The sequence below is a fragment of the Amycolatopsis sp. NPDC001319 genome, from assembly GCF_042896185.1.
Taxonomy (GTDB): domain Bacteria; phylum Actinomycetota; class Actinomycetes; order Mycobacteriales; family Pseudonocardiaceae; genus Amycolatopsis.
Window position 1 is genome coordinate 1 of sequence record NZ_JBIAWY010000025.1, and the last position, 56,094, is coordinate 56,094.

Annotated in this window: 54 protein-coding genes (1 of these 54 only partly in view); 34 read left to right on the plus strand and 20 right to left on the minus strand. The window is 72.1% G+C overall.

What is annotated here, in order from left to right:
- Window positions 1-112: 112 nt before the first annotated feature.
- From trpD to ACFY1H_RS47955, 3 genes are read right to left on the minus strand one after another with little or no spacing between them, the layout of a single operon-like run.
- Entirely contained in the window at window positions 113-1,162 is a 1,050-nt protein-coding gene (gene trpD / locus ACFY1H_RS47945; protein WP_386956582.1) for an anthranilate phosphoribosyltransferase, read from the minus strand.
- A 7-nt stretch (window positions 1,163-1,169) separates the two neighbouring features.
- Entirely contained in the window at window positions 1,170-1,580 is a 411-nt protein-coding gene (locus ACFY1H_RS47950) for a hypothetical protein (protein ID WP_354863944.1), read from the minus strand.
- Window positions 1,581-1,640: 60 nt separating this feature from the next.
- Window positions 1,641-2,066: a hypothetical protein gene (locus tag ACFY1H_RS47955; RefSeq protein ID WP_285969329.1), complete on the minus strand. Its 426-nt coding sequence runs from the start codon at window positions 2,064-2,066 to the stop codon at window positions 1,641-1,643.
- A gap of 95 nt (window positions 2,067-2,161) precedes the next feature.
- On the opposite strand from ACFY1H_RS47955, the gene ACFY1H_RS47960 reads away from it, so the two are divergent.
- From ACFY1H_RS47960 to ACFY1H_RS47975, 4 genes are read left to right on the plus strand one after another with little or no spacing between them, the layout of a single operon-like run.
- Complete coding sequence (locus tag ACFY1H_RS47960; protein WP_285969328.1) at window positions 2,162-2,788, plus strand: heme-copper oxidase subunit III; 627 nt, start codon at window positions 2,162-2,164, stop codon at window positions 2,786-2,788.
- A 54-nt stretch (window positions 2,789-2,842) separates the two neighbouring features.
- Window positions 2,843-3,661, plus strand: coding sequence for a c-type cytochrome (locus ACFY1H_RS47965; protein WP_366585804.1), 819 nt, complete (start codon window positions 2,843-2,845; stop codon window positions 3,659-3,661).
- On the plus strand, window positions 3,658-4,809 hold the full coding sequence (locus ACFY1H_RS47970; RefSeq protein WP_366585806.1) for a ubiquinol-cytochrome c reductase iron-sulfur subunit: 1,152 nt from the start codon (window positions 3,658-3,660) through the stop codon (window positions 4,807-4,809). Before ACFY1H_RS47965 ends, ACFY1H_RS47970 begins: the two co-directional genes overlap by 4 nt.
- Window positions 4,806-6,458 carry a cytochrome bc complex cytochrome b subunit gene (locus ACFY1H_RS47975; protein ID WP_366585808.1) on the plus strand — a complete coding sequence of 551 codons (1,653 nt, stop codon included), beginning with the start codon at window positions 4,806-4,808 and terminating at the stop codon, window positions 6,456-6,458. Before ACFY1H_RS47970 ends, ACFY1H_RS47975 begins: the two co-directional genes overlap by 4 nt.
- Before the next feature lie 98 nt (window positions 6,459-6,556).
- On the opposite strand, the gene ACFY1H_RS47980 is transcribed toward ACFY1H_RS47975, so the two are convergent.
- Both ACFY1H_RS47980 and ACFY1H_RS47985 read right to left on the minus strand, forming a co-directional pair.
- Window positions 6,557-6,841, minus strand: a complete 285-nt coding sequence (locus tag ACFY1H_RS47980; protein ID WP_220237955.1) for an Lrp/AsnC family transcriptional regulator — start codon at window positions 6,839-6,841, stop codon at window positions 6,557-6,559.
- Window positions 6,842-6,893: 52 nt separating this feature from the next.
- Window positions 6,894-8,612, minus strand: coding sequence for a DEDD exonuclease domain-containing protein (locus ACFY1H_RS47985; protein WP_366585810.1), 1,719 nt, complete (start codon window positions 8,610-8,612; stop codon window positions 6,894-6,896).
- 142 nt (window positions 8,613-8,754) lie between these two features.
- Here ACFY1H_RS47985 and ACFY1H_RS47990 point away from each other — a divergent pair, with 142 nt between their 5' ends.
- From ACFY1H_RS47990 to ACFY1H_RS48005, 4 genes are all read left to right on the plus strand, one after another.
- Window positions 8,755-10,179: an NYN domain-containing protein gene (locus tag ACFY1H_RS47990; RefSeq protein WP_386956583.1), complete on the plus strand. Its 1,425-nt coding sequence runs from the start codon at window positions 8,755-8,757 to the stop codon at window positions 10,177-10,179.
- 107 nt (window positions 10,180-10,286) lie between these two features.
- A complete protein-coding gene (locus ACFY1H_RS47995; RefSeq protein WP_386956584.1) occupies window positions 10,287-10,631 on the plus strand; it encodes a hypothetical protein in 345 nt (114 codons plus the stop codon).
- A 425-nt stretch (window positions 10,632-11,056) separates the two neighbouring features.
- The gene (locus ACFY1H_RS48000; RefSeq protein ID WP_386956585.1) at window positions 11,057-12,121 is read left to right on the plus strand and encodes an NlpC/P60 family protein; all 1,065 of its coding nucleotides are present in this window, start codon (window positions 11,057-11,059) and stop codon (window positions 12,119-12,121) included.
- Between the two features lie 119 nt (window positions 12,122-12,240).
- On the plus strand, window positions 12,241-13,398 hold the full coding sequence (locus tag ACFY1H_RS48005; protein ID WP_386956586.1) for a glycosyltransferase family 4 protein: 1,158 nt from the start codon (window positions 12,241-12,243) through the stop codon (window positions 13,396-13,398).
- Here ACFY1H_RS48005 and ACFY1H_RS48010 read toward each other — a convergent pair.
- Window positions 13,395-14,021, minus strand: coding sequence for a uridine kinase (locus ACFY1H_RS48010; RefSeq protein WP_386956587.1), 627 nt, complete (start codon window positions 14,019-14,021; stop codon window positions 13,395-13,397). The genes ACFY1H_RS48005 and ACFY1H_RS48010 overlap by 4 nt on opposite strands.
- 95 nt (window positions 14,022-14,116) lie before the next feature.
- Here ACFY1H_RS48010 and ACFY1H_RS48015 point away from each other — a divergent pair, with 95 nt between their 5' ends.
- The 8 genes from ACFY1H_RS48015 to ACFY1H_RS48050 all read left to right on the plus strand — a co-directional run bounded on the left by ACFY1H_RS48015 (window position 14,117) and on the right by ACFY1H_RS48050 (window position 24,217).
- Window positions 14,117-15,325, plus strand: coding sequence for a cytochrome P450 (locus ACFY1H_RS48015; protein ID WP_386956588.1), 1,209 nt, complete (start codon window positions 14,117-14,119; stop codon window positions 15,323-15,325).
- 44 nt (window positions 15,326-15,369) lie between these two features.
- Window positions 15,370-16,656, plus strand: coding sequence for an adenosylmethionine--8-amino-7-oxononanoate transaminase (locus tag ACFY1H_RS48020; protein ID WP_366585820.1), 1,287 nt, complete (start codon window positions 15,370-15,372; stop codon window positions 16,654-16,656).
- A gap of 228 nt (window positions 16,657-16,884) precedes the next feature.
- The gene (locus ACFY1H_RS48025) at window positions 16,885-19,143 is read left to right on the plus strand and encodes a bifunctional SulP family inorganic anion transporter/carbonic anhydrase (RefSeq protein ID WP_386956589.1); all 2,259 of its coding nucleotides are present in this window, start codon (window positions 16,885-16,887) and stop codon (window positions 19,141-19,143) included.
- 145 nt (window positions 19,144-19,288) lie between these two features.
- Window positions 19,289-21,463 carry a bifunctional SulP family inorganic anion transporter/carbonic anhydrase gene (locus tag ACFY1H_RS48030; RefSeq protein ID WP_386956590.1) on the plus strand — a complete coding sequence of 725 codons (2,175 nt, stop codon included), beginning with the start codon at window positions 19,289-19,291 and terminating at the stop codon, window positions 21,461-21,463.
- Between the two features lie 57 nt (window positions 21,464-21,520).
- On the plus strand, window positions 21,521-22,240 hold the full coding sequence (bioD, locus tag ACFY1H_RS48035) for a dethiobiotin synthase (protein ID WP_386956620.1): 720 nt from the start codon (window positions 21,521-21,523) through the stop codon (window positions 22,238-22,240).
- 93 nt (window positions 22,241-22,333) lie between these two features.
- A complete protein-coding gene (gene bioB, locus ACFY1H_RS48040; RefSeq protein WP_386956621.1) occupies window positions 22,334-23,350 on the plus strand; it encodes a biotin synthase BioB in 1,017 nt (338 codons plus the stop codon).
- Window positions 23,337-23,555: a hypothetical protein gene (locus tag ACFY1H_RS48045; protein ID WP_366585826.1), complete on the plus strand. Its 219-nt coding sequence runs from the start codon at window positions 23,337-23,339 to the stop codon at window positions 23,553-23,555. Before bioB ends, ACFY1H_RS48045 begins: the two co-directional genes overlap by 14 nt.
- Window positions 23,556-23,611: 56 nt before the next feature.
- Window positions 23,612-24,217, plus strand: a complete 606-nt coding sequence (locus ACFY1H_RS48050) for a DUF2567 domain-containing protein (RefSeq protein ID WP_386956591.1) — start codon at window positions 23,612-23,614, stop codon at window positions 24,215-24,217.
- A 4-nt stretch (window positions 24,218-24,221) separates the two neighbouring features.
- Here the strand turns inward: ACFY1H_RS48050 and ACFY1H_RS48055 are convergent, their stop codons facing one another.
- Window positions 24,222-24,944 (minus strand): LON peptidase substrate-binding domain-containing protein, encoded by a 723-nt coding sequence (locus ACFY1H_RS48055; protein ID WP_366585830.1) that lies wholly within the window; start codon window positions 24,942-24,944, stop codon window positions 24,222-24,224.
- A 39-nt stretch (window positions 24,945-24,983) separates the two neighbouring features.
- Window positions 24,984-25,619 carry an NUDIX domain-containing protein gene (locus tag ACFY1H_RS48060; RefSeq protein ID WP_366585923.1) on the minus strand — a complete coding sequence of 212 codons (636 nt, stop codon included), beginning with the start codon at window positions 25,617-25,619 and terminating at the stop codon, window positions 24,984-24,986.
- Between the two features lie 113 nt (window positions 25,620-25,732).
- Here ACFY1H_RS48060 and nadA point away from each other — a divergent pair, with 113 nt between their 5' ends.
- The 5 genes from nadA to ACFY1H_RS48085 all read left to right on the plus strand — a co-directional run bounded on the left by nadA (window position 25,733) and on the right by ACFY1H_RS48085 (window position 30,883).
- The gene (nadA, locus tag ACFY1H_RS48065) at window positions 25,733-26,746 is read left to right on the plus strand and encodes a quinolinate synthase NadA (RefSeq protein WP_386956592.1); all 1,014 of its coding nucleotides are present in this window, start codon (window positions 25,733-25,735) and stop codon (window positions 26,744-26,746) included.
- Window positions 26,743-28,383, plus strand: coding sequence for an L-aspartate oxidase (locus ACFY1H_RS48070; RefSeq protein WP_386956593.1), 1,641 nt, complete (start codon window positions 26,743-26,745; stop codon window positions 28,381-28,383). Before nadA ends, ACFY1H_RS48070 begins: the two co-directional genes overlap by 4 nt.
- Complete coding sequence (gene nadC, locus ACFY1H_RS48075; protein ID WP_366585836.1) at window positions 28,380-29,279, plus strand: carboxylating nicotinate-nucleotide diphosphorylase; 900 nt, start codon at window positions 28,380-28,382, stop codon at window positions 29,277-29,279. The genes ACFY1H_RS48070 and nadC overlap by 4 nt, the downstream gene beginning before the upstream one ends.
- 72 nt (window positions 29,280-29,351) lie before the next feature.
- Entirely contained in the window at window positions 29,352-30,524 is a 1,173-nt protein-coding gene (locus ACFY1H_RS48080) for a S8 family serine peptidase (RefSeq protein WP_386956594.1), read from the plus strand.
- Window positions 30,521-30,883 (plus strand): hypothetical protein, encoded by a 363-nt coding sequence (locus tag ACFY1H_RS48085; RefSeq protein WP_386956595.1) that lies wholly within the window; start codon window positions 30,521-30,523, stop codon window positions 30,881-30,883. The genes ACFY1H_RS48080 and ACFY1H_RS48085 overlap by 4 nt, the downstream gene beginning before the upstream one ends.
- Window positions 30,884-31,318: 435 nt before the next feature.
- Here the strand turns inward: ACFY1H_RS48085 and ACFY1H_RS48090 are convergent, their stop codons facing one another.
- The 6 genes from ACFY1H_RS48090 to ACFY1H_RS48115 form a co-directional block, all read right to left on the minus strand.
- Window positions 31,319-31,681, minus strand: a complete 363-nt coding sequence (locus ACFY1H_RS48090) for a hypothetical protein (RefSeq protein ID WP_366585842.1) — start codon at window positions 31,679-31,681, stop codon at window positions 31,319-31,321.
- Window positions 31,678-32,979 (minus strand): alpha/beta hydrolase, encoded by a 1,302-nt coding sequence (locus ACFY1H_RS48095; RefSeq protein ID WP_386956596.1) that lies wholly within the window; start codon window positions 32,977-32,979, stop codon window positions 31,678-31,680. The genes ACFY1H_RS48090 and ACFY1H_RS48095 overlap by 4 nt, the downstream gene beginning before the upstream one ends.
- Before the next feature lie 16 nt (window positions 32,980-32,995).
- Window positions 32,996-34,297 (minus strand): WXG100 family type VII secretion target, encoded by a 1,302-nt coding sequence (locus ACFY1H_RS48100; protein ID WP_366585846.1) that lies wholly within the window; start codon window positions 34,295-34,297, stop codon window positions 32,996-32,998.
- Window positions 34,294-34,692 (minus strand): hypothetical protein, encoded by a 399-nt coding sequence (locus tag ACFY1H_RS48105; protein ID WP_366585848.1) that lies wholly within the window; start codon window positions 34,690-34,692, stop codon window positions 34,294-34,296. Before ACFY1H_RS48105 ends, ACFY1H_RS48100 begins: the two co-directional genes overlap by 4 nt.
- Before the next feature lie 97 nt (window positions 34,693-34,789).
- Window positions 34,790-35,089 (minus strand): hypothetical protein, encoded by a 300-nt coding sequence (locus ACFY1H_RS48110; protein WP_285969303.1) that lies wholly within the window; start codon window positions 35,087-35,089, stop codon window positions 34,790-34,792.
- 21 nt (window positions 35,090-35,110) lie between these two features.
- Window positions 35,111-35,455 (minus strand): WXG100 family type VII secretion target, encoded by a 345-nt coding sequence (locus ACFY1H_RS48115; protein WP_326569543.1) that lies wholly within the window; start codon window positions 35,453-35,455, stop codon window positions 35,111-35,113.
- A gap of 225 nt (window positions 35,456-35,680) precedes the next feature.
- On the opposite strand from ACFY1H_RS48115, the gene ACFY1H_RS48120 reads away from it, so the two are divergent.
- From ACFY1H_RS48120 to ACFY1H_RS48130, 3 genes are read left to right on the plus strand one after another with little or no spacing between them, the layout of a single operon-like run.
- Window positions 35,681-36,640 (plus strand): hypothetical protein, encoded by a 960-nt coding sequence (locus ACFY1H_RS48120; RefSeq protein ID WP_386956598.1) that lies wholly within the window; start codon window positions 35,681-35,683, stop codon window positions 36,638-36,640.
- A gap of 54 nt (window positions 36,641-36,694) precedes the next feature.
- A complete protein-coding gene (locus tag ACFY1H_RS48125) occupies window positions 36,695-38,161 on the plus strand; it encodes a class I adenylate-forming enzyme family protein (protein WP_386956600.1) in 1,467 nt (488 codons plus the stop codon).
- A 17-nt stretch (window positions 38,162-38,178) separates the two neighbouring features.
- Window positions 38,179-38,550, plus strand: a complete 372-nt coding sequence (locus ACFY1H_RS48130) for a hypothetical protein (RefSeq protein ID WP_386956601.1) — start codon at window positions 38,179-38,181, stop codon at window positions 38,548-38,550.
- Window positions 38,551-38,557: 7 nt separating this feature from the next.
- Here the strand turns inward: ACFY1H_RS48130 and ACFY1H_RS48135 are convergent, their stop codons facing one another.
- Together ACFY1H_RS48135 and ACFY1H_RS48140 are read right to left on the minus strand one after the other, a co-directional pair.
- A complete protein-coding gene (locus ACFY1H_RS48135) occupies window positions 38,558-39,037 on the minus strand; it encodes a nucleotidyltransferase domain-containing protein (protein ID WP_386956602.1) in 480 nt (159 codons plus the stop codon).
- Window positions 39,038-39,125: 88 nt separating this feature from the next.
- Window positions 39,126-39,830 (minus strand): S1 family peptidase, encoded by a 705-nt coding sequence (locus ACFY1H_RS48140; RefSeq protein WP_386956603.1) that lies wholly within the window; start codon window positions 39,828-39,830, stop codon window positions 39,126-39,128.
- Window positions 39,831-40,359: 529 nt separating this feature from the next.
- On the opposite strand from ACFY1H_RS48140, the gene ACFY1H_RS48145 reads away from it, so the two are divergent.
- Window positions 40,360-40,767 (plus strand): DUF6086 family protein, encoded by a 408-nt coding sequence (locus ACFY1H_RS48145; protein ID WP_366585861.1) that lies wholly within the window; start codon window positions 40,360-40,362, stop codon window positions 40,765-40,767.
- Between the two features lie 40 nt (window positions 40,768-40,807).
- On the opposite strand, the gene eccCa is transcribed toward ACFY1H_RS48145, so the two are convergent.
- Window positions 40,808-44,761 carry a type VII secretion protein EccCa gene (gene eccCa, locus ACFY1H_RS48150; RefSeq protein ID WP_386956604.1) on the minus strand — a complete coding sequence of 1,318 codons (3,954 nt, stop codon included), beginning with the start codon at window positions 44,759-44,761 and terminating at the stop codon, window positions 40,808-40,810.
- 135 nt (window positions 44,762-44,896) lie between these two features.
- Between eccCa and ACFY1H_RS48155 the strand changes: the two genes are divergently transcribed.
- From ACFY1H_RS48155 to eccD, 6 genes are read left to right on the plus strand one after another with little or no spacing between them, the layout of a single operon-like run.
- Window positions 44,897-45,673: a WXG100 family type VII secretion target gene (locus ACFY1H_RS48155; protein ID WP_386956606.1), complete on the plus strand. Its 777-nt coding sequence runs from the start codon at window positions 44,897-44,899 to the stop codon at window positions 45,671-45,673.
- A 28-nt stretch (window positions 45,674-45,701) separates the two neighbouring features.
- Complete coding sequence (locus ACFY1H_RS48160) at window positions 45,702-46,805, plus strand: WXG100 family type VII secretion target (protein WP_386956607.1); 1,104 nt, start codon at window positions 45,702-45,704, stop codon at window positions 46,803-46,805.
- Between the two features lie 3 nt (window positions 46,806-46,808).
- Window positions 46,809-48,161, plus strand: coding sequence for a hypothetical protein (locus tag ACFY1H_RS48165; RefSeq protein ID WP_366585869.1), 1,353 nt, complete (start codon window positions 46,809-46,811; stop codon window positions 48,159-48,161).
- A gap of 7 nt (window positions 48,162-48,168) precedes the next feature.
- The gene (locus ACFY1H_RS48170; RefSeq protein WP_386956608.1) at window positions 48,169-48,681 is read left to right on the plus strand and encodes a hypothetical protein; all 513 of its coding nucleotides are present in this window, start codon (window positions 48,169-48,171) and stop codon (window positions 48,679-48,681) included.
- Window positions 48,678-49,001: a YbaB/EbfC family nucleoid-associated protein gene (locus ACFY1H_RS48175; protein WP_220237990.1), complete on the plus strand. Its 324-nt coding sequence runs from the start codon at window positions 48,678-48,680 to the stop codon at window positions 48,999-49,001. The genes ACFY1H_RS48170 and ACFY1H_RS48175 overlap by 4 nt, the downstream gene beginning before the upstream one ends.
- Window positions 48,998-50,377 carry a type VII secretion integral membrane protein EccD gene (gene eccD / locus ACFY1H_RS48180; protein ID WP_386956609.1) on the plus strand — a complete coding sequence of 460 codons (1,380 nt, stop codon included), beginning with the start codon at window positions 48,998-49,000 and terminating at the stop codon, window positions 50,375-50,377. Before ACFY1H_RS48175 ends, eccD begins: the two co-directional genes overlap by 4 nt.
- Here eccD and ACFY1H_RS48185 read toward each other — a convergent pair.
- The 3 genes from ACFY1H_RS48185 to ACFY1H_RS48195 all read right to left on the minus strand — a co-directional run bounded on the left by ACFY1H_RS48185 (window position 50,374) and on the right by ACFY1H_RS48195 (window position 53,065).
- Entirely contained in the window at window positions 50,374-51,165 is a 792-nt protein-coding gene (locus tag ACFY1H_RS48185) for a class I SAM-dependent methyltransferase (RefSeq protein WP_386956610.1), read from the minus strand. The genes eccD and ACFY1H_RS48185 overlap by 4 nt on opposite strands.
- A 13-nt stretch (window positions 51,166-51,178) precedes the next feature.
- Window positions 51,179-51,880, minus strand: a complete 702-nt coding sequence (locus ACFY1H_RS48190) for a GNAT family N-acetyltransferase (RefSeq protein ID WP_386956611.1) — start codon at window positions 51,878-51,880, stop codon at window positions 51,179-51,181.
- A 90-nt stretch (window positions 51,881-51,970) separates the two neighbouring features.
- Window positions 51,971-53,065: a type VII secretion protein EccE gene (locus ACFY1H_RS48195; protein WP_386956612.1), complete on the minus strand. Its 1,095-nt coding sequence runs from the start codon at window positions 53,063-53,065 to the stop codon at window positions 51,971-51,973.
- A 139-nt stretch (window positions 53,066-53,204) separates the two neighbouring features.
- Here ACFY1H_RS48195 and eccB point away from each other — a divergent pair, with 139 nt between their 5' ends.
- From eccB to ACFY1H_RS48210, 3 genes are all read left to right on the plus strand, one after another.
- Window positions 53,205-54,626 (plus strand): type VII secretion protein EccB, encoded by a 1,422-nt coding sequence (gene eccB / locus ACFY1H_RS48200; RefSeq protein ID WP_386956613.1) that lies wholly within the window; start codon window positions 53,205-53,207, stop codon window positions 54,624-54,626.
- Window positions 54,627-54,640: 14 nt separating this feature from the next.
- A complete protein-coding gene (locus ACFY1H_RS48205; RefSeq protein ID WP_366585883.1) occupies window positions 54,641-55,324 on the plus strand; it encodes a response regulator transcription factor in 684 nt (227 codons plus the stop codon).
- A gap of 331 nt (window positions 55,325-55,655) precedes the next feature.
- On the plus strand, window positions 55,656-56,094 hold the 5' portion of the coding sequence (locus ACFY1H_RS48210; RefSeq protein WP_366585927.1) for a response regulator transcription factor. Its footprint extends 179 nt past the window's final position; only the first 439 of its 618 coding nucleotides appear in the window; the start codon lies at window positions 55,656-55,658; its stop codon lies beyond the right edge, outside the window.

A 56,094-nucleotide genomic window follows, 5' to 3' on the forward strand; every position in this document is an offset into this window, starting at 1 on the left:
CCTCTGCCCCAAACGCATCGGCACCATCGTCCAAGCAGCACTCGTCCTCACCCACCACGAACACCACGGCCGCTACTGAGAAAACCTCATTGGGGTGGTCCTGGCCGGCGGGTCAGGGGGAAGCGGAGGAGAAGGCGATCCAGCGCTCCAGCAACGCCGCCGCCGCGCCGGAGTCGATGGCGCGGTTGGCCTGCTCCAGACCGGTGGCCAGGTCGTCCTCCAGCGAGCCGGAGAAGCCCCGGAACGCGGCGAGCGCGGCCGCCGCGTTGAGCACCACGGCATCGCGCACCGGGCCGGTCTTGCCGGCCACGAGCTGGCGCACGACCTCGGCGTTGGCCGTCGCGTCACCGCCGCGCAGGTCCTCGGCCGTGGCGCGCGGGATGCCCAGCGCGCTGGGGTCGAAGCTGCGTTCGGTCACGGTGCCGTCCGAAACCACCCAGACCGACGTGGTCGTGGTGGTGGTGATCTCGTCGAGGCCGTCGTCGCCGCGGGCCACGAGCACCGAGAAACCGCGCTGTGCGAACACTTCCGCCAGCACGCGGGTCTTGTCCGCGTACGCGCAGCCGATCAGCGCGCTGCGCGGCTGCGCCGGGTTGGTGAGCGGGCCGAGCAGGTTGAACGTCGTCGGCACGCCCAGCTCCCGCCGCGGCGGGCCGGTGTGGCGGAACGCCGGGTGGAACGCGGGCGCGAAGCAGAAACCGATGCCGATCTCGCGCAACGACCGGTGCACCGCGTCCGGCGGCAGGTCGATCGCGACGCCGAGCGTCTCCAGCACGTCGGCCGCGCCCGACTTCGACGACGCGCTGCGGTTGCCGTGCTTGGCCACCGGCGCGCCCGCGGCCGCTGTGACGATCGTCGCCATCGTGGAGATGTTGACCGAATTGGACCGGTCGCCGCCCGTGCCGACGATGTCGACGGCGGGCGCGTCCAGCTCGATGCGGCGCGCGTGCGCCAGCATCGCCTCGGCCATGCCGGAGATCTCCTCGGGCGTCTCGCCCTTGGCGCGCAACGCGATCGCGAACCCGGCGATCTGCGCCTGCGAGGCCTCCCCGGACATGATCTGGTCCATGGCCCAGGCCGTGTCGTCGGCGGACAGGTCCGAGCGCCCGATCAGCTGCGTCAGCAGGCCGGACCACGTGTGGGGGACCGGGGTGGTGCCCATCCCCGGCTCAGCCGTTGACGGCGGGCACGCGCCCGGCGCGCAGCACGCCGGCGACGGTCTCCGCCGCGGTCAGCGGGTCGAGCGGGTGCACCAGCACGGCGTCGGCCTGCGACCAGGTGGCGAGCCAGCGGTCGTCCTTGCGCCGCACGGCCACCACGATCGGCGGGCAGTCGGTGATCTCGTTCTTCAGCTGGCGGGTCAGGCCGATGCCGCCGGTGGGCTGGGCCTCGCCGTCGAGGATCGCGAGGTCGACGGTGCCGGCGTCCACCTCGGACAGCACGTCGGCGATCCCGGCCGCCTCGACGTACTCCACGCGGCCCAGGTCGGCGGCGGGCCGCCGGCCGACGGCGTTGATGATCGCGTCGCGGACCTCGGCCTTGTGGCTGAACACCAGGATCCGCTTCGTCTGCTCGCCCATTGAGCACGCCTCCGTCTCGTCACGAGTGGAACTTCGCGATCGTATCGGCCGAGATGCATCTCACGCGGACGCGGTGGGCGACTCACCCGGTTGCCGCGCGTCCCAGCCGAGCGCGTCGCCGCCGAGGCGCTGCGCCAGACCGGCCATCCGCGAGCGTTCCTGGGCGCAGTGCAGGGCGTCGAGCACCTGCACCCGCAGGGCGTGGACAAGCACTCGGTCGCCGTCGGGGCCTTGCTCGCGCAGTTCCCACCCGTCCTGCGCGAGGATCGCGGCCGCTTCGGCCACGCGATCGGGCGGCAGGCTCAGGTGGTGGACGAACACGGCGGGCGCCGACGCGACCCAGCCGGGTGAATTCGCGAGCACGGCCGAGTCCGCCACGGCGGGGTCGAAGGCTTCCGCGACGATCACCAAACCGGGCGCATCAGGCGTCAGACCGGGACTTTCGCGCTTTCGGGCCAGGTCACGAAGCCGACCGAGCAAACTCACGAGTAGCTCCTGCCTCTGCCGGGTTCGGGTGTGATGCGAAGCTCCCACGACCCGCCGTGGACCCGAAGGGCGGGGTGCCTGCGCGGGAGGACATAATGCGATCCGTGACAACGGCAGCTCCCACCATCAGCCAGCGGGTCCACTCGCTGAACCGGCCGAACATGGTCAGCGTCGGCACAGTCGTGTGGCTGTCCAGCGAACTGATGTTCTTCGCCGGACTGTTCGCCATGTTCTTCACCGTCAAGGCGCAGAACGCGGCCGGCGCCCCCTGGCCGCCGCCCCTGCACGGCGAGGAATTCCACCTCAACATCCCCTACGCGATCCCGTTCACGGTGATCCTGGTGCTGTCCTCGCTGACGTGCCAGTTCGGCGTGTTCGCCGCGGAGCGCGGGGATGTCTACGGCCTCCGGCGCTGGTACATCGTCACGTTGATCATGGGCGCGATCTTCGTCGCGGGCCAGGCCAACGAGTACCACAACCTGGTGAACGAGGGGCTGACGATCCCGTCCGGCCCGTTCGGCACGGTGTTCTACCTCGCCACCGGTTTCCACGGCCTGCACGTGATCGGCGGGCTCATCGCGTTCGTGTACCTGCTGATCCGCACCAAGCTCAGCAAGTTCACGCCCGCGCAGGCCACCTCGGCGATCGTCGTGTCGTACTACTGGCACTTCGTCGACATCGTGTGGGTGGGCCTCTTCGCGGTGATCTACATCCTCCCCTGATCCCGCCCGCCGCCACCACCATCGGCCTGAACTGACAGCAAGGGTTGCCGCAAGATGACCACCAGCAAGAAGTCCCCGGAGCGCCGGTTCCGCGCGCGTTCGAAGCTGCGCAGGCGTTTCGCCGGCCTGCTCGCACTCGGTGTCGCGCTGGTGGGAGCCGGCGCCCTGTACGCCGTGTTCGCGCCCGAGCCCCAGACCGCGCAGGCCCAGGGCGACCCGGCTCTGCTGCGGCAGGGTGAGCAGGTCTACAACAACACCTGCATCGAGTGCCACGGCAAGAACCTCGAGGGCGTGCAGGACCGCGGTCCGAGCCTCATCGGCGTCGGCGACGCGGCCGTGTACTTCCAGACCTCGTCCGGCCGGATGCCCGCCGCGCGCCAGGAAGCGCAGATCGCGCGCAAGCCGCCGAAGCTCACGCCGAGCGAGATCGACGCCGTCGGCGCCTTCGTGCAGGCCCACGGCGGCGGCGTGCAGCGTCCCGACGAGACCGGTGCCGCGCTACGCGGCAGCGACCCGGCCCGCGGTGGCGAGCTGTTCCGCCTCAACTGCGCGTCGTGCCACAACTTCACCGGTCGTGGTGGCGCGCTCTCGGCGGGCAAGTACGCGCCGAACCTCGACCCGGCCACCGAAGAGCAGATTTATGACGCAATGCTCACCGGGCCGCAGAACATGCCGAAATTCTCCGACCGGCAGCTCAACCCGGAGGAGAAGAAAGACATCATCGCTTATGTAAAGTCGGTGTCGGACGGCAACAACAACCCGGGTGGCAACGGGCTCGGCGGGTTCGGTCCCGCCTCCGAAGGCCTCATCGCGTTCGTCGTCGGAATTGCCGCACTGGTCGGCATTACGCTGTGGATTGGATCGAAGGCATGAGTGCCGAAGGGCCCCAGCCGCCCTCGGAGGCGGAACTGGCTGAGATGGACCGCGATCAGCTGCTCAAGCTGGGCGGTCAGCTGGACGGCGTCGAGATCGTCGACTACCCGGAACCGTGGCCGGTCAAGGACACCCGCGCCGAGCGTCGCGCGCAGCGGCTCGTCGCGTTCTGGTTCGCCCTGTCCGCGCTCGCGGGCCTGGCGTTCGTCGTGGTCATCGCATGGCCGCACTGGTGGGAGTACAAGGACCCGAGTGACGCGAGCGGGCACGCCACCTACAGCCTCTACACCCCCGCGCTGGGCGTCACGCTCGGCGTCGCGGTGCTGGCGCTGGGCATCGGCGTGATCCTGTACACGAAGAAGTTCGTGCCGCAGGAGAACGCGATCCAGCAGCGCAGCGACGGCCCGTCGGCCGAGGTCGACCGCGCCACGATCCTCGCGCACCTGGCCGACGCCGGGAGCCGCAGCACCATCGCCCGCCGCTCGCTGATCAAGCGCACCGTCGGCGCGAGCGCCGGAGCGCTCGGCCTCGCGGTCGCCGCCCTGCCCATCGCGTCCTTCATCAAGGACCCGTGGAAGGACACCGACAACGAGAACTCGCTGTGGCACACCGGCTGGCAGCCGCAGCACCCGGGCGAGGTCGTGTACCTGCGCCGCAACACCGGCAGCCTGGACGAGGACGTCGAGAAGGGCGTCACGCTCCTGCGCGTCGAGGACCTCGACGCCGGTGCCATGGAGACGGTGTTCCCGTACCGCAAGACCGAGGCGGGCAACCGCGAGGCGCTGGCCGCCGCGCTGACCCGCGTCGACAACCCGGTGATGCTCATCCGGCTGCGCCCCACCGACGCCGCGCGCGTGGTGAAGCGGAAGGGCCAGGAGGACTTCAACTTCGGCGACTACTACGCGTACACGAAGATCTGCAGCCACGTGGGCTGCCCGACCTCCCTGTACGAGCAGCGCACGAACCGCATCCTCTGCCCGTGCCACCAGTCGCAGTTCGACGCCCTGCACTACGCCAAGCCCATCTTCGGCCCGGCGACGCGGCCGCTGGCTCAGCTGCCCATCACGGTTGACTCGGAGGGATACTTGGTCGCTCGGGGCGACTTCATCGAGGCCATCGGTCCGGCCTTTTGGGAGCGTAAGTCATGAGTTCACTCACCACGCCCACCAAGGGCACGAGCGCGCTCGAGCAGCACCTCGGCGAAGCCGCGGACAACGCGGACCAGCGCTACAAGCTGGCCAAGGGCCTGCGTCACCAGATGAACAAGGTCTTCCCCACGCACTGGTCGTTCCTGCTGGGCGAGATCGCGCTGTACAGCTTCATCGTCATCCTGCTCTCGGGTGTGTACCTGACGCTGTTCTTCGACCCCTCCATGCAGGAAGTGACCTACCACGGGAGCTTCCAGAACCTGCAGGGCGTCGAGATGTCGCAGGCGTTCCGGACCACGCTGGACATCTCGTTCGACGTGCGCGGCGGCCTGTTCGTGCGGCAGCTGCACCACTGGGCCGCGCTGATCTTCGTCGCCTCGATGATGATCCACATGTTCCGGATCTTCTTCACCGGCGCGTTCCGCAAGCCGCGTGAGGCCAACTGGGTCATCGGTGGCCTGCTGCTGATCCTGGGCATGTTCGAGGGCTTCTTCGGCTACTCGCTCCCGGACGACCTGCTCTCCGGTACCGGTATCCGCGCGACCCTGTCAGGCATCGTCCTCTCGGTGCCGGTCATCGGCACCTGGATCCACTGGGCGCTGTTCGGCGGCGAGTTCCCGGGCGACCAGATCATCCCGCGCCTGTACACGCTGCACATCCTGCTGATCCCGGGCATCATGCTCGCGCTGGTCGGCGTGCACCTGGCGCTGGTCTGGTACCAGAAGCACACGCAGTTCCCGGGCGTGCGGCGCAAGGAGACCAACGTCGTCGGCGTGCGGATCATGCCGTACTTCGCCCTCAAGGGCGGCGCGTTCTTCACGCTGGTCGTGGGTGTCATCGCGCTGATGTCGGGCCTGTTCCAGATCAACCCGGTGTGGAACTTCGGGCCGTACAACCCGTCGATGGTGTCGGCCGGTTCGCAGCCCGACTTCTACATGGCCTGGGCCGACGGCATGCTGCGCATCTGGCCCGCGTGGGAGGTCTACCTCGGGAACTACACGATCCCGGCGGTGTTCTTCCCGGGCGCGGTGGGCATGCCGGTGCTGATCGGCCTGCTGCTCGCGTACCCGTTCCTGGAGCGCAAGCTGTCGAAGGACAACGCGGCGCACAACCTGCTCCAGCGGCCGCGCGACGCACCGGTCCGCACCGCGCTGGGCATGATGGCGCTCGGGTTCTTCCTGGTCATCGAGCTGTCGGGCTTCAACGACATCATCGCCGACCAGTTCGACATCTCCCTGAACGCCACCACGTGGGCCGGCCGCATCGGCGTGCTGATCGTGCCGCCGATCGCGTACTACATCACCTACCGGATCTGCCTGGGTCTGCAGCGGGCCGACCGCGAGGTGCTGGAGCACGGCGTGGAGACGGGCATCATCAAGCGCCTGCCGCACGGTGAGTTCATCGAGGTCCACCAGCCGCTCGGCGGCGTGGACGGCCACGGCCACGCGATCCCGCTCGAGTACCAGGGCGCCGCGGTGCCGAAGAAGATGAACAAGCTCGGCACCGCCGGGCACGCCGTCCCCGGTTCGATCTGGACCCCGGACCCGCCGGAGGAGTCGGCCGCTCTCGAGCGGGCGTCCCACGGCAACGGGCACGCCGAGCTGGAGAGCTCGGAGTCGGAGTCGCACGAGGTCGGTACCAAGCACTAGCTCTCGAAGACGAGGAAGGCCCCTTCACCCAGGCGGGTGGAGGGGCCTTCCTCGTTGTCCGAAGTTGTGCGGTCCGGCGTTGGGTCGCGGTGCGAGGCTCAGGCGCCTTCGACGCCGATCTCGAACGCGGAGTCCGTGTCGGCGCGCGAGTACGAGCGGAACGCGATGTGCGTGACGGTGTCCAGCACGCCGCTCACCTTGCCGATGCGGCCGGGGATGAGGTCGGCCAGGTCCTCGTGGGCCTTCACGCGCACGGTGGCGATCAGGTCGACGTCACCGGCGCACGAGTAGACCTCGTTGACCCCTTCGAGGTCCGCGATCGCCTGCGCGGCCTGCGGGATCTCCTCGGCCTCTACGTTGATCAGCACGATCGCCGTGATCACAGCGTTCCTCCACTCCCTGGCGGTACCCGACGAGCGCTGATCGTAGCCTTCATCACCCCGCCACCCGCTCCAGCGTCCGCGCACCCGCTGCGAGGTCGAGCCAGCCGCGCCAGCCGGCCACGGCGGTGGGTTCGGCCCACGGGCGCGTGGTGCGCACCAGCCGCACGCCGGGGCGGGCCAGCCAGCGCAGCAGCACCGCCACCTCTTCCCCCGACGCACCGCGCAACGGTCCTTCGCCCGGCAGCACGGTTTCCGCGGCGGCGACGAGGTGTTCCACCACCGGCATCGGCGGCACGCCGCGGCGGGCGACGCCGGCGGACGCGAGGCGCCCGTGGCGGATCACGGAGAGCTCCCAGCCGCCGTTGCCGTCCGGGTTGGCGGCGATGAGCTCGGCGATGTCCGCGAGCGCGGCCTGCCGGTGGGACCGGCCGACGGCGCGCACGAGGTCGGCCAGCTCGTCGCGGTGGCGGGCGGCCTGCTCGTAGTGGCGGCCCTCCGACAGCCGGTCGAGCTGGGCGGCGGCGAGCTTCAGGGGACGGCCGTCGTGGCCGGAGATGAGGTCGCGCGCGGCCGTGACGCCGGGGGAGTAGTCCGCCACGCTCTGGCGGCCGGCGCAGGGCGCGCCGCAGCGGCCGAGCTCGGCGAGCACGCACGGCGTGGCCGAGCCGCCACGGGCCGAGATCCGCAGGGTGCAGGTGCGCAGCCCGGCGGCGCCCGCGAGCGTGTCGGCCGCCGTGCGGGCGTCGGCCTGGCTGCGGAACGGGCCGAGCGTGCCTTCGCGCGGCAGCCGGACCACGGACAGGCGCGGGAAGGCCTCGTCGGTGAGCCCGACCCACCACGCGTGGTGCGGGTTCTTCGAGCGCCGGTTGTACATCGGCCGGTGGGCCGCGATGAGCCGCAGCTCGCGGATCTCGGCCTCCAGCGAGTGGGCGCATTCGATGGCCTCCACCCGCTCGGCCAGCGCCACCATCTCGCGGATGCGCCCGCGGCTCTCCGAGCCCGTGAAGTACTGCCGCACCCGCCGGCGCAGATCCCGCGCGGTGCCGACGTAGAGGACCTCCTCGCGCGGGCCGCGGAACAGGTACACCCCGGGCCGCGACGGGAGGTCGGCCGCCAGGTGGCGTTTGCGCCGCTGCGCGGTGGTCACCTCGGGCAGGTAGTCCACGAGCTCTTCGACGGTGTGCACGCCGACGTTGCCGACCCGCTCCAGCAGCGCGTGGAGCACGTCGACGGTCGCGCGGGCGTCGTCGAGCGCGCGGTGCGTGGGCCGGGTGCGGGAGCCGAGCAGCATGGCCAGGTTCGACAGGCGGTAGCTGCGGGCCTCCTCGCGCGGGATCACGCGCCGGGCGAGCTTCACCGTGCAGATCACCGTGGCGCGCGGCCAGACGTAGCCGTGGCCCTCGCAGGCGGCCCGCATGAAGCCCGTGTCGAACCCCGAGTTGTGGGCCACGAGCACGGCGCCGGAGATGAACTCGAGGAACGCGGGCAGCACGCGCTCGATGCGCGGCGCGTCGTAGACCATCGCCTGCGTGATGCCCGTGAGCTCCACCACCTGCGGCGGGATCGGTGAACCCGGGTTCACCAGCGTGGCGAACTCGGCCACCACCTCACCGCCGCGCACCTTCACGGCCCCGATCTCGGTGATCGCGTCCGGCCCCGGCTTCGTGCCCGTGGTCTCGAGGTCGAAGACGACGAACGTGGTGTCCCGCAACGGGGTGCCGAGCTCGTCGAAGGCCAGCTGCGCCTGGCCGGGCCGCGGTCCGGTGTCCATGATCGGGCACCTTAGGACGGGGCACCGACAATCCCGGACGGCACGATCCGTGTGACGGGTGTGGCGCGGGAGCCTGGTGAGCTGGTTCCCACGTCCGGTAACCAGCGGGGCGCGATCCGGCCCCGGGGCCTACCCTGGACCAATGCACCCCCAGCCCGTGGATCCGGTGGAACCCGAGGAGGCCGTCGGCCCCTCGGGCGTCCCGGCGCGGGCCGACGCCGCCGAGGCACCGGCCGGGACCGCCGCGGCCGAGACCACCGACGCCGACACGGCGGCACCCGAGCCCGCTTCGTGGACCGGTCTGCCCGACGCCGTGCGCGAGCGGATCGCCGAGCTGGCGGCCACCGCCGTCGCGAAGCTGCCGCCCACGGACGTGCCGCGGCAGCTGCGTCCCGTCGCGAAGTTCGCCCCGGCGAAGCGCGCGAAGCTGGGTGGCGCGGCGTTGCTGGCCGCGCTGGGCGACTCCGCGCAGTTCCGCACCGCCGTGATCGAGTGGCTGCGCGAGCACCGCACCGACGCGCTGGACCCCAACGCCGCCGATTCCGTCGTCGGCGCGGCCGCCGCCGTGCTGCTGGGGGAGTCGGGCGCGGCCGGGCGCGTGCGGCTCGTCGCGAAGAACGCGGAAGAGACGGCGCTGCGGGCCGAACGCGACGCCGCGCTCGCGCGCAACCAGAAGCTCGAGGCGGAGCTGGCCGAGCTGCGGGGCGAATTGGAGCAGGCGCGCGGCGCCGTGGAGACCGCCCGCGGTGAACGCGAGGCCGAAGTGGAGAAGCTGCTGCGCCGGCTGCGCGAGCAGGGTGTGCAGCTGCGACAGGCCCGTGACGCCGCCGAGGAGGCCCGCACCGAGCTGGCGCGCGGCGGCACCGCGAAGGCCGAGGAGATCGACGCGCTGACCACCCAGCTGGACCGCGAGCGGCGCCGCGTGGCGGCCGAGCGCACGCGGGCGGAGCGGGCGGTCGCCGACGCCGAGATCGCCCGTCAGTCGGCGCGTGAGGCCCGGGAAGCCGACGAGGTGCGCCTGGCGCTGCTCGTCGACACGATCGACGGCGCCGTGACCGGCCTGCGCCGCGAGCTGATGCTGAGCGACCGTGGGGCGCGGCCCGCCGACATGGTGCGCGGCGCCACGTCGGGGCTCGGTCCGGGCGGACGCGTGCAGGACGTCGGGGCGCTCGACCGCTACCTCGCGCTGCCGAACGTGCACCTCATCGTCGACGGCTACAACGTCACCAAGACCGGCTACCCCGAGCTGGCGCTGGCCGACCAGCGCGACCGGCTCATCCACCAGCTCTCCGCGCTCGCCGCGCGCACGAGCGCCGAGGTCACGGTGGTGTTCGACGGGGCAGGCGTGCTGTCCGTGCCGGCGGCGGTGCCGCGTGGCGTGCGCGTGCTGTTCTCCGACCGCGGCGTGCTCGCCGACGACGTGATCCGCTCGCTCGTGGCGGCCGAGCCGAAGGGCCGGCCGATGGTCGTGGCGACGTCCGACCGGGCGGTCGCCGACTCCGTCCGCGCGACCGGCGCGCACTCGGCGCCCTCGGCCGTGCTGGTCAGCCGCCTGAGCCGCGTCTGAGACCCGCCCGGGGGACGGCCGGGGCCGACGGGCCGGAAACTGTCGGTGGTGGCTCCTACCGTGCGTTCCAGGAAGCACGACAGCCAACTTGCGGTGAGGAGCCTCCCGTGACCGAGAACACGAACCACCACCCGCCCGACCGAACCGAAGCCGGCGAACCGGCCGACCGCGACCTCGACCGCGTGGAGACCACTGAGCCCGGCGAATTCGACCTCAGTGGAATCGACGTGAGCGACGTCGATCCGGCGGACCTCGACACGCTGGTCGTCGACTGCGACCGCTGCGCCGTGCGGGGTCACGCGTGCCACGACTGCGTGGTGAGCGTGCTGCTCGGCCCGCCGGTCGCCCTGGCGTGGGACGCGGACGAACGGCGAGCCGTGAACGCGCTCGCCGAGGCGGGGATGGTGCCCCGGCTGCGCTTGGTTTCGGAGCCCGAACGTAAGCCAGCGTGACACTTGTGGGTGATAACGACGCGACGAGTGGTCGATCGGATCGGATGAACGGTCGGTAGCGAATTCACGCAATTCTGACACCACAGAGTATGACTGTCGTCACACAAACCCTCCCTCGCTGGTCCGATGGTGTTTCGGCGAACTACGGAGAGTTTTTATGTGGGGCCCGGTGGACGCGGTGACGGTCTTTTCGTAACCTGTCCGAGATCTCGCGGCCAGCAGCCGTCGGCAAGACGGCGACGCGGGATCGCCGCCGGAAAAGGCTTTGTCGGGGAGCCAGGACCGGAACCACACCGTGCGCGTGAGGCTGTTGCAGTGAAACGCGGCCGGAACGCGCGGGGTGGACGCACGGAAGAGGGCCCCCGACCTCTTTGGCGTCACGAGGTTCCGACGGCGGCCCGACAGCAAAGGAGACACGCGCGACCGTGCAGTCGCATCCAGTCAAGCGCGTGGTGTCAGGTGCCCTCGCGGCAGCTTCGGTGATCGCCATGGTCACTGTCGCCCAGCCCTCGGCCACGGCCATCGCAGCTCCCATCCCCGCCCTCCAGACCCCGCCCGACTCCGGTTCGGACGCCCTCGCGAAGTACCGCGACCTCGCCTCGCAGGCCGAGAAGGCCAACGAGGACCTCCTCAAGGCCCAGGACGACCAAGCGGCCCGCCAGAAGGACCTCGACAAGGCCAACGGCGACGTCGAAAACGCGAAGAAGTCCGTGCAGCAGGCCGAGAACAACGAGAAGCTCTACCGTGTCGACGTCGACAAATTCGCCGGCGCCTCGTTCCTCAGCGGCGTTCAGATGAACAAGCTCTCGGCGCTCCTCGCGGGCACGTCGACGCAGGAGTTCCTCGAGCGTTCTTCCGCGCTGGACCAGATCGCGTCCCAGAAGGACGCCGCGCTCAACGCGCTGGCCGGTGCCGTGAAGCAGGCCCAGGACGCCACGAAGTTGGCAGCCGACGCCGCCAAGCGCGCGACGGACGCCCGTGACGCGGCCGCCAAGCTGGCGAACGACATCAAGGCCAAGCAGAAGACGCTCAACGACCAGATCGATCAGCTCAAGAAGACCGAGCCCTCGCTGTCGACGCTGGACCAGGCCCTGCGCGGCGACAAGGGCAGCGCCCCGCCGGTGAACATCAAGGCGCCCGGGCCCGCGGCCCAGGCGGCCGTGGACGCGGCGCTGAGCCGTCTCGGCGACGCCTACGTGTGGGGCGCCACCGGGCCGAGCACGTTCGACTGCTCGGGCCTGATGCAGTGGGCCTACCGGCAGGCGGGCATCTCGCTGCCGCGTTCGAGCCGGGAGCAGTCGACCTTCGGCACCCCGATCCCGCGCAGCCAGCTGCAGCCGGGCGACCTGGTGTTCTACTACACCCCGGTCTCCCACGTGGGCATGTACATCGGCGAAGGCAAGATGGTGCACGCTCCGACCACCGGCGACGTCGTGAAGATCTCGCCGCTGCAGAGCCAGTACGTGGGCGCTCGCCGCCCCAGCAGCTGAGCAGCAACCCTTCCCTGACCACGGGGCGGTACCGCACACGCGGTGCCGCCCCGTCGTCGTCGGTGGGCCCGTCGTCGGTGGGCTCTCGGCGCCGGCGGCGTGCCCGATAGCCTGCCCGTGTGCTGAGGACGCTGCTCGTGACCAACGACTTCCCGCCGCGGCCCGGGGGGATCCAGAACTACCTCAACTCGCTGGCCACGCGGCTCCCGGCCGAGGACCTGGTGGTCTACGCCCCGTCGTGGGAGGGCAAAACCGGCTCGCACGTCGATTTCGACGCCGAGGCGCCCTTCGAGGTCGTGCGGCACCCGACGTCGCTGATGCTGCCGACGCCCGACGTGCTGCGGCGCGCGAAGCAGATCATGCGGGCCCGCGACTGCGAAGCCGTGTGGTTCGGCGCGGCGGCGCCGCTGGCGCTGCTCGGGCACCCGCTGCGCCAGGCCGGCGCGAGGCGGGTCGTCGCGTCCACGCACGGGCACGAGGTGGGCTGGTCGATGCTGCCGGGTTCGCGCCAGGCGCTGCGGCGCATCGGTGACACGGTCGACGTGCTCACCTACGTCAGCAAGTACACGCGCCGCCGCTTCGGCGCGGCGTTCGGGCCGATGGCGGGGCTCGAGATGCTGCCGTCGGGCGTCGACACCACGCTCTTCGCGCCCGACGCGGGGGCGCGCGAGGAGATCCGCGCCCGCCACGGCCTGGGCGACCGGCCGACGGTCGTCTGCGTGTCGCGGCTCGTGCCGCGCAAGGGCCAGGACATGCTCATCCGCACCCTGCCGGAGCTGCGCAAGCGCGTGCCGGACGTGGCGCTGCTGCTCGTCGGCGGTGGCCCGTACCGCAAGCGGCTCACCGAGCTCGTCGCCGAGCTCGACGTGGCCGACAACGTGGTGATCACCGGCTCCGTGCCGTGGGCCGAGCTGCCGGCGCACTACAACGCGGGCGACGTCTTCGCGATGCCCGCGCGCACCCGCGGCAAGGGGCTCGACGTGGAGGCGCTGGGGATCGTCTACCTGGAGGCGTCGGCGACCGGGCTGCCCGTGGTGGCCGGCACATCGGGCGGTGCGCCCGAGGCCGTGCTCGACGAGGTGACCGGCCACGTCGTGGACGGCCGGGACGTCGGCCAGCTGCGCGACACCCTCGAGGCCCTGCTGGCCGACCCCGTGCGGGCCCGCCGGATGGGCGAGGCGGGGCGCGCGTGGGTCACGGAGAACTGGCGCTGGGACACGATGGCGCAGCGCCTGTCCGGCCTGCTGGACGGCGATCCGGTCGCCGCGGTGCGCTAGGGCTCGTACACGGCCGGGTGGCGCGGGTCGTCGACGCGGACCGTGACGTCGGCGAGCGCACCCGGGTCGACCTCCGACTCGTAGCGCTCGTACGCGGGCAGCGCCCACGCGTCGTCGCCCGGCAGGCGGCGGCGCAGCGCGGCGGGGGAGAGCCACAGGTGCACCACGACGTCGAACGCGAGGCCGGCTCCGAGCAGGAACTCACCGTTGACGAGAACCACGCCGCCTTCGGGCACGGGCACGCGCGCCAGCCGCGTCGCGCGGTCGCGTTCGGTGTCCCACAGCGCCGGCAGCACCTCGCCGCTGCCTTCGTCGCCGAGCGGGTCGAGGACCTCCCGGCGCAGGGCGCCGAGGTCGAGCCAGTCGGTGTAGCGCGCGTCGGGGTTGCGCTTGCCGTGCTCGAACCGCAGCGACGCGGGCCGCAGGAACCCGCTCGCGGCCACGCGCACCGCCGCGCGGCCCAGCAGCCGCAACGGGTCCACGAGCGCGTCGGCGAGACCCGCGGTGTCGGTGGCCCCGTCGGCGCCGTCCACGGCGACCGCCAGCCGGCGGTGCGGCAGGGCCGCGACGCGCTCGGTCAGCTCGGCGGCCAGGACATCGGGGGAGATCGGTCGGTAGCGCACGGAAAACCATCCTGCCCTCGGGCCACACGCAGCACACCGGTGCGTGGGCATACTGGGGAGCACGTGACCAGTCAGACGGAAACCTTGGGGGCGAAGTGGCCGTCGAAGAAATTCCCGTGATCGACGACGAGTTCATGCAGCACACGCACGAGACGCTGGGGCGCTTGCACCAGCAGGGCGCCGTGTGCCCGATCCGGATGCCGCGCGGCACGCCGTCGTACCTCGTCACCGGCTACGACGAGGCGCGGGCGCTGCTCGCGGATCCGCGGCTGAGCAAGGACAACCGCGGCGCCTACGACCTGATGGCCGCCAAGGTCGGGGCCGAGAACATCAACCGGAACTTCGGCCAGCTGCTCGGCGCGCACATGCTCAACACCGACCCGCCGGACCACACGCGGCTGCGCAAGCTCGTGAACAAGGCGTTCACCCCGCGGGCGATCGCCGGGCTGCGTCCGCGCATCGAGCAGATCACCACCCAGCTGCTCGACGCGATGGCCGAGCACGAGCAGGTCGACCTGATGGCCGCGTTCGCCGGCCCGGTGCCGATCACCGTGATCTGTGAGCTGCTCGGCGTGCGCGAGGCGGACCGCGGCGAATTCACCGGCTGGTCCAACATCCTGCTGGGCGCGGGCGACGTCGAGGAGATGCAGGCGGCCGCGATCGCCATGCACACCTACCTCGTGGCGCTCGTCGCGCAGAAGCGCGCCGAGCCGGGCGAGGACCTGCTGTCCGGGCTCGTGCACGCGACCGACGAGGGCGACTCGCTGAGCGAGGAAGAGCTCGTCTCGATGGCCTTCCTGCTGCTCGTCGCGGGCCACGAGACGACCGTGAACCTCATCGGCAACGCGGTGCTGGCGCTGCTGCGCGCGCCCGAGCAGCGCGCGAAGCTGGCGGCGGACCCGTCGCTGATGCCCGGCGCCGTCGAGGAGTTCCTGCGCTTCGACGGGCCCATCAACATCGCCACCCTCCGCTACACCGTCGAGGACGTGGAGGTCGGTGACCACAAGATCCCGGCGGGCGAGTTCGTGCAGGTCTCGCTGCTCGCCGCCAACCGCGACGAGGGGCGCTTCCCCGACCCGGCCGACCTCGACGTCACGCGCGCGGCCGGCGGCCACGTCGCCTTCGGCCACGGCATTCACTACTGCGTCGGCGCCCCGCTGGCGCGCATGGAGGCGGAGATCGCGCTCACGGCGCTGCTGGCCCGGTTCCCGCAGCTGCGGCTGGCCGGGTCGGAGGAGGATCTGGTCTACCGCACGAGCCCGCTGGTGCACGGCGTCAAGTCGCTGCCGGTGCTGCTGGGCTGAGGTCTTGTGCGCGGAGCGGGCGGGGCGGCACGTAGGGTCGGCGCGTGGACACCAGCGCCGACCACCTGCTCGCCCTCGACGCCGCACACGTGTGGCACCCGTACGCGCCGATGCCGGGACGGGTAGCGCCGCTGCTCGTCGCCGAGGCGAGCGGGGTGCGGCTGAAGCTCTCGGACGGCCGTGAGCTCGTCGACGGCATGTCGTCGTGGTGGGCGGCGGTGCACGGCTACCGGCACCCGGTGCTCGACGCGGCGCTGGCCGAGCAGGCCGGGCGGATGAGCCACGTGATGTTCGGCGGCCTCACGCACGAGCCGGCCATCACGCTCGCCAAGTCCCTCGTGGACCTCACGCCCGAGGGCCTCGAGCACGTGTTCCTGTGCGACTCCGGCTCGGTCTCGGTCGAGGTCGCCGTGAAGATGTGCCTGCAGTACCAGCGTTCGCGCGGGTTGCCGGAGAAGCGGCGGCTGCTCACGTGGCGCGGCGGCTACCACGGCGACACGTTCACGCCCATGAGCGTCTGCGACCCCGACGGCGGCATGCACTCGCTGTGGCGCGGAGTCCTGCCGGAGCAGGTGTTCGTGCCCGAACCGCCGGCCGGCTTCGACGCGCCCGTCGACCAGTCCTATGTGGACACTCTGGCCGCCGCTCTGGAGGAGCACGCGCACGAGCTGGCCGCGGTGATCGTGGAACCCGTGGTGCAGGGCGCCGGCGGGATGCGGTTCCACCACCCCGGCTACCTGCGCGCGCTGCGCGAGCTCACACGCGAGCACGACGTGCTGCTGGTGTTCGACGAGATCGCCACCGGCTTCGGGCGCACCGGCCGGATGTTCGCGGCCGAGCACGCCGGCGTGACGCCCGACGTGCTGTGCCTGGGCAAGGCGCTCACCGGCGGCTACCTCACGATGGCCGCGGCCTTGTGCACGCCCGAGATCGCCGACGGCATCGCGCGCGGCGACCTGCCGGTGCTGGCCCACGGGCCCACGTTCATGGGCAACCCGCTCGCCTCCGCCGTCGCCAACGCGTCGCTCGGGCTGCTGGCCGAGGGCCGGTGGCGTGCGGACGTCGCCCGGATCGAGGCGGGGCTGCGGCGCGGACTGGAGCCCGCGCGGGACCTGCCGCACGTGCGCGATGTGCGGGTGCTCGGCGCGATCGGCGTGCTGCAGCTCGACCACGAGGTCGACCTCGGCGTGGCCACGGACATCGTGACGGCGGAGGGCGCGTGGCTGCGGCCGTTCCGCGACCTCGTGTACGCGATGCCGCCGTACGTCACGAACGACGCGGACCTGGCCGTGATCACCGGTGCGATGCTCGCGGCGGCGGAAAAAGCCTGAATTCACCCGGCCGGGTGTGACCGTGGCCATAAGACACGGGCTGTATACGTGAGTCACGCAAAGTTGCCGGAAGACTGGGGTTTCCACGCGATCAGGTCTGGGCCACTTCATGAGCGTCTGACTGATTGGTGAGCTTTGCCGGAAAAGTCCTAGTTCTCCGGTTCACAAACGAACCCGAAGATCGTTCGCGTAGCGGACTTTTCGATCTTTTTCCGCTTTCCTGTCGCCATGATCGAGATCGTTCGCGGTGAACACGACACCGGACCCCCGTCCCGCCGCACCAAGGCCGACCAGACCCTTCGGAACATCCTGCGCCACGACGTGCCGGCCTCGCTGGTCGTCTTCCTCGTGGCCGTGCCGCTCTCCCTCGGCGTCGCCCTCGCGGTCGGCGCGCCGCTGCTCGCAGGCCTCGTCTCCGCCGTCGTCGGCGGCCTGGTCGCGAGCCTGCTCGGCGGGTCGGCCCTGCAGGTCAGCGGGCCGTCCGCGGCCCTGACCGTGGTGCTCGCCGACACCATCGCCACCTACGGCTGGGCCGTCACCTGCGCAGTGACCGTCGGCGCCGGCCTGCTGCAGATCCTCTTCGGGCTCCTGCGCTTCGCCCGCGCCGCGCTGGCCATCTCGCCCGCGATCGTCCACGGCCTGCTGGCCGGCATCGGTGTGACGATCGTGCTCGGCCAGCTCCACGTGGTCCTCGGCGGCCGCGCCCAGGGCTCCGCGTTCGCGAACCTCGCGGCGCTGCCCGGGCAGATCGTCGGCCACCACGACCAGGCCGTGCTGATCGGCGTGCTCACCGTCGTGATCCTGCTGGTGTGGCCGAAGCTGCCGGCGCCGGTGCGGAAGGTGCCGGGGCCGCTGGCCGCCGTCACCGTCGCGACGGGAGTGTCCGTGGTCGCCGGGATGTCGTTGCCGCGCGTGGACCTGCCGGCCGCGTTGCCGTCGTTCGGGTTTGTGCCGCAGCTGCCGTCCGGTGGCTGGAGTGGCGTGGCCTTCGCCGCCGTCACGGTCGCGCTCATCGCGAGCCTGGAGAGCCTGCTTTCGGCCGTGTCCATCGACAAGCTGCGCGGCGGCCGGCGCACCGATCTCAACCGCGAGCTCATCGGCCAGGGCGCCGGCAACGTCGCGTCCGGCGCGCTCGGCGGGCTGCCTGTGACCGGCGTGATCGTGCGGACCATGACCAATTACGAGGCCGGCGCGAAGACCCGCGCGTCGGCGCTGCTGCACTCCTGCTGGATCCTCGGGTTCTGCCTGCTGCTCACCGGTGTGCTGCGCTTCATCCCGCTCGCCGCGCTGGCCGGGCTGCTCGTGTACGTGGGCGCGAAGCTCGTGAACCTCAAGGCGCTCAAGGAAGTGCTGCGCCACGGCGACATCGCGGTGTACGCGGTGACGCTCGTCGGCGCGGTGTTCGTGAACCTGCTGACCGGCGTCGCGGCCGGGGTGCTGCTGGCGCTCGCGTTCATGCTGCGGCGCATGGTGCACTCCGGCGTGCACGTCGAGGCGGGCGAACGCGGTACGCGCGTGGTGATCGAGGGCGCGCTCACGTTCCTTTCCGTGCCCCATCTGACGAAGGTGCTCGCTGACGTGCCCGAGCGCGCCGACGTGACGCTGGAGCTGCTCGTGGACTACCTCGACCACGCGGCGTTCGACTGCCTGCGCGGCTGGCAGCAGGCGTACGTGAAGGCCGGCGGCACGGTGACCGTCGACGAGATCGGCCACCCCTGGTACGGCCGCGGCAGCTCCGGTGAGCCCACGGTCCGGCGCAGCCTCGCGGCCCGGGTGCTGCCGCGGTGGCTCGCGCCGTGGTCGCAGTGGCAGGCCGAGCACGTTTCGATACCCGGACAGCGCCACAGCGGCTCACCGCTGTCCCGTGGTGCGTCGGAGTTCCAGCGCCGCACCGCCCCGCTGCTGCGGGACACCCTCAGCGGCCTCGCGCACGGCCAGCAGCCGCACACGCTGTTCATCACCTGCGGCGACGCGCGGATCGTGCCCAACCTGATCACCACGTCGGGTCCCGGCGACCTGTTCGCCGTGCGCAACATCGGCAACCTGGTGCCGGCCGCCGGCGACGGCAGCGACTCCTCGGTGGGCGCGGCCGTCGAATACGCCGTCGGCGTGCTGAAGGTGCCCGAGATCGTGGTGTGCGGCCACTCCTCGTGCGGTGCGATGAAGGCGCTGCTGGGGCAGGCCCCCGAGGGCCTCACGAGCCTCGGCGACTGGCTGCGCCACGGCGAGGCCACTCTCCGCCGCCGCGCTGCGGAGGCGCCGCTGTTGCTCGACGGCCACCGCCCGTCCGCCGAGTGCGACCAGCTGGCGCTGCACAACGTCGTGCAGCAGCTCGACCACCTCCGCACCCACCCGGTCGTGGCCGCCGCCCTGGCCGCCGGCGACCTGAGGCTGACGGGCATGTACTTCGACGTCGGCGCCGCCCAGGTGTCCCTGCTGGACGACACCCGCCGCGGCTTCGTCCCGGCGGGCTCGCCCGTGCACTGATCCACCGGGCCGGCGCGCATCCGCACGCGCGCCGGCCCGGTGGTCGAGCGCCCGCGCAACCCGAAAGTGGGGTGTCCGATAAAAATTCATGCCATCAGGTGAGACATAGCGGACATTTCACCCACATTCGGGTTACCTGGTGATCATGAGCCGACTTGCCGTGCTTCGCCACGACGTGCCCGCCTCGCTCGTGGTCTTCCTCGTCGCCGTGCCGTTGTCGCTGGGCATCGCGCTCGCGTCCGGGGCGCCGATCGTCGCCGGGCTGATCGCCGCTGTGGTCGGGGGTGTGGTCGCCGGAGCGCTGGGCGGCTCGCCGCTGCAGGTCAGCGGGCCCGCGGCCGGGCTGACGGTGATCATGGCCGAGACGATCGCCACCTTCGGGTGGGCCGTCACGTGCCTGATCACCGTGCTCGCCGGTGCGTTGCAGGTCCTGCTGGGCCTGAGCCGCATCGCGCGGGCGGCGCTGGCGATCTCGCCGGCCATCGTGCACGGGATGCTCGCCGGCATCGGCGTGACGATCGTGCTGGGCCAGCTCCACGTGGTGCTCGGCGGGAAGGCGCAGAGCTCCGCGCTGGAGAACATCGCCGAGCTGCCCGCGCAGGTCGTGGCCCACCACGACGCGGCGGCCGTGATCGGGCTGCTCACCATCGTGATCCTCGTGGTCTGGCCGCGCCTGCCCGCCGCCGTGCGCAAGGTGCCGGGGCCACTCGCGGCGATCGCGGTGGCCACGGTGATCTCGCTCGTCGCCGGCATGACGCTGCCGCGCGTGGAGCTGCCCGGCGACCTGCTGCAGATCCGCTTCGCGCCGCAGCTGCCCGGCGACGGCTGGACCGACGTCGTGCTCGCGGCGGTGACCATCGCGTTGATCGCGAGCGTCGAGAGCCTGCTCTCGGCCGTCGCCGTGGACAAGCTGCACACCGGCCCGCGCGCGAACCTCGACCGCGAGCTCGTGGGCCAGGGCGCGGCCAACCTGGTGTCCGGCGCGCTCGGCGGGCTGCCCGTGACGGGCGTGATCGTGCGCAGCTCCACCAACGTCGCCGCGGGCGCCAAGACCCGCGCGTCCGCCGTGCTGCACGGCGTGTGGGTGCTGGTCTTCGTGGTCGCGCTCGCCGGGCTGATCGAGAACATCCCGCTCGCCGCGCTCGCCGGCCTGCTCGTGCACGTCGGCGTGAAGCTCGTGAATCCCGGCCACCTCAGGCAGGTCCTGCGCCACGGCGACCTCGCGCTCTACCTCGTGACGCTCGCCGGCGTGGTGGTGTTCGACCTGCTGACCGGCGTGCTCGCGGGGATCGTGCTGGCCGTGGCCCTCATGCTGCGCCGCACGGTGTGGTCCGGCGTCCACGCCGAGCGCGACGGCGACGAGTGGCGCGTGGTCGTGGAAGGCGTGCTCACGTTCCTGTCCGTGCCGCGCCTGTCGAAGGTGCTCGGCGCCGTCCCGCCCGGCACGGTCGTGACGCTCGAGCTGGTCGCCGACTACCTCGACCACGCCGCCTTCGAAAGCCTGTCGAGCTGGCAGCAGGCCCACGAACGGGCCGGTGGCACCGTGGTCGTCGACGAAGTCGGCCACCCGTGGTTCGGCAAGGGCAAGGAGGGCACCCCGACGCTGCGGCGCACGGCGGCCGCGCGCGCCGTGCCGCGCTGGCTCGCCCCGTGGTCCGACTGGCAGGCCGCCGACGTCCGCCTGCCCGGCCAGCGGACCCACCGCGGCGCCACGGAGTTCCAGCGCCGGGCCGCGCCGCTGCTGAAGGAGACGCTCTCGGGCCTCGCCGACGGCCAGCGCCCGCACACGCTGTTCATCACCTGTGGCGACTCGCGCATCGTGCCCAACCTGATCACCACGTCCGGTCCGGGCGACCTGTTCACCGTCCGCAACATCGGCAACCTCGTGCCGCCCGCGCAGGCCGACCCGTCGATGAACGCCGCCGTCGAGTACGCGGTGGGGGTGCTGCACGTGCGCGAGATCGTGGTGTGCGGCCACTCCTCGTGCGGCGCGATGGGCGCGCTCGCCGACGGGCCGCCGGCGGGCACCGCACTGGCGGGCTGGCTGCGTCACGCCGAGCCCAGCCTGCGCCGCGGTGGCCCCGTCACGCTCGGGGGCGAGCTTCCCGCCCGCGAGCCCGACCGGCTTGCGTTGCACAACGTGCTGCAGCAGCTCGACCACCTGCGCGCGTACCCGCTGGTCGCCGAGGCCGAAGCTCGCGGCGAGCTGCTGCTCACCGGCCTGTACTTCGACGTCGGCGCGGCCCAGGTCTACCTGTCCGACCCGGTGGCGGGCGCGTTCGTGGCGGCGGGGACACCCGTCACCCCACATCGTGGGTGATCCCACCCGGACGTGGTGCGCACCGGGTGCGGGTGACTAAGTTGATGGCCCGTGACCATGCTGGTGATGACGGGGACCGGGACCGAGGTCGGCAAGACGATCACCACGGCGGCGATCGCGGCGCTGGCGCTCGCGCAGGGGCAGCGCGTGGCGGTGCTCAAGCCGGCCCAGACCGGGGTTGCGCCGGGCGAGGCGGGTGACCTCGACGAGGTCGTGCGCCTGGCCGGCAAGGGCGTGACCACGAGTGAGCTGCGGCGCTACCCCGACCCGCTCTCCCCGGAGGCGGCGGCGCGGCGCAGCGGCCTGCCGACGCTGGGGCCGGGCGAGATCGCGGCCGCCGCCACCGCACTCGACGCCGAGCACGACCTCACGCTCGTGGAAGGCGCCGGCGGGCTGCTGGTGCGCTTCGACGCCGACGGCAGCGGGCTGGCCGACGTCGCGTGGGCGCTGGGCGCGCCGATCGTGATCGTGGCCCAGCCGGGCCTCGGCACGCTCAACGCGACCGCGCTGACCGCGGAGGTCGCCACGCGGCGCGGGCTCAACGTCGCGGGTGTCGTGGTCGGCGCGTGGCCGGCCGAGCCGGATCTCGCGTCCGTGGAGAACCTGTGCGACCTGCCCAACGCGGCCGGGGCACCCCTGCTCGGGGTGCTGCCCGGGGGGCTGGCGGCGACGGATCACGATACGTTCGTGGAACGGGCGCGCGCCGGGCTCTCGCCGTGGTTCGGCGGGGAGTTCGATCCCGAGGCTTTCACGCGGGCCGCTTCCGTGAATAAGTGACGGGCGTCGCAACCCGTGCGGCTGGCTCTCAGGCACCATGACGAAGAGCGCGCCCGTGCAGTACCCCGACAGACAGGAGACGTCGTGACCGCAGTGGCGGGAAAGCCGGAGACCGCGGACGTGCTGGCCGTCGCGCGCGAGCAGGTGCTCGAGCGCGGGGTGGGGCTGTCCGAGGACCAGGTGCTGGCCGTGCTCCGGCTGCCCGACGAACGGCTCGGCGAGGCGCTGCAGCTCGCGCACGAGGTGCGCATGCGCTGGTGCGGCCCGGAGGTCGAGGTCGAGGGCATCGTCAGCCTCAAGACCGGCGGCTGCCCCGAGGACTGCCACTTCTGCTCGCAGTCGGGGCGGTTCCCGTCGCCGGTGCGCTCGGCGTGGCTCGACATCCCGGGCCTGGTCAAGGCCGCGCGCCAGACCGCTGAGACAGGCGCGACCGAGTTCTGCATCGTCGCCGCCGTGCGGGGTCCGGACAAGCGGCTGCTCTCGCAGGTCCGCGAGGGCGTGCAGGCGATCCGCGCCGACGGCAACGACATCCAGATCGCGTGCTCGCTCGGCATGCTCACCCAGGAGCAGGTGGACGAGCTCGTCGAGATGGGTGTGCACCGCTACAACCACAACCTCGAGACGGCGCGCTCGCACTTCCCCGACGTCGTGACCACGCACTCGTGGGAAGAGCGCTGGGACACCCTGCGCATGGTCGCCGAGGCCGGCATGGAGGTCTGCTGCGGCGGCATCATCGGCATGGGGGAGACGGTCGAGCAGCGCGCGGAGTTCGCCGTGCAGCTCGCCGAGCTGAGCCCGCACGAGGTGCCGATGAACTTCCTCATCCCGCAGCCGGGCACGCCGTACGAGAACTTCGAGATCGTCGAGGGCAAGGACGCGCTGCGCACGGTCGCGGCGTTCCGGCTCGCCATGCCGCGCACGATGCTGCGCTTCGCCGGCGGCCGCGAGCTGACCCTGGGCGACCTGGGCGCGGAGCAGGGCATGCTGGGCGGGATCAACGCGATCATCGTCGGCAACTACCTGACGAACCTCGGCCGGCCCGCGAGCGCGGATCTCAAGATGCTCGACGAGCTGAAGATGCCGGTCAAGGCCCTCAGTGACAGCCTCTGAACCAGCCGCTGACGCACCCGCCTTCTGCGTCCACTGTGGACAGGCGTCGCCCGGCGGCGCCGATCACGACGCCTGCCACAACCCGCGCACGGCGCTGGAACCGCCGCGGTTCTGCGTGTTCTGCGCCCGCCGGATGGTGGTGCAGGTGACGCCCGTCGGCTGGACGGCGCGCTGCAGCAGGCACGGCGAGACCGCCAGTGGTTGACCGCGGGTGCTGACCGGTTACGCTCGGTCCGCACAAACGCAGGGAGGGAGTCCGGGGTGGTCGATTCCGCGGGCAAGGCAGCACACCGGTCGTCCGCCGTGGCCGACGCCTGGTCGGTGCCGAACCTCTTCCCCCCGCACCGCGCGCGGCCGAAGGTCGTGGTGAAGGCCGACCTGCTGCCGGCCGTGAGCGTGCTGTCGACGGCGGGCCTGCTCGGCATCCCGCTCGGCTGGCTGTGGTCGCTGATGGCGCCGCCGCAACGCGAGCGCGTGGTCACCGCCGACGGGCAGCGCGTGCCGCTGGAGCTGGAGAGCTGGCACCGCTTCGACGACCTGGCCATCTACGGCTTCCTGGCGCTGGCCACGGGACTGCTGATCGGCGTGATCGTGTGGCTGATGCGCGAACGCCGGGGTCCGGTCGTCTTCGTGGCGGCCGCGGCCGGGGCCGCGCTGGCCGGCTGGCTCGGCACGCAGGTCGGGGTGGCGTTCGTGAACTCGAAGTACGCCATCGACACGGCGCCCGCGCTGGGCGCGGTGATCTCGGCGGCGCCGCAGCTGGAGTCCGGGTGGATCTGGCTGGCGGCCCCGTTGGTGACCTCGCTCGTCTACGGGCTGCTCGCGGCGTGGAACGGCCGCGAGGACCTGGGCCGTCGGCTCGGCTGAGTGGCTAGTTGAGGTTCGCCGGCTTGGAGAAGTCGGCGAACTCGGTCGGCGGCAGCGGCACGGCGCTGAGCGTGTCCAGGAACCACGCTTCGCGCGTGAGCAGCCGGCAGACGATGCGCAGGCGCCGCAACGGGTGCGTCTCCTCCAGCAGCAGCTGGCGGTCTTCCAGCGGCAGCAGGCAGTCGGCGGCGAGCTGGTAGGCGAGCTCGTTGACGTCGGCGTCGTCGTCCGGTGTGGTCCAGTCGTCGTCGTGCCAGGCGGCCTCGCAGTACCGGCGGTGGGCCGCGCGCGCGACCTCGCCGAGGCGCTGCGCGGGTTCGGCCGCGCTGGCGGGCACGGCGTCGTCGGGCAGCCAGTCGACCACGCCCATCAGGTAGGGCGCCGACGTGCAGTCGAGCTCGCGCAGGCGGAAGCGGCGGGCGGCCTTGGTGACCACGTCGTAGCGCCCGTCCGGCAGCCGCTTCGCTTCGCGCAGCACGGTGCTGCAGCCCACGTCGTACACATGGTCCAGACCACGTACCTCACGCACGAGCGGGGCGCGCAGCGCGATCACACCGAACTCGCGCCCCGGCACGGTGCCGCCCACGAGGTCCGCGGTCAGCTGCCGGTAGCGCGGTTCGAAGATGTGCAACGGCAGGTGCGTACCGGGCAGCAGTACGGTCTGCAGCGGGAACAACGGCAGTGTCGCCGTCCCGCTGGGGTTCTGCTCCTGCTCCGGCTCGGTCACGCGTCCACCGTACGGGTACCGGGGCACGCTCGCAGTCCGTCACCTTTTCGGCGGCGGCTTGAGGACTGCGAACGGGTCCGTGATCTGCATCCCTTTGCCCGCGAAGGAGAACAGCGCCGCCGGGCGCCCGCCGGCCCGGCCGGGTGACGCGGTGTCCCCGGTGGGCACGAGGAGTCCCCGGCGCGACAGCACGCGCTGCAGGTTGGTCGCCGACACCCGGTAGCCCAGCGCGGCGGAGTAGAGCCCGCGCAGCGCGGAGATCGTGAACTGCTCGGGCGCCAGGGCGAAGCCGAGGTTGGTGTAGCTGAGCTTCGAGCGCAGCCGGTCGCGGGCGCGCAGCACGATCGCCTCGTGGTCGAACGCGGTGCGCGGCAGCGCGGTGACGTCGTGCCACTGCGTGTCCTCGGGGACCTCCGGGTCGACGTCCGACGGCACGAGGCCCAGGAACGCCGTGGCGACCACGCGCGGTCCGGGCACGCGTTCGGGTGCGCTGAAGACCGAAAGCTGCTCCACGTGCTTGAGCTGGCGCACGTCGACCTTCTCCGCGAGCTGGCGGCGGATGGACGTTTCGACGTCCTCGTCGGGGCGCAGCCGCCCGCCGGGCAGCGACCAGCGGCCCAGGTGCGGGTCGAGCGCGCGCTGCCACAGGAGCACGCGCAGTGTGTCCGAGCGCACTTGCAGGACGGCGCACAGAACCTCGTGGGCCAGGGGGGTCTGGGTGTTAAGATGACTCCGCACGGTTTTCGATTATAAGGCGAAAACCCGTCGACGGTCCAGGAGGGCCAGACATGACCACCACGGTTGATGAGCAGGACCTGACCCCGTACGGCGGGGTGGAGGCGAACGCGGACTGGGCGGAGGAGGTGCGCGAGCTCGCCCGCAAGCGCGACGCCGTCCTGCTGGCGCACAACTACCAGGTCCCCGAGATCCAGGACATCGCCGACTTCACCGGTGACTCGCTGGCGCTGAGCCGCATCGCGGCGAGCAGCGACGCGTCCACGATCGTCTTCTGCGGCGTGCACTTCATGGCCGAGACCGCGAAGATCCTGGCGCCGCAGAAGACGGTGCTCATCCCCGACGCGCGGGCCGGCTGCTCGCTCGCCGACTCCATCTCCGGCGCCGAACTGCGGGCCTGGAAGGCCGAGCACCCGGGCGCGGTGGTGGTGTCGTACGTGAACACCACGGCCGAGGTGAAGGCCGAGACGGACATCTGCTGCACGTCGTCGAACGCGGTCGACGTGGTGGCTTCGATCCCCGCTGACCAGGAAGTTCTCTTCCTGCCGGACCAGTTCCTCGGCGCGCACGTGAAGCGCGTGACGGGCCGGCAGAACATGCACATCTGGGCCGGCGAGTGCCACGTCCACGCCGGGATCAACGGGGCCGAACTGGCCGCGCGGGCCGAGGAGAACCCCGACGCCGACCTGTTCATCCACCCCGAGTGCGGCTGCGCGACGTCGGCGCTCTACCTCGCGGGCGAGGGCGTGGTGGCGCCGGAGCGGGTGAAGATCCTGTCCACCGGCGACATGGTGCACGCGGCTCGGGACACCAAGGCGCGCTCGGTGCTGGTGGCGACCGAGATCGGCATGATCCACCAGCTGCGCAAGGCCGCGCCGGAGATCGACTTCCGTGCGGTGAACGACCGCGCGTCCTGCCGGTACATGAAGATGATCACGCCCGCCGCGCTGCTGCGGAGCCTGCGTGAAGGCGCGGACGAGGTCCACGTGGACCTCGAGACCGCCGCCCGGGCGCGGGCCTCGGTGCAGCGGATGATCGAAATCGGCCAACCCGGCGGCGGCGAATGACCACCTCGGTTAACGCTTCGCAGGCGAAAACCCCGCTGTGGGAGGCCCGCGCGGACCTCGTCGTCGTGGGCAGCGGGGTGGCCGGGCTGACGGCCGCGCTGCGGGCGCAGGAGCTCGGGCTCCACGTGCTCGTGGTGACCAAGGCCGCGGTGTCCGACGGCAACACGCGCTGGGCCCAGGGCGGCGTCGCGGTGGTGCTGGAAGGCGAGCACGACCGCGGCGACTCGGTCGCGAAGCACGCCGAAGACACCTTCACCGCGGGCGCCGGCCTGTGCGACGAAGATGCGGCGCGCTCGATCCTCGACGGCGGCCCGGCGGCGGTGGCGTGGCTGCGGGCCAGTGGCGCGGAGTTCGACGCCGGAACCGAGGGTCTGGCGCGCACCCGGGAGGGTGGGCACAGCGCGTTCCGCGTGATCCACGCGGGCGGCGACGCCACGGGCGCCGAGGTGGAGCGCACTCTGGTGGCGCAGGCGGGCGACCGGCGCGTGCCGGTGCTGCAGCACCACATCGCGGTCGACGCGTTGCTCACCCCGCTCGGCGAGGTGGCGGGCGTGACCGTGCTGGACCGCGACGGCGTGCCCGGCGTGGTGCGGGCTTCGGCCGTGCTGCTGGCCAGTGGCGGGTTCGGCCAGCTCTACCAGGCGACGTCCAACCCGGAGATCGCGACCGGCGACGGTCTGGCACTCGCCCTGCGGGCGGGGGCGACCGTGGCCGACGTCGAGTTCGTGCAGTTCCACCCGACGGTGCTCTACACGCCCGGGGCGCGTGGCCGGTGCCCGCTCGTCACGGAAGCCGTGCGCGGTGAAGGCGCCACACTTGTCGACGGCGCCGGCCAGCCGGTGATGGCCGGCGTGCACCCGCTGGGCGACCTGGCCCCGCGTGACGTCGTGGCGGCCGCGATCACCCGGCGGATGGGGCTGGCGCCGGGTGGCGTCGACGACCACGTTTTCCTCGACGCCACCGGCATTTCCGGCTTCGCGAAGCGGTTCCCGACCGTGCACGCGGCGTGCGCGGTGCTGGGTCTCGACCCGGCCGTGGACGCGATCCCGGTGACGCCCGCGGCGCACTTCGCGTGCGGCGGCGTGGTGACCACTGTGGACGGACGTTCCGGTGTCGCCGGCCTGTACGCCGCGGGTGAGGTGGCCCGGACCGGGCTGCACGGGGCCAATCGGCTGGCGTCCAACAGCCTGCTCGAAGGCCTCGTGGTGGGGCACCGCGTGGCGCAGGCCGTGGCCGCCGACCTCGCGGCCGGGCGGCTGCCGGACCCGTCGCGGGGGCGCCTGCCCTCGCGGACGTCGGCGCCGGCGGCCGAGCGTGACGCGCTGCAGCGCGTGATGAGCCGTTACGCCGCGATCGGCCGCGATGCCGACGGCCTGGCGGCGGCGGGTTCCGTGGTGGACCTGTCCACGCAGGACAGTCCGTTGTGGACGCACGCGGCCGTGGAGGACGCGGCGCTCACCGTGGTGGCGCAGGCGTTGCTCGCGGCGGCGGCGCGACGCACAGAATCGCGTGGCTGTCACGTGCGGTCCGATTTTCCTGAGCGCTCCGACGTCTGGCAGCGCAGCCAGCTCATCCGGCTCAGCCCCTCCGGCCAGCCCGTGCTGGCCGACCCGATCGCCCTGGAAGGTGTGGCATGACCGAGTTGTTCCCGTTTTCCGACGCCGTCTCGCGCGCCCTCGTGGACGCGGGGCTCGAGGTGGCCGACGTCCGCCGCGTCGTGACCACGGCGCTCGAAGAGGACCTGCGTTACGGGCCGGACGCCACCACGGCGTCGACCGTCCCGGCCGACGCGCGCGCGGTGGCCGAGCTGACGCCGCGTTCGCCCGGTGTCGTGGCCGGGCTGCCCGTGGTGCTGGCGGTGTTCGACACGGTGCTGGGTCCGGACTACGAGGTGGTGTCCAGCCGGCCCGACGGGTCGCGGGTGGCGGCGGGCGAGCCCGCGCTCGCGGTGCGGGGCACCGTGCGCGGCCTGCTGACGGCCGAGCGGACGGCGCTGAACCTCGTCTGCCGCCTCTCGGGCATCGCGACGGCGACCGCCCGCTGGGTGTCCGAAGTGGAGGGTTCGGGCACCGCGATCCGCGACACCCGCAAGACGACGCCGGGCCTGCGGCTGCTGGAGAAGTACGCGGTGCGCTGCGGTGGCGGCGTGAACCACCGCATGGGCCTCGGCGACGCCGTGCTGATCAAGGACAACCACGTCGTCGCCGCGGGTTCGGTCACGGCCGCGCTGGCGGCGGCGCGCGAGCACGCCCCGGAGCTGGCGTGCGAGGTGGAGGTCGACAACCTGGCGCAGCTGGAGGAGGCGCTCGCCGCGGGTGCCGACGAGGTGCTGCTGGACAACTTCACGCCGCAGGACTGCGCGAAGGCCGTGGAGCGGCGCAACGCCGTTTCGCCGAAAACGCGGCTGGAATCCTCTGGTGGCCTCACCCTCGACCGTGCTAAGGCCTACGCCGAGTCCGGTGTGGACTACTTCGCGGTGGGGGCGCTCACGCACTCCTCGCCCGCGCTGGACCTCGGGATGGACCTGCGCTGAACCTGTCGCCGCGGCGCCCGCTCGACTAGAATCCCGTTGTCGGACAGCGAGATTCTCCGGGAGGGTGCCGCGGTGAGGTGGCCAGCCGTCTTCGCCGTGGCCGGTCTGGTGGCCGCCTCTTCCCTGTCGTCCGTCGGTGTCGCCGGGTCCGCGAACGCGGTGGGGGCGTGCGCGAACCCGTCCGGCACCTACACCGGCGCCGTGTCGTGGGGCCAGCGGCTCGTCGACCCGCAGCGCCTGTGGCCGCTCACCCGCGGCGACGGCCAGGTCGTGGCCGTGATCGGCACGGGGATCGACGCCCAGAACGGCCAGTTCGCGCCCGGCCAGGTCCTCACCGGCCCCGGCACGGCCCCGTCCGACTGCGACGGCCGCGGCACCATCGCCGCGGGCATCGTCGCCGCGCAGCCTTCGGGGGAGACGACGTTCGTCGGCGTCGCACCGGGCGCGAAGCTCCTGCCGCTGCAGTACGTCGACGCTTCTTCCCACGACGGCGGCGACCCCGGCGCCTTGGCGGGCGCCATGGACACGGCCCTCGACCGGGGCGCGGGGGTCCTGCTCATCGCCGTGCCGGCGGCGTTCGACAGCCCGGCTCTGGACGCGGCGGTCGCGCGCGCCCATGCCCGCGGCGCCGTCGTGGTCTCCGCCGCGGCCGCCACCCAGCAGGGCGCGCACACCTATCCCACTGCGTCGACGGGCGTGCTGGCCGTCGGCTCCACGAACCAGGCGGGCGCCCCGGTCCAGACCGAAGCCGGCGACTACCTCGGCGTCGCCGCCCCGGGCGCCGACCTGGTCAGCACCTCGGCCGGCGCGGGCGGCGCCGTCGCGCACCGCTGGCCGGTGACGGACCCGGGCCTGGCCGCCGCCTACGTCGCCGGCGTCGCCGCCCTGGCGCGCGCCGCCCACCCGGACTTCACGGGCGATCAGGTCGTGACCCGCCTGACCCTCACTGCTTCGCGCCCCCCGTCGGGCGGTCACGACCCCCGCCGCGGCTGGGGCGTGGTGGACGCTTATGCCGCCGTTTCGTCGACGCTGCCCGCTTCCGTCGCCGGCCCGGGCACGTCGGTCGCTCCGGTTGCCCTGCCTGCCGTCGCCCCTGCTCCGGCCCCGCACACCTCGGCCGTGGACGTCCCCGCCGCCGCCATCGCCCTCGGCGGCGTCGCGCTGGCCGCCGCCGCGGGCATCGCCGTCGCCACCGTCCGCCGCGGCCGCCGTCGCTCGTGGCGCGCCTCCCGGTTCGGGGCGTGATCCCCGTGCGCCGCGTCCTGGTGATCGGCCTCGACCCCACCCGCCTCGACGGCTGGGACCCCGCCCCGGTCCAGGCCGCCATCGCGCGCGGCCAAGCCACCTTCGCCACCCACGGCCTGGCGTCCGACCTCTGCTTGATCGCTCCGGACGACAACCCGCTGGCCACCATCGAATCCGCCCTGACCCAAACCGACTACGGCTGCATCGTCATCGGCGGCGGCATCCGCGGCCACGAGCCGTTGCTGGAACTCTTCGAGCAGGTCGTGAACCTCGTCCACCGCCTCGCGCCCACCGCGGCCATCGCCTTCAACCGCACTCCGGAGGACACGGCCGAAGCCGCCCTGCGCTGGCTTCGCTGACACCTCACCCCGGCACCGCGACCGCCGGCCGGGTCGCCGCGAAGACGGCGCGGAACGGGCGGGCAGTCGGCGGTCGTGGCGCGGATTCGCCGTCGCACCAACGGGTTCGACACGTGCTGAACCGCGGTGGCTGCGGCGGCGAGTCAGGCGTGCTACCGAGCGTTCCGCGCCCGTTTCGCTGCCTCGCAGGTCGACGCGGTGGGCGGGTCGCGGCGTGTATTTGCTGTTGCACCAATGGGTTCGTCCGGGCACAGTACGTTCTGAACCGCGCCGCGGGTGGTTGCGGCGGGCCAGGCGCGCTACCCCGTGTCCCGCGCCGGTGTCGCTGCCTCGCAGGTCGTTGCGGTCGGCGGTCGTGGTGCGGATTTGCCGTTGCACCAATGGGTTCGGCCGCTTGCCTGCCCTCGACGCCGAGGGCGACGGCAGCTCATGACCTCAGGCCGGCACCACGCACCGCGTCGAGCCGATGATCGCGACGCCGCCGCCGGCGCGGGCGACGTGGACGGTGAAGTCGGCGCCGTCGCGGTGGAAGCGGGCGATGAGTTCGCGCGGAGTGCTGCGGTCGTGCGCGGACCAGCCCGCGGCTTCCAGCGAGGGCAGCACTGATTCCGCCAGCTGGTGTTCCGCGTCGCCGCGGTGGTCGAGGCGGACGCCGTACTGCCAGCACACCAGGGTGCCCGGGTGGGCGGGGTCGCAGTCGAGCTCGCCGTCGACCGTGGGGACGGCGCCGGGGCCGAAGGTGGCGGCGACGCCGTCGATGACGGCCGTGAGCTCGTCGGCCAGCAACGGGAGGGTCATCGCTGCACCCCCGGCACGGTCGTGAGCGCGCCGCCGGTGAGGACGCCGTAGATGTTGGTCCACGAGTCGGAGCCGGGCTTGAGCACGTCGCTGTGGGAAGACAGGCCCCAGAGCTCGTTGCCGGCCGCGTCGTGACCCGTCGCGAGGTCCGTGACGCCCGGGAACGTGTCGGGGTCGGCGCCGTGGCCGATGCCGGTCCACTCGGCGCCCCAGGCGTTGCCCTGGGCGACGACGATGGGGTCGAGCGGCGCCGTCATCGAGAAGCGCTGCACGCCCGCCTGGCTCGCGGGCAGGTCGGCCGGGCTCCAGACGCCGTGGCCCATGCCGGCCGACTCCACGTGCAGCACACGGTCGACGGCCAGCCCCTGCGAGTCGGCCAGTCCGACGGTCGCGCCGCCGTAGCTGTGGCCGATGGCGGTGATGGTCGCGGCGCCGCCGGTCTGGGTGTCGACCTGGCCGCGCAGCTCGTCGCCGAACGTCTTGAGGTCCGGAGCCATCGTCTGCGCGTAGCTCGCGTCCGGGCCTTCGACCAGGGGGTTCTGCGGGAAATCGCCGTCGGCCCACACGACCATCGCCGTACGGCCCGTCGGGTCGGCGGCTACCAGGCTGCGGCCGAGGTCGGCGTAACCCTGGAAGTTGTCCAGCCGCGTGTTCACACCCGGCACGAACAGCCCGACGTTGCGCGTCCCCGGCTGGATCGAGCCCACGAGCTCGGCGATCCGCCCGTCGGCCGCGGGGTCGAACCGCAGGATCTGCCGGTTGTTCGCCAGAATGTCCTGGTACAGCGCGATCCTGCGCTGCGAACGCGCGATGTCGTCGGCGCTGCCACCGGCAGACTGAAGCTGCGCAAGATGCGTCTGCTCCGAAGTCAGCGCGGCCGAAACCTTGGTGCGGTTCGCCGCGATGTCCTGAGCCCACGCCCCGCTCGCCGCCGCCCCGACGGGACCGCTCACCGCCGGCAGCGGGCCCTCGGGCAGCAACGACCGGTAGGAAGCCGCCACCTGCTCGTCGGCCCGCCGGTACCCCGCGGCCGACGCGGTGAGCCCGTTCTGCAGCACCTTCGCGCGCTGCACCTGTCCGTCGATCTTCTCGCCGAGCTCGGACAACGTCTTCTTCAACGTCGCGGCGCAGTCCGCCGAAGCGGAAACCTGGCCGAACGCCGTGGCGGGCACGGAAATCCCCGCCACGGCCTTCTGCGCCGTCTCGAGCGCGCCCGCGCGCCCGCCCAGGTCCGCCGCGGCCGCGTCGAGCTTGGCGGGAGCGACCCGGTAACCCCCGGAGTCCACTGCAGCAGTCACCGAGCCGTCCTCCCGATCAGTAGGTTTCCGGCTCTTCGCCGATCACCGACGGAGCCACGGGCGCCTGCTGGCCCCACACGTTCTCCGTCTCCACGAGCCACGCCGGGATCCGCCGTCCCGAACCGAGGTCGCTGCCGGCGCCCATGCCCATCGGCATCATGGGCATCATCGGCATCGCGCTCTTCGCCGCCGCGCCCGCGGCACCGGCCGCACCGCCCGCGAGTCCACTGAGGACGTTCGACGCGCCGCCGTCGCCCGCGAGGCCGGAGTGGGCCGCCGGGGCGTCGCTGCCGCCGGAAAGCCCTCCGCCGCCGGGGATTCCGCCGCCGTCGAGCGACGGCGCGCCACCGCCGCCGATCGGGATGCCACCGCCGGCGCCGCCTTCGGTGCCCGCGCCGCCGCCGAGCTTCGTGCCCGCCGGCTCGTCCTTCTTGTCGTCGGAGTCCTTTCCGGACGCCCACGCCGGCACCTTCGGCATGATCGAACCGAACCGTCCGAACGCCGCCGCCGACGCCGCCGCGAGACCCGCCGTGAACATGTCGCCGAACAGCGGACTGCCCGCGGTGGCCGGGTCGGAGCCCGGAACCCCCGGCGTTCCCGCCACGGAGCCGTCGGCCGGCAGCGGGTGCGAGTCGGCCGGGGTGCCGACGACGACCCCCGGGTCGGCCAGGCTGTTGCCGGTCGCGCCGCCACCGGACGCACCGCCACCGGCCGGGGGAGTGGCAGGCGCGTCGACCGCGTTGGGCGAGACGGGGATCGAGTCCTCGGCGGTGGTGTAGTTCGTGGCCAGGTTGGTCATGACCACGATCGCCTTGGCGTGGGCGGAACCCGCGGCGTTCGCGGCCTGCTGCTGCGCCTCGACGTTCGCGATCGCCTGCTGCCGCTGCTGAGCCGCGGCGGCGAGGGTCGCCGGCGACGAGTCGGGCGGCAGCAACGGCGGGTTCACGGCCAGCGCGACCTCACCGGGCGAGACGTCCGGCACCGAAACCGGCGGCGGCATCTCGGCCTTGGCCTTCACGAGCGCGTCGGCCGCGTCCTCCAGCATGTGCTGCATGCCCTGCGCGGTCTGCGCGACCTTGCGGATGCCGCCGACGAGGTCGGTGATCATGTGCGAGTACTGGTCCGCCGCGCCACCGGTCCACTCGCCCGAGAAGTCCGAGAGCTCCTTCGACAGGTTCTCGGCCTGCTCGTGGAGCCCGATCGCGGTGGAATTCCACTGGTCGGCCGCGGCCTGGGCGCTGCTGGGGTCGCCGGCCTGCAGCATCGCGTACAGCTGCTGGTGCGTGTACGCGGCGAAGTTGGTGCGCGCGCCGCTCATACGTCCGTCCCCCCGGAGTGGTTCGAGCCGCCGGACCCGAGGCCCAGCAGCGAAAGCAGCGGATCGAGCAGCCCGGTCTCGCTGCCCGACTGGTGGAGATCGCCGGCCACCGACTGGTCGGCCTGCTCGTAGCCGTCGGCGACGGTGGTGGTCACGTCCTGCGCGAACGTGATCGCGCCGCGGACCTGTTCGAGCAGTCCCCGCATCTCCGCGACGGCCGCGCGGTGGGCGTCGACGAGCGAGCCGGCTTCCCCGAACTCCCCGAACAGCAGCGGGTGGTCGCCGAGCGTGCTGAGGAAGTCGTCGGGCTTGGACATCGCGTGGATCTGGGTTTCCAGCTCCCGCACGAAGTCCTTCAGCGATTGGAGGTGAACGTAGTACGACTGGTCGTGCATCGGTCCCGACCCTCTCGTGCAGAACGGACGCTGGAAAGCCGGTCGGCCGGTGCGAGCGGGGGGTTTCTCGCACCGGCCGACCGACGTCGGGAGCGGATCAGGCGAACAGACCCTGGTTGCGGTTCTCCAGCTGCGACTGCAGGTCGTGGGCGTCGCCCACCTTGCCGCCGAACTGCGCGATGATCGCGACGATGTCGGCGGTGGCCTGCCGCAGCCGCGTCTCGGCCTGGCGGGCGGCCTCACCGGCGGAGCTGCCGGAGGCGTACCACGTCGCCGTGATCGGCTGGAGGTTCTGGTGCAGCTGCTCCAGCTGCGAGGTCAGTGCCTTGGCCTTGGCGGCCAGCGACGCCGAGCTGTACTGCAGCGCGGCGAAGTTGATTTCGACGACGTCAGCCATCTTGCCGGTCCTCTCCGTGACTCAAAGGTTGAGGCGAGGGATCACCGAAGCGCCCTCGAGGTTGTGGCCGACGCTCTGGAAGCTCTGGTGCACGTCCGAGTCGCCGGTGTTGTAGTTCGTGTGGCTCGTGTGCACGAGCTGCGACATGGTGTCGAGCTCCTTCACCGCGGCCTGCATCTTCTCCTGGAGCCGGCGCTGCAGGTCCCAGAACGCCACGGCCTGGTCGCCCTTGTAGTTGCGCAGAGTCTCGGTGAGCTCCGACTCCAAGCTGGCCATGGTCGTCTTCGCGTTCGACGCGGTTTCCTCGAAGCCCTGGACGGCGCGCGTCATCGCAGCGGAATCTGCCTGGAATCCCGGACTGGACATGACGGGCCACCTCCTTCCCTCTCGCGGAAGATCCCGGTGCGCGAGAGGCTTGCCCCTGCCCGCGCGTTGTGAATGTCACGCTAGAAAACCCGGAGGTGTGGTCAAACGGCACAACTGCCGGTCGCTTTGACGGCACTATTACCTACACGGGGTGGGGCGCGCCCCACCGCGGGGACGGGGGCGCTCTCCAGTGCCCTTTCCCGCCGGTCTCGCGACCCTGAAGGCATGACGACTGGGGGAATTTCACTCGCTCGGCTGCACCGGCCGCTCGTGGTGCTCGCGGGGGCGATGGCGCTGCTGCTCGTGGTGTCGGCGCTGGGGCTGGTGTTCGATGATCGCACGCTCGTCAACGCGCCGCTGTGGGCCAAACCGTTCAAGTTCTCGGTGTCGGTGGGCATGTACGTGCTGACGCTGGCGTGGCTGCTCACGCTGCTGCGGCGCGGCCGGCGGGCCGGGTGGTGGATCGGCACGGTGTTCGCCGTCGGCATCGGGATGGACATGACGCTGCTGGTGTGGCAGGTCGTGGTCCGCGACCGGACGCTGCACTTCAACCGCGCGACCCCGGCCGACGTGACGATCAACAACATCGTCGCCACCGGCGCGTTCACGGCGTGGGGCGCGACGGCCGCCGTGGTCGTGCTGCTGCTGTTCCAGAAGCTGCCGGACCGGGCGCTCGCGTCGGCGCTGCGGTGGGGGACGGCGCTGGCGGCCGTGGGGATGGGCTTGGCGTTGCTGATGTTCTCGGCGACGCCGGAGCAGAAGGCGATGTACGCGGCCGGGGAGCGGCCGTCGACGTTCGGCGGGCACACGGTCGGTCTCGCGGACGGCGGGCCGGGGCTGCCGCTGCTCGGCTGGAGCACGGTGGGTGGCGATCTGTGGATCCCGCACTTCGTGGGCATCCACGCGATTCAGGCGTTGCCGCTCGTCGCGCTGGCCCTCGTGGCGCTCGCGCGGCGGTATCCCGTGCTGTCGTCGGACCTCGTGCGCCGGCGGCTGGTGCGGACCGCGGTCGTCGGCTACGCGGGGGTGCTGGCTCTGGTGACGTGGCAGGCGTTGCGCGGCCAGTCGATCGTCCGGCCGGACTTCTGGACGCTGTCCGCGGCGGCGGGGCTGATCGTGGTGGTGGCGGCGGGAGTGGCGCTGTCGCTGCGTTCACCGAGAGTGCATGCTCTGACGGAATTCTGAGATCTTCCGGGTAGGGATGGTCCTGCGTTTCCGGCTCGGACGAGGGATGGTGCGATGGTCTACCCGCAGGCGGTGCTCGACGCGCTCAGCTCCGAGCCGGACGCGGTGGCGTTCGAGCACGGCCCGCGGAAGGTCACGCGGGGTGAGGCGCGCGACGTGATCGGCCGCTTCGTCGCCGCCCTGCGGGGCGCGGGCGTCTCGCGCGGTGACGGCGTCGGGGTCGCCACCGCCGTGACGCCGGAGGGGTGGGCCGCGCAGATCGCCGCGCAGACGCTGGGGTGCCGCACCGTCGGCATCCGCGCGGGCCTGCCGGTCGCGCACCTGCGGACGGTGGTGGGCGACCTGGCGGCGGTCGTCGTCGACGAGGCGTCGGAGACACCGGAACTGCGCGCGACGGCCGCGGGGGCGAAGATCCTGCGGGTCGGGCCGGAACTGCTGTCGGTCTTCGAGGAACCCGTGCCCGCCGGGCGGCCTTCGGACATCGGCTGGGTCGTGTTCACCAGCGGCAGCACGGGCTTGCCGAAGGGCGTGACGTACAGCTTCGCGGCGTTGACGGCGCAGGGCATCGAGCAGCGCCCGGAGGAGAGCCCCGCGGACCTGGCGGCGCGCTACCGGCGGTTCCTGCTGTTCGGCACCTTGACGAGCGCGGTGATGATCACGCACCTGCGGTCCTGCCTGCTGGCGGGCGGAACGGTGGTGATTCCCGCGCAGCTCCCGGATTTCCCGTGGATCCTGCCGCGGCTGGACATCACGGCGGCCCTGACGACGGTGCCGCGGCTGTACAAGATCCTCGACGTACTGCGGACCACTCCGGTGGATCTCAGCTCCGTGCGGATGCTGGTCGTGGCCGGCTCGCCCGTCGCGCCGGGCTTGATGGCGGAGGCGTTTTCCCGCGTGGGGCCGGGAATGCAGCAGGCGTACGGCCAGACCGAGGTGGGCAAGCTGACCGTGCTGACCCCCGCGGACGTCGCCGCGTTCCCGGACGCGCTGGCCTCGGCCGGCCGCCCCTGCGCCGGCGTGGAGCTCTCCGTCCGCGACTCCTCGGGGGCCACCGTCGCGCCCGGCGCTTCGGGCGAGATCTACGTCCGCTCGGCCGGCCAGTTCTCCGGGTATTGGGGCAATCCATCGCAGACGGCCTCGGTGTTGCAGGACGGCTGGGTCCGCACCCAGGACATCGGCCACGTCGACGCTTCAGGCTTCCTCCACCTTACCGGCCGCACCCGGGACGTCGTGATCGTCAACGCGGTCATCCATTACACCGGTCCGATCGAACGCGCTCTGGCCTCGCACGCCGACGTGGACCAGGCCTACGTCGTCGCGGCCCCCAACCCTGCCACCGGCGAAGCGGCGCACGCTTTCGTGGTGCCGGCTCCGGGTCGAGTTCCGGACGTGGCTGCTTTGCGCGCCGTGATCGCCGGTTTCGTCGGCGAGGAGGCGGCGCTGGTGAAGGTGATCGACGAGGTACCGGTGGCCGCTTCGGGGAAGCCGGACAAGGCGGCGTTGCTGGGGCTGCTCGGTTGACGGCTACCATCGTGTGCTTGAGCGACGAACCGAAGACGTTGTGGTCCAGTGACCGAGGTCTTCAGCTGTGGCGCTACGGGGTCGGCCACTTGCAGCTGTCCTTGCGGACTCCGTGGTCGGACGACTACCCGGACGTCGTTCGACTGGCGTTCTCCAGTGTTCTGAGAGTCGAGTTGTCGACGCACTACCGCGGTCCGGTCCGGCTCCTGTTGGTTGATCGGCACGGGCGTTACCCGGAAGCATTGAGCAGGCCCGCGAAGCTCGTGGAGATCCACGGCGCCGACGCCGAGGGCTTTCTGGCGGCGGGCACGATGCGGATCACGCGCGAGACGCGCGAGGGCACAGTGCTCGAGGTCCTCGTGTCGGAGAACATGTCGTCGGAGTGGTAGCGACCGTTCAGGGCCGACCGAAGACTGTTCGGAGGGCCGCGACGTCGGCGAGATCGTGGGGGCGGGGTTCGTAGCCCTCGTGGAAGACGAGTTGCTGCTCCACCGACAGACACGGCACGGTGACGCCGCCGATTGCCCCGGTGACGAAGCAGTCCGCCGGGTAGCGGAAAAGGCCGCCGGAGGAGTCGCCGGCCTGGGTGGCGGAGCCGTCGGCCTCGAAGTGCAGGGGGTGCAGGTCGAGGGATGCGCCGTCGGGGCGGGTGAGGACGAAGCGGACCGGGCGGAAGTCGTCGGATTCGGTGAAGTCGTGCAGTGCCGCGAGAACCGTGGGCTCTTCGTCGGCCCGGTGCAGCAGATCCAGGTCCGAATGCGCGCGGGTTTCGCGGCCCAGCAAGGCATCGACGCCCCAGCCGCCGGCGATCCAGGCGTGGCAGCCGGCGGCGCGCAGACGGGACAACACGTCCAAGGCGATCTCGGCGGTGAGCACGGAACCGAGTGTGCCGAACCGGCCCGGCGGGCGCATCGCAATAACGAGCCGCCCGCCACAGGATGCGGCGGGCGGCTCGGCACGGGAATCAGACGCCCGCGGTCTGCTTGATCCAGTCGCGGCTCGCGGCGACGCTCGCGTAGTTCTGCGTGCCGTTCTTGTCGCTGCCCGAGTTCTCACCGGTGGAGCACACGCCGACCTGGACGCCGTCGGCGAGCTGCGGGCCGCCGGAGTCGCCGTGCCACGAGGCGCCCGTGACGCCCTCGCTGGTGATGGCCGTGCCGTTGAACGCGTCGGTGCCCTGGCCCGTGACCTTGACGTCCGCGGTCTTCAGCGTGTCCGACGGCGGGTTGTTGCCCTCGGTGCGGCCCCAGCCGTAGATCTGGTTGGTGGCACCGGTTTCCGGGTCGGCGTCGCCGAGCTTCATGAACGTCGCGTCCACCGCGGACGACAGGTGCAGCAGCGCGATGTCCCCGTTGGGCGAGGCCTTCTGCTGGTCCACGGCCGCCTCGGTGCCCTGGCCCAGCGCGACGTTGCCGACCTTCACGTGCATGCCCGGCGCGTTCAGGCAGTGCTGCGCGGTGAGCACCCATTGCGAGGCGATGATCGTGCCGGAGCACTCGAACCCACCGAAGTCCGTTGCGTCGTCCCAGAAAACCTGCGCACCCCACGGCGCCGAGTCCACGGTCTCGCCGCCGATGATCCGCGGTCCGGCGCTCGCCGCCCCCGCCGACACCACGCCGAACACCGCGGCCGCCCCCGCCACCACGGCCACTGCCTTCGCGAAACGCATGTGTGAGCCCCTCCGGTTGTTGAAATGTTTTCACCAACGTAGGTGGCATGTGGAAACTTGATAACCTACTTCCGTCGGGTCTCGATGCGACGGAAGTAGGGTGCCGGGCCGCGTCGGGAACGTGGGGAATCGCGGTTGTGCCGGGCCGTATCGTTGATCTGGTCGAGGGTGTGTTGCTCGGGGGGTCATGGTGAGCGGGTTTCGTTGGCCGGACTGGCTGCCTTGGCCACGGCGGCCGAATATGGACGCGGTCGTCGAACCGGTGCTCTGGCGGTCGATCAAGGTCTCCGCCGAAGCGCGGGCTTGGCCTTCCTCTCGGACGAGGCCGAACGCCACTTCTCCGCACGAGGCTGGGACCTGGCCCGCCGACTGCGGCTCGAACTCGACGAAAACTGGGACGTGACCTACTCCAGCGGCTCACCCCATGGCGAAGTCGCAATCCGGCACCCGCCGGCGCCCTCCTGACGCCGCGCTGATGCGCCTCCTGTACTCGAATTCCTGAAGCAGAAGCCGTCGGCGGACTGACGTAATGGCCGCGGCCCTGGAGGCCACCATCCACTTGGAGTTCCCGCAAATGAGCTACATCTTTTTCGTCGGTGACGAGGAGGTCTGGAGCCCCGCGCTGCAGATCGGCAAGTTTTTCATGAATATGGCCGAGACGCTCGCGGCGAACGAGAACCTCGACCTCGAGGCGGCCGGCTTCGGGATGTGTGCGAACGACTTCTGGAGTATCGACCCGCCGGCGTTGGCGTTGTTCGTCCAGCGGCTGTTGGCGAGTTCGGTGGTCGCGAATCGCATGTACCGTGAGCTCACTCGGGGGTTTCTCGGGGTCTGCCTCGTGATGCTCGACCGAGCGGGAGTGCCGTTCGAGCCCGCCGACGAGGTCCAGCGCGAGTTGCTCGATCTCCGCGACGCGCTGGCCGGTCCGGTGATGTGACGGAAGTCTGCCTCGGGCTCGGGCAGGGCCGGCTCCAACCCTAGGACTCCACTGGTTTCGTCCACGCCACCTGCACCAACCCGGTCCCATGCCGACGCGACACCAGCGTCCCCCGGCCCGGGGGCTGGGGTGAAGGCTTCACGTCACCCAGCAACGGGCCCTCCTCCTTCGTGCCCGACATGATCAGGCCCGGCGACCCCAGCTCCCGCACCCGCTGCAACACCGGCTCGTAAAGACCCCGCCCAGCCCCACCCGAAGCGCGGGCGATGATCAGGTGCAGCCCGATATCCCGAGCCTGCGGCAAAAACTCCAGCAGCGGCAACAGCGGATTCTTCCCAGCCGTGGCCACGAGTTCGTAGTCGTCGATCAACACATACAGATCCGGCCCCCGCCACCAAGACCGCGAGCGCAGCTGCTCTGGCGTCACGTCCGGGCCCGGCAGCCGGTTCCGCATCGCCGTGGCGCATTGGCCCACCAGGTCCGTCAAGGTGTTCTCCGCACCGGCGTAGCCGAGCAGGTGCGGCTGATCAACGGCGCCCAGCAGGCCACGCCGGTAGTCGCCCACCAGGATCAGGGCCTGGTCGGGGGAGAAGGCGGTGGAGATGCCCGAAGCCAGAGCCCGCAAGAGAGAACTCTTGCCCGACTCCACGTCGCCGAAGGCCAGGAAGTGGGGGTCCGCGGCGAAGTCCAGCTCGACCGGGCGCAGGGTCGACTCCGCGATGCCCAGGACGACTCGCCCGGAAGCCGCCGAGGGCAGCGACTCCAGCGGCACCTCCGAAGGCAGCAAACGCACCTGAGGAGCCCGAGAACCAGGCCACGCCGCAGTCACCCGCCGAACCAGATCCAGGCCGCCGGCACCGATCGTCTCCGGGCGTTGGTCGCCGTCGACGCGCGGCAGGGCGGCCAGGAAGTGCAGCTTGTCGGCAGTCAGGCCACGGCCGGGGCGGTCGGCCGGCACATTCAACGCCACCTTCCGGTCGATCGAAGAATCAGCCGGATCACCCAGGCGCAGCTCGAAACGGGTACCGATGGCGTCACGAAGCTGGGCGCGGACGCCGATCCACTGGTTCACCGTCACGATCACGTGGATGCCGAAACCGAGACCGCGCGCGGCGAGCCCGGTGATCTGTTCCTCCAGCTGCTCGTACTCCTGGCGGATGGTCGTCCAGTTGTCCACGAACAGGAACACGTCGCCGAATTCGCGGCCGTCGGTGCTCTCGACCAACTCCGAGCGCCGCGCGCGGAACGCGGCCATCGACTCCAGACCCTGAGCCGCGAAGAACTCCTCGCGCTGCTCCAGCAACGTCGTCAGCTCGGCCACCACCCGGCGGCACCGCTGGGCATCACGACGGGTGGCGTAGCCCGAGACGTGCGGCAGACCGGCGATCGGGGCCAGTGCGCCGCCGCCCATGTCCAGGATGAAGAGCTGCACCTCGGCAGGGGTGTGGGTCAACGCGAGCATCGCCGCGATGTCCTTCAGCAAAGTCGACTTGCCGCTTTGCGGTGCGCCCACCACCAACGCATTGCCGGCCGCGCCGGAGAAGTCGGCCCAGAGCATGTCGCGGCGTTGTTCGAAGGGTTTGTCGACCAGGGCGACGGGGATGGTGAGCTTGCCGTTGCCGCCCCAACCGAGGGGGCACAGGCCGCGAGACGGGTCGTCGCCCAGCGGTGGCAGGAGCTGGTCCAGCGTGGGTGGTTCGGACAACGGCGGCAGCCAGATCTGGTGGGCCTCCGGGCCACGGCCTTCCAGCCGGGAAAGCATCGCGCCGATGATGGTTTCCCCGGTGCCCGTCTCGGCCGTCTCGGCCACGGGAACCGGCGCCGCCAAGGGCACCTCCACCGCGTCCAAGGTGAACGGCAGCACCCCCACCTGCCGGCCGTCCTCACGCACGATCGTGCTCCGCGGCGGCAGCTCACCCGACACATAAGCGGCCTTGAACCGCGTCAACGTGTCGTTGTCCGACTTCAGATACGCCGAACCCGGCACCGGCGGCAAGTGGTACGCGTCCGCCACCCCGAGCACCGCGCGGCTCTCCGAAGCGGAAAACGTCCGCAGCCCGATCCGGTACGACAGGTGGGAGTCGAGCCCGCGCAGCCGGCCTTCCTCCAGCCGCTGCGAAGCCAGCAGCAGGTGGATCCCCAGCGAACGCCCCAGCCGCCCGATCGCCACGAACAGGTCGATGAACTCGGGCCGCGACGAAAGCAGCTCGGAGAACTCGTCGATGATCACCAGCAGTGACGGCAACGGCTGCAGCGGCACCCCGTCGGCGCGCGCCTTCTCGTAGTCGCGCACCGAGGCGTAGTTGCCGGCCGAGTGCAGGAGTTCCTGACGGCGCAGGAGCTCTCCGTTCAACGCGTCGGCCATGCGGTCGACGAGGGCGAGGTCGTCGGACAGGTTGGTGATCACCGCGCACACGTGCGGCAGCCCGGTCATGCCCGCGAACGTCGCGCCGCCCTTGAAGTCGATCAGCGCCAGGTTCAGCTTCTCCGACGAGTGCGTCACGGCCAGCGCGGTCACGAGCGTGCGCAGCAGCTCGCTCTTGCCCGAACCCGTCGCGCCGATCACGAGCCCGTGCGGGCCCATGCCGCCCTCGGCCGACTCCTTGAAGTCCAGTTCCACCGACCGGCCCTCGGGGTTCACGCCGAGCGGGATGCGCAGCCGGTCGCGGGCCGCGCGCGGTGCCCACGTCACGGTCGTGTCGGTGTCGCGCGGGTCGCCGATGCCGAGGAGCCCCGCCAGCCCGAACGTCGCCGACATCGGCTTCTCGCTCACCACGGCCGTGCCCTGGTACAGCGGCGTCAGCGTGCGCGCGAGCGCCTCCGCCGCGCCGCGGTCGAGCTGGTCGGGCGTGCCGAGGAAGCCCAGCCGCGCCTCGGTGCCGCCGTCGAGCACGACCATGCCGAGCTGGTCCGGCGCGACGTGCAGGCTCAGCAGCTGCTCGTTCGACGCCGCACGCGGCTGTTCGCCGCCGACCTCCAGCACGGTGATCCCGAGCCGGCCCTCCTCGGCGAGCAGCCGCGGCTCGCCCTGCGTGCCGCCGCCGTCGACCACGACCACCACGTGCGGCAGGTCCTGCGGCGTGCCCGGCCGGCGCGTGAACGCCGGACGGTCGCCCAGGTCCGGGCCCAGCAGCTCCGCCAGCTCGACCGGGCCCGAGGCCACGAGCCGGCGCCGGCCCGTCGCGTCGGTCAGGGCGGGCGCGGTGGCGTGCGGCAGCCATTTCGCCCACTCCCAGTCGTGCCGTCGGTCCGGGGCCACGCAGAACGCGACGCGCAGGTCGGTGGGGGAGTGGAACGTCACCAGCTGCGCCAGCAGCGAACGCGTCATCCCGAGCACGTCCGGGCGCCGGCCCGAAAGCGTCGCCGCCGCGTACGAGCGCAGCGAAAGCGAAACGGGCAAACCCTCCACAGTGGAATACGTGCGGATGAAGTACTTGAGGTTCGTCGACGAGACGGGGTCGAGGTCCTCCAGCGGCACGGTCTGCGGCGCGCGCAGCGGCGTCGCCAGCGGTTGCGGGCCGGTGGCCGCCCGGACCAGCGCGAAGTGCCGGTCGCCGCGGCGACGGTCCCAGTACTGGCCGGTCTCCACGTACGCCCACAGGTCGGCCGGGTCGGGCTGCTGCGCGATGAGCGCCGCGCGCTGCTCGTCGGCGACCGCGCGCACCTTCGTGCGCAGGCCGGCCAGGTATCGCTGGTAGTCGCGGCGCTCCTCGTTGATCTGCGCCTTCTTGGCCATCCCGCCGCGCCCGAGCGACATCACGACCATGCCGCCCATCGCGGTCACGAACAGGGCGCCGAAGATCCAGGTCATCACGCCGCCGTCGCGTCCGATGTAGACGAACGACATCGCGCCCATGCCGAGCATCATCGGCAGGAACATCATGAGCTGGACCAGCCCGCCCGAGCCGCTCTTGGGCAGCATCGGCGGGGACTGCAGCATGATCTCCCCGGGCTGCTCGCCGAGCAGGTCCAGGCGGTCGACCGACGGGCTCATACCCCGTATTTTCGCCACCACCGCGGCCGTCCTGGTGGGTACTTTTGCCGTCCGCTCGCAGCCGGGCACGCTTTTACGCTCTGCCGAGGCCACCCTCGCGGGGGAGGCGGCACGACGCACCCAGGAAGGAGAGCCATGGTCACCGCGGGCGAGTACCGGGCGGAACCCGAGGCCATGCGCTCGATCGTGGGCAACGTCGGCGGCATCGTCGCCCACGGCATCAACGCGGTCGCCGACCTCGAGAAACTCGTGGTCCAGCCGACGTCGTTCGCGGCCTTCGGCAGCGCCGTCGCGGCGGCCAACTCGGCGCTGCAGTCGACCCAGGTCACCGCTGTGCGCACGTTGCTGCAGCTGCTGCAGCAGATCAACGGCCTGGTCAAGACCAGCGCCGACGCCTACCAGGCGGCCGACCAGGCCGCGGCGAGCGGCTACGGCGGCGGCACTTCCACCGCGGCCGCGCCCTCGTCGTCGATCTGGGGCACCCCGCACGCCGGCGAGCTGGCCACCATCGCGATCAACGACAGCGCCGGCGCCCACGGCGAGCCGAGCTCCGTCGGCAACGTGCTGCGCTACCTGGGCGACGCGGACCTCGGCAAGCTGGGCGAGCACCCGATCACCGACGCTCGCTTTCACGGCGTCGCCGACTTCAACGACTGGCTCGCCGGAGACGCCGACAACCAGGCCCGGGTCGGCCTGATCGAGGTCTACTCCGGCACCGCCCGCACCTTCGGCGATGTGCCGGGTGGCGTGCACGCGGGCGACGTCGTGGTGGTCGAACCCCTGCTGTTCGCCGACTCCGGCCCGGTGATCGGCGTGGCCGGCGACGGCGGCGCCCTCTACAACCACGGACTCGTCGACCCCGGCCTCGGCGGCCTGGCCAAGCTCAGCGTCTACCGGCCCGCATCCGTCTGACTCCCGACTCCCGAGCAAGTGAGGTCCGATGCTGACATTCCCGAACTCCAGCGCGATGGACGCCACGGCGTCCTCGGGTGGCCCCATCACCACGCTGCCGCAGATCGTCACCGGGCAGCCGGAGCAGATCGCGAAGCACGTGCTCGACCTGCTGCACAAGGCGAGCGAGTTCGCGTCGCTCTACACCGAGCTGAGCAAGGCGGCCGACCAGCTGGGCAAGGTCTGGTCCGGTGCCGCGTCGGAGACGGCGCTGAAGAAGATCACCGACTCGCTCGACCAGCTCACGAAGATCATCGGGGTGATCGAGAAGGGCGCGCAGCTGCTCGGCGTGTCCGGCACGCTCGTGAAGACGGCGCAGGAGGCCTACCGCTCGGTGGTCTCCGCGGTGAACCCCACCGTCGCGTCGCTCATGTCGAACTGGTGGACCTACGGCGCCGCCGTGGCCCTGTCCACGGCCACGAGCGCTTCGCTCAAGGCGTTCATCACGGCGATCGGCGCGCTGCTCAAGGCACTCGGCGCGGGAGACCTGGCCAACCAGATCACGCAGGTCGCGCAGATCATCGGCGAGATCGAGAAGCTGTTCCACGGCGGTGACGCGGGTTCGGCCGCCGCGGCCGGGGCGACGGGCAACACGGCGGTGTCGAGCACGCCGGTCACGGCTCCGCAGGCGCCGCCGTCGGTGGCGAGCGCGGCCGGGCAGCAGGCGATCGCCGGGGGCACCGGCGGCGGTGCCGGCGGCGGGGCGACCGCGCCGGCCGGGCAGCCGCCGTTCACGAACTACACGCCGCCCGCGCTGGCCGGGACCACAGGAAACACGCCGACCACGCCGGTGACGGCCAACGGCACCCCACTCGACCCGTCGAACAGCTGGATCGCCGTCGACCCGAGCACCTCGGCTCCGGGCACGGCCCCGAGCACCACGCCGATCACGCCCCCGGCGGGCGGAACCGGCGGCACCGTCAGCCCGATCGCCCCCGCCGGCGCCAACGAGGTCGTGATCCACACCGACCTGTCCACCGGCCAGTCGACGGTCGAGGCGCCCGCGGGCCAAGACCTCGACATCGACCTCGACCTCACCTACAACGGCCAGCACTTCCAGCAGCACGTCGGCATCGACGCGAAGGGCGCCTAGGCCATGGCCGTCGACGCCTCCGGGGTCGTCAGCTCGGTCCTGTCTTCGTATCGGCAGGTGCTCCTCGAGTACCAGCGCCGGGTCACGGGCGACCCGGCCGCGCTGAACACCGCTTCGCAGCAGTGCAGCACGCAGGCGTCGACGGTGTCCGGCAAGGCGACCGAGATCTCCCAGGCGGCCAAGGACCTCCACACCGACTGGGACGGCGCCGCCTACACCGCCTACGCCACGGCCGCGCAGAAGTCCGCCGACGAGCTGACCGAAGACGGCACCAAGCTGGCCGACCAGGCGCAGCGGCTGGCGAAGGCCGCGCAGCTGCTGCAATGGGCGCGGCAGGCACTCGACTCCGTGCTCGCACAGTTCGACCAGTACGGCGCGCAGCTCACCAGCCAGGCCAAGGCCGCCAACCCCAATGCGGTCGGCGCGTTCATCTCGGCCGCGCGCTCGCTCGGCGAACAGGCCGTCGCGATGGCCAAACAGGTGGCTGACGAGCTTTCCGAAGCGCTGGAACAGCTTTTCCCGCCCGAGGGCGTCGGCCGGCTGGAACACGAGCTCGGCAAGTGGAGCACGGGCGCGCTGCACTGGCTCAACGGCGAACCGCTCGACGGCCGCAGCCGGCCGCGCACCGTGCCCTCGTGGTTCGGCAACTCCGGCTGGAAAAAGCTCACCTGGGACGGCCTTCAGGGCACCCGCGCGCCGAAGAAGGCCGACACGCCGTTCGGCCAGCCGGAGCCGGAAACCTTGAAGGACAAGGCGTTCAAGAACACCGAGATCACCTACTACAAGACCCAGCACGACCAGGACGGCCTTTCCCCCGAGTACGACGGGAAAATCACCTCCGAGGGCTGGGACGCCAAGGCGTCGGGCCACGCCCAGCTCGCCGCGCTCGACAAGAGCGCGGACGGCAAGCTCGAGTACGGCGTCGCGGAGGCGCAAGGGAAGGCGTCGGTCTTCGCCGGCGGTGAGGTGAGCGGTTCGGCGCAGCTCGGCGCCCACGGGCTGGGGCTGCACGGCAACGCGTTCGTCGGCGGCAAGGTCGAGGGCGAGGTCTCGGCCGACGTCGCCGGTGTCGGGGTCGGCGCCAACGGCACCCTGCAGTACGGCCTCGGCGCGCAGCTCGACGGCCAGGCCGTGTACGACGCGGGGCACATCAAGGTGAACTTCAAGGCGGGCGTCGCGCTCGGCCTCGGCGCGGGCGTGGGGGCGAAGATCGACATCGATCTGCCGAAACTGGGCCACACCATCGGCGAGTACGGCGGCGCGGCGGTCGACGCCGTCGGCAACGCGGCGGGTGAGGCCGCGGACTACGTCGGGCACACGTGGGACGACGCCGTGAACTACGTGGGGTCCTGGTGAAGACACAGTGACAGAACTGCCTTCCGACACCGTCTCGCTCCCGCTGGGTTTCGACGTCCCCGAGGGGTGGACGCCGCTCGACCCGGCGGGGGCGGGCGCGCCGGGTGTCGCGTTCGTCGCGGTGCGCCCCGAAGCCGGCTTCACGCCCAACATCACGCTCGGCGTCCGCCAGCGCCCCGATCCGGCGACGCTGGCCGAGATCGCCGACGAGGCCGTGGAACGGCTGGGCCGCACCATGGCGCTGCTCGACGTGGTGAGCCGCCACGACGTCGGCAACGCCACCGCGCCCGGCCTCACGCAGGTGCTGCGGATGCGCACCGGCGAGGGCACCGACCTGGTGCAGACGCAGGTGCACCTCACCGTGCCGGGCGCCGACGGTCCCATCGGGCGCGTGGTGCTGGAGCTCGTCTTCACGGCCGAACCCGAGGCCGCGCAACGCCTCACCCCCGACTTCCGGAAGTTCGTCGCCAGCGTGCACGTCCGCCGCACCTACCCCGCAGGAGAAGGAGAACAGCTGTGACCGACCCGTACGCCGTGCCGGACATGGACGAGCTGCTGGCGCAGGTCCGCCGGCAGACCGAGGAGGTGCAGCGCATCCAGCGCTCGGTCGAGGCCATGGAGGTCAAGGCGGCTTCACGGCAGAACGAGGTTACGGTGTCGCTGCGCGGCGACGGCCGCTTCACCTCCATCGACATCGACCCGCGCGCGATCCGCGAGTACGACGCGCGCAACCTGTCGGAGATCGTGCTCGAGGCGGTGAACGCGGGCCTGCAGAAGCTGGCCGAGGCGAGCAGTGCGAAGTTCGCCCCGGTGATCGAGGCGTCCAGGTCCGTGCAGTGAGCGCGCCGGCTCTGGCCGGGTCCACCCGGCGCGTGACGATCGTGACGCCGCGCGCCCGCGTCGACGTGGCGTTGCCGCAGCAGAGCACGTTCGCGGAGCTCGTGCCGCAGCTCGTGCGGCTCGCGGGCGCGACGGGCCAGGCCGCGGCCGAGCACCCGGGGTGGGTGCTCTCGCGGCTGGGCGGCGCGCCGCTCGCGCTCGGGCTCACTGTGGCCGCCGCGCAGGTGCGCGACGGTGAGGTGCTGCACCTGACGCCGCGCGAACGTCCCCGCGGACCCCTCCTGTTCGACGACGTCGTGGACTCGATCGCGAGTGTCGGCGACGCCGCGTCCACCGCGTGGGGCCCGCGTATCGCTCGGCGCGCCGGCATCGCGGCGGCCGTGGTGCTGCTGGCGGCTGGTGGGCTGCTGGTGCAGGCGTCGACGGCGGGCAGTGTGCTGGCGCCGATCGCGACGGGGCTGTTGTCGTTGATCCTGCTGCTCGGCGGCGGCGCGTTGGGCCGCGCCTACGGCGATTCCGGCGCGGGTGCGGCCGGTGCGGTGGCGGGGGTGTTCGTCGCGCTGCTGGCGGGGATGTCGATCCTGCCGCCGCACGGCGTGTTCTCGTTGTCGGCCGGCCCGCTGGCCGCCGGTCTGGCCGCGGTGACCGTGTACGGCGTGCTGGCGGCGGTGTCGGTGGCCGACCGGCTGCCGCTTTTCGTGGCCATCACGGGTTCGGCGGGGCTCGGCGCGCTGACGACCGGTGTGGTGCTGCTGTCCGGGGTGAAGCCGGTCGCCGCGGCGGCGGTCGCGGCGGTGCTGGCGACGGCGTTGGCCGCCGTGGCGCCGATGCTCGCGCTGCGCCTGGGCCGGCTGCCGCTGCCGCGGGTGCCGGACGACATGGAATCCTTCCGGGCCAACGAACAGCCGTCGCTCGGGGCGGAAGTCATCGGCCGGACCACGTACGCGCAGATGTTGCTGACCGCCTTGCTCGTGGCTTTGGGCCTCGTCGTGCTGGCTTCGGCGGTGACGCTCGCGGTTTCGGGCGGGCCGTGGGAAGCGGGTCTGGCGGCTTTGGTGGGCGTGGCCTGGGTGCAGCGTTCGCGGTCGTACGCGGGCCGGCTGCAACGCCTGGTGCTGGCCGGTTTCGGTGTCGTCACGGTGTTGACGGCCGGCGCGTGGCTGATCGCGACCGACAACCGCACGGTCCTTCTCGCGGCGGGTGCGGCTTTGCTGATCGCCGCCGTGGTTTGCCTGGTGTACGCGACCCGCGTGGCGAAGGGCGTGCGGTCGCCGTACTGGTCGCGGTTGCTGGACGTGTCGGAGTTCCTGGTGTTGCTGGCGCTGGTGCCGTTCGTGGGGATGATCGCGGGGGTGTACGAAGCCGTGCGCGGCTAGGTTGTCGCGGTCACGAAGTGGGTGCGGCCGGGTACGACGCCTCCGGGCTGGGGGTGGAGGCGTCCGTGGTTCGCGTCCGCCGCGCCCGGTGCGGTGAGGTAGTTCGGGGTCCAGCCGCCGGCTTGGAACAGCGCGGCCGGGTCGTCGGAGCCGAACGGCGGCGGGAAGCCGTTGTCGGCGCACCAGTTTCGGTAGGGCTGCATCGCGGGGGAGTCGAGGCCGGTGGTGCCGGTGACGTCGGCGGCGAAGCGGCTGCCCGGTGCGCAGAGTTGTGCCGCGGTCTTCAGCAGTGTGACGATCTGGTCTTCGGTGAGGTAGAAGAACAGGCCTTCGGCGAGCCAGAGGGTTTGTGCGCCGGGTTGGCAGCCCGCGTCGAGCAAGGGTGTCGTCCAGTCGGTGCTGAGGTCGGCGACGACGGTGTGGCGGCGGCACCGCGGGACGGCTTGAGCGAGCACGGGTTGCTTGGTGGCGAACACTTCCGCACGGTCCACTTCGTACCAGTCGAGTGTGGCCGGCAGGTCCAGCCGGTACGGGCGGGTGTCCAGGCCCGCGCCCAGCAGCACGACCTGTGTCACGTCCCGTGTCGTCGTGGCCAGGTCGTCGAACCAGCGGACGCGGACGGGGATGTACGGGTTCTCGCCGCCGGTGGCGCGTTCGGACGCGGCCATCGTCGTGAAGCCGCGTTCCCCGGCGAGTTCCCGTGCGAAGGGGTCGTCGAAAAGCCGGTCCTCGCGCTCGGACTCGCGAGCCCGCACCGCGGCGATCCAGAACGCGCTGCCCACCGTCATGCCGACAACCTACCTAGGACCACCAGGTGGCCGAGCCGACCGCCGTGAAGCCGAGTGAGTCGTAGAGCGGTTTGCCGGGTTTGGCGGCGGTGAGGGTGACGGTTCGTCCGTCCACTTCGGACAGCACGGTGTGCATGAGCGCCCGGCCGACGCCGCGGGAGCGGTGGGCCGGCAGGGTCGTGACCCAGTAGAGGCCGACCGCCGTGCCGTCGTCGATGGCGAGGCAGGCGCCGGCGGGTTCGTCGTCGCGGGTGACGAGCCAGGTGGTGACGCCTTCTCGCTTCAGCAGGGCGGGCGGGAAGACCTCGCCGCGGACGTAGGGCTGGTGGCGGCCGAGCGGGAAGCCGTGGACGACCACGTTTTCCACCGTCGCGAGCAGATCCGGAGTGTCGGCGCGGAGGGCGCTGCGCTCGCCGAAGCCGGGGCCGGTGCGGGTCATCACGGGCAGCTGCCGATCGGTGAGGCCGAGGGGAGACATGTCGACAATGCCGTACGCGTCTTCGACCAGGACTGTCGGCGCGTTCTTCGCCAGCTCGGTGAGCTCGGCGGCGTCGTCGGGGCTCGGGGTCGCGGTGCGCAGCACGATCCGCATCCCGCTGCGCTCGCTGCCGTGCACGCACACGAACCCGGGCCGTGTGGTCACGGCGTGGCCGCGGCTCTCGGCGACGATCGTCCAGAAGGCGGCCGCGTTGGCCACCGCGAGGTCCAGCGTCATGCGCCCGACCCTAACCGGCCGGTGGCCCTCTCAGAAGGGCCGATTCGGGGGCCGAACGGAGTGCCAATCGGGCCGGTGCAGGAGCGGGGTTCAGGTCAGCGCGAGCGGCAACGTCCGCCGCACCGCCGCCTCGTGTCCGCCGTGCAGCGGAACGGCCGAAACCCCGTGCACCGCCGGCGTTTCCGCACCCGAGCGGGCGCCGACGCGCAGCGTCACGTCGATGCGTTCGCGGCCGCCCGGGGTGCGGCGCAGGGTGGCGGACGTGGCGGTGAACGCGGCGTCCGCCACGGAGAGGCCGAGGATGCCGGCGAGGCCGCGCGTCGAGCGGGGGCGGTAGCAGGACTGGGTGGCGCCGGCCCAGGACCAGGCGCGCCAGCCGTCGCCGTCGGTTTCCAGGGGGACGGGGGAAGCGGGGACGCCCAGGGCCACGCGAAGTTCCGCGGTCAGCTCGCCGGCTTCGAGCACAGTGGACGGATAGCCCGCCTCGGCCAGCGCGACCATGAGGCTCAGCGCCGCGCTCGCCGTGCTGCGCAGCGCGCCGAGCTCGCCGCCGCCGCGGGCGAGGGCGGCGATGGGGGCGTCTTCGGGGCGGTAGCGGACGGCGAGCCAGCGCGCGCGGTAGACCTGCGTGCCGCGGGGCACGGCCCAGGTGAGCAGCTGCACGGCGGCGAGCGGGATGTCGGTGCCGTGGAACGCCTTGCGCAGGATGGCGAGCAGCGCCTCGGCCGGGGGCTCGGCCGCGCCGGGCGTGAGTCGGACGATGGCGCTCCAGTCGCCGTCGACCTCCGCGACGCCGAAGCGGTTGCCGGCGCGGTCCACGTGCTGGCGTACTCGCACGGGCCCGGCGACGCGGTGCAGCGGGTCGGGGCTGTCACGGCGGCTGTCGTGGCGCCGCAGCCGGTAGCCGAGCCACGCGCCGGCCCACGCGGCGAAGTGGCGGCCACCGACGCGCACCGACGTGGTCAGCACCAGCACCGCGGCCACCGCGGCCACGGCGATCCGCGCGGGCTGCGTGACGCCGTCGACGAAGAACACCAGCAGCACCGCGATCGTCGCGATCTCCCACAACGCGGCCTGAAGCGGCCGGACCGGCAGCAGCCAGGGCAGCGCGGCGGCGCCGGCCCGCGAAGGCGGCGTGGTGGTGGCCGCCGGCGCGAGTGGGGCCGGCGGTGCTGACACGGACACGGCGTCCCCTTCCCCGGGCGGTACCGGTAACGCTAGTGCCCCACACACCGGCACGAGGGCGTAAAAATTACCCTCTTCGCCCGCGCCCGCCCGCTCCTACGCTCGCGCCCGGAACAAGGCGTGAGGGGGCCAGGGCAGCGTGTGGACGCAGCGGGACCAGATCCAGGCCTACCAGTTCCTCCGGCGCCGGCTCGTCTCCGCGCTCGTGGCCGCCGACGCCAACCACCCCGTCTCGCCCAGCCGCCGGCTCGTCCTCGGCACGGTGCTGGGCCTGGCCGCCGCGCTGCTCGTGACGGCCGTGTTCGGCGTGATCGGCCTGCTCAACCCCTCCGGCGGCAAGGACTGGCTGGCCGGCGGGCACGTGATCGTCGAGGAGGGCACGGGCGCGCGGTTCGTGCTCGGCGCCGACGGCGCGGTGCACCCGGTGCTCAACTACGCCTCGGCCCGCCTCCTCGCGGGCGGCAACGGCGACGCGACGGTGTCCGTGTCCCCCACCGTCCTCGGCACCGCCCCGCGCGGCACGGAGATCGGCATCTCCGGCGCCCCCGACTCGCTGCCGGCCACGACCGCACTGGTCTCCGCGCCGTGGACCAGCTGCAGCCGCACAACGCAGGACGCGCCCGCGTCCGCCGAACCCCTCGTGGCGGTGGTCCTCGGCGCGCCGGCCGGGGGAACGGAGCTGCCGCGCGGCTCGGGCGTGATCGTCCGGCTGCCCGCGGGCCCGCGCTACCTCGTCACCGACGGGCGTCGCTACCAGCTCAGCGACGAAGCCGCCGCCGCGCTTCAGTTCGACAGCTACCCGACCATCGCCGTGTCGTCGCGGTGGATCGACACCGTGCCCGCCGGGCGCGACCTCGGCGAGATCGCCGTGCCGGGTGCCGGCGGCCCCGGCCCGCGGGTGGGCGGCGTGAACACCCGCGTGGGCGAGGTCCTCGCCGTGGTCGACGCGATGGCCAGCGCCGGCGACGCCGCTTCGTACTACCTCGTGCACTCCGACGGCCTCGAGCCCGTCGGCCAGACGGAGGCGAGCCTGCTCGTCACGACGCCCGACAACGAACGCGCGTACGACGGCAACCCGGCACCGGTGCGCGTACGCGCGGCCGACGTCGCCGCGGTGCCGAAGGTCGCGGCATCGCGGGCCGGTGGCGCGGACCCCGCCGCCTACCCGGACCGGATCCCCGGCAAGGCCCCGATCACCGGCTCGTCGGTGACGCTGTGCGCGCAGGGCGGCCGGATCTTCGTCTCCGCCGACGTCCCGGTGCCGCCGGGCGGGCGCGCGCTGCCCGTGACGACTCGGCGCGACGCGCGCGTGGCCGACGAGGTGTACGTGCCGCCCTCGGGGGGCGCCGTCGTTTCCGACACGGGCTCCGGCACGACCTACCTGGTCACGGACCTGGGGAGAAAATATCCGGTCGCGACCGCCCCGGCGCTGGCCTCGCTCGGTTACGGTTCCGTGGCCAGGCAAGCGCTCGCGAGCGGTCTCCTGGCACTGGTGCCGACGGGACCCGCGCTGGATCCGGCCACGGCCGGGCAGCCGGTGCCGTCGGGTGGAACGGGGTGAGCGAGTCGGTGCACATGACAGAGGAACGGCCACGCGCCGAAGAGACGCAGTCCGCCCGGATCCGGGTGGCGGTGATCGAAGACCACCCGCTCTACCGGCGGTCGGTGGAGCGCGTGCTCGCCGAATCGCCGGACATCGAGCTGGGGGCTGTCGTCGACTCCGTCGCGCGCTTCCACGTGGAACGCCAGCAGCCGGGCTCGGTCGTGCTGCTCGACCTCGGCCTGCCGGGGGTCGCGGGCGCGGCCGCCGTGCTGGAGGTGTGCGAGCTCGGGCACCACGTGCTCGTGGTCTCGGCGCAGGCCGAGTCGGAGCAGGTACTCGCCGCGATCTCCGCCGGGGCCAAGGGGTTCCTGTCGAAGGACGTGGACGTCGACGAACTGCTGACCGCGATTCGAGCGGTCGCCGAGGGTGGTTCGTACGTGTCGGCCGTGGTCGCCGGGATGATCATCAAGGACAACACCGAACGGCCGGTGGCGCGGCCCGAGATGGAGCTCTCGCCCCGCGAGGAGCAGGTCCTGCGCCTCGTCGCGGCGGGCGAACGGGACATCGACATCGCCGCCATCCTCGACATCGGCGTCCGCACCGTACGCGGCTACCTCGACCGCATCCGCGACAAAACGGGCGAACGCCGCCGCCCGGGCCTCGTGAAGGAAGCCATCCGCCGCGGCCTGGTCGGCGGCGCCGGAAGGACTTCGTGACATGACCGACGCTGGGGGAGGCGCCGCGGAGGTCTCGACCGGGACCACCCGGGCCTCGGCGGGTTCGGCCGCGATCGACCGCGCGACGCACCGCGCGACGGGCGGCTCGGCCGCGACGGACCGTGCCAGGGCGGGTTCGGCCGTGACAGACCGTGCCAGGGCTGGCTCGGCAGGGACCCGCGCCACGGAGGGCTCCGCCGAAACGGACCGCGCGACGGGCGGCTCGGCCGTGACGAACCGCACCGGGGCGGGCTCGACCGCGCCCCACGGCACCACGGCGGGCTCGCCCGCGACGGACCGCGGCACGGAGGGTTCGGCCGCTCCCGAGCGGATTCGCGTCGGCGTGATCGAAGACCACCCGCTCTACCGCGACGCCGTCGCCCGGGTGCTGACCGAGGCACCGGACATCGAACTCGGGGCCGTCGCCGACTCCGTCGCCCGCTTCGCCGTGCAGGATCAGCCCGCCGGCAGCGTCGTCGTCCTCGACCTCAAACTCCGCGGCGTCCAGGACGCAGCCGCCGTCCTGGAGGTCGGCCACATGGGCCACAAGGTCCTCGTCGTCTCCGCCCACGCCGAACAGCCCGAAGTCCTCGGCGCCATGCAGGCCGGCGCCAAGGGCTTCCTCTCCAAGGACGTCGACGGCGACGAGTTGCTGCGCGCCATCCGCACCATCGCCCAGGACAACGCCTACGTCTCACCCACCCTGGCCGGCATGATCATCCAGGACAGCGAAGACCGCCACGCCGGCCCCAAAATCGTCCTGTCCGAAC

What these genes read in the sequence shown, in the direction of transcription:
- trpD (WP_386956582.1), bottom strand. Translation starts at nt 1,162, where the DNA reads ATGGGCACCACCCCGGTCCCCCACACGTGGTCCGGCCTGCTGACGCAG.
- ACFY1H_RS47950 (WP_354863944.1), bottom strand. Translation starts at nt 1,580, where the DNA reads ATGGGCGAGCAGACGAAGCGGATCCTGGTGTTCAGCCACAAGGCCGAG.
- ACFY1H_RS47960 (WP_285969328.1), top strand. Translation starts at nt 2,162, where the DNA reads ATGCGATCCGTGACAACGGCAGCTCCCACCATCAGCCAGCGGGTCCAC.
- ACFY1H_RS47965 (WP_366585804.1), top strand. Translation starts at nt 2,843, where the DNA reads ATGACCACCAGCAAGAAGTCCCCGGAGCGCCGGTTCCGCGCGCGTTCG.
- ACFY1H_RS47970 (WP_366585806.1), top strand. Translation starts at nt 3,658, where the DNA reads ATGAGTGCCGAAGGGCCCCAGCCGCCCTCGGAGGCGGAACTGGCTGAG.
- ACFY1H_RS47975 (WP_366585808.1), top strand. Translation starts at nt 4,806, where the DNA reads ATGAGTTCACTCACCACGCCCACCAAGGGCACGAGCGCGCTCGAGCAG.
- ACFY1H_RS47985 (WP_366585810.1), bottom strand. Translation starts at nt 8,612, where the DNA reads ATGGACACCGGACCGCGGCCCGGCCAGGCGCAGCTGGCCTTCGACGAG.
- ACFY1H_RS47990 (WP_386956583.1), top strand. Translation starts at nt 8,755, where the DNA reads ATGCACCCCCAGCCCGTGGATCCGGTGGAACCCGAGGAGGCCGTCGGC.
- ACFY1H_RS48025 (WP_386956589.1), top strand. Translation starts at nt 16,885, where the DNA reads ATGATCGAGATCGTTCGCGGTGAACACGACACCGGACCCCCGTCCCGC.
- ACFY1H_RS48030 (WP_386956590.1), top strand. Translation starts at nt 19,289, where the DNA reads ATGAGCCGACTTGCCGTGCTTCGCCACGACGTGCCCGCCTCGCTCGTG.
- bioD (WP_386956620.1), top strand. Translation starts at nt 21,521, where the DNA reads ATGCTGGTGATGACGGGGACCGGGACCGAGGTCGGCAAGACGATCACC.
- nadA (WP_386956592.1), top strand. Translation starts at nt 25,733, where the DNA reads ATGACCACCACGGTTGATGAGCAGGACCTGACCCCGTACGGCGGGGTG.
- ACFY1H_RS48070 (WP_386956593.1), top strand. Translation starts at nt 26,743, where the DNA reads ATGACCACCTCGGTTAACGCTTCGCAGGCGAAAACCCCGCTGTGGGAG.
- nadC (WP_366585836.1), top strand. Translation starts at nt 28,380, where the DNA reads ATGACCGAGTTGTTCCCGTTTTCCGACGCCGTCTCGCGCGCCCTCGTG.
- ACFY1H_RS48090 (WP_366585842.1), bottom strand. Translation starts at nt 31,681, where the DNA reads ATGACCCTCCCGTTGCTGGCCGACGAGCTCACGGCCGTCATCGACGGC.
- ACFY1H_RS48100 (WP_366585846.1), bottom strand. Translation starts at nt 34,297, where the DNA reads ATGAGCGGCGCGCGCACCAACTTCGCCGCGTACACGCACCAGCAGCTG.
- ACFY1H_RS48105 (WP_366585848.1), bottom strand. Translation starts at nt 34,692, where the DNA reads ATGCACGACCAGTCGTACTACGTTCACCTCCAATCGCTGAAGGACTTC.
- ACFY1H_RS48110 (WP_285969303.1), bottom strand. Translation starts at nt 35,089, where the DNA reads ATGGCTGACGTCGTCGAAATCAACTTCGCCGCGCTGCAGTACAGCTCG.
- ACFY1H_RS48115 (WP_326569543.1), bottom strand. Translation starts at nt 35,455, where the DNA reads ATGTCCAGTCCGGGATTCCAGGCAGATTCCGCTGCGATGACGCGCGCC.
- ACFY1H_RS48120 (WP_386956598.1), top strand. Translation starts at nt 35,681, where the DNA reads ATGACGACTGGGGGAATTTCACTCGCTCGGCTGCACCGGCCGCTCGTG.
- ACFY1H_RS48125 (WP_386956600.1), top strand. Translation starts at nt 36,695, where the DNA reads ATGGTCTACCCGCAGGCGGTGCTCGACGCGCTCAGCTCCGAGCCGGAC.
- ACFY1H_RS48140 (WP_386956603.1), bottom strand. Translation starts at nt 39,830, where the DNA reads ATGCGTTTCGCGAAGGCAGTGGCCGTGGTGGCGGGGGCGGCCGCGGTG.
- ACFY1H_RS48145 (WP_366585861.1), top strand. Translation starts at nt 40,360, where the DNA reads ATGGCCGCGGCCCTGGAGGCCACCATCCACTTGGAGTTCCCGCAAATG.
- eccCa (WP_386956604.1), bottom strand. Translation starts at nt 44,761, where the DNA reads ATGAGCCCGTCGGTCGACCGCCTGGACCTGCTCGGCGAGCAGCCCGGG.
- ACFY1H_RS48155 (WP_386956606.1), top strand. Translation starts at nt 44,897, where the DNA reads ATGGTCACCGCGGGCGAGTACCGGGCGGAACCCGAGGCCATGCGCTCG.
- ACFY1H_RS48160 (WP_386956607.1), top strand. Translation starts at nt 45,702, where the DNA reads ATGCTGACATTCCCGAACTCCAGCGCGATGGACGCCACGGCGTCCTCG.
- ACFY1H_RS48165 (WP_366585869.1), top strand. Translation starts at nt 46,809, where the DNA reads ATGGCCGTCGACGCCTCCGGGGTCGTCAGCTCGGTCCTGTCTTCGTAT.
- ACFY1H_RS48185 (WP_386956610.1), bottom strand. Translation starts at nt 51,165, where the DNA reads ATGACGGTGGGCAGCGCGTTCTGGATCGCCGCGGTGCGGGCTCGCGAG.
- ACFY1H_RS48190 (WP_386956611.1), bottom strand. Translation starts at nt 51,880, where the DNA reads ATGACGCTGGACCTCGCGGTGGCCAACGCGGCCGCCTTCTGGACGATC.
- ACFY1H_RS48205 (WP_366585883.1), top strand. Translation starts at nt 54,641, where the DNA reads ATGACAGAGGAACGGCCACGCGCCGAAGAGACGCAGTCCGCCCGGATC.